The sequence below is a fragment of the uncultured Bacteroides sp. genome, assembly GCF_958445495.1.
GTDB lineage: Bacteria > Bacteroidota > Bacteroidia > Bacteroidales > Bacteroidaceae > Bacteroides.
Genome location: NZ_CAUCSQ010000022.1, coordinates 1 through 57,671, shown reverse-complemented (window position 1 = coordinate 57,671; position 57,671 = coordinate 1). Strand labels below are relative to the sequence as shown.

46 protein-coding genes (1 of these 46 running past the window's edge) are annotated in these 57,671 nt (G+C 46.3%); 24 read left to right on the top strand and 22 right to left on the bottom strand.

The features are described from left to right. From Q5076_RS09585 to Q5076_RS09575, 3 genes are all read left to right on the top strand, one after another. Positions 1 to 187, top strand: partial view of a MotA/TolQ/ExbB proton channel family protein gene (locus Q5076_RS09585; RefSeq protein WP_303012748.1) — the final stretch only. Its footprint begins 431 nt before the window's first position; 187 of the gene's 618 nt are visible here — the last part of the coding sequence; the start codon falls outside the window, past its left edge; the stop codon is at positions 185 to 187. Continuing rightward, entirely contained in the window at positions 184 to 510 is a 327-nt protein-coding gene (locus tag Q5076_RS09580; RefSeq protein ID WP_303012746.1) for a DUF2149 domain-containing protein, read from the top strand. The genes Q5076_RS09585 and Q5076_RS09580 overlap by 4 nt, the downstream gene beginning before the upstream one ends. A gap of 290 nt (positions 511 to 800) precedes the next feature. Next, complete coding sequence (locus Q5076_RS09575; protein ID WP_303012745.1) at positions 801 to 3,047, top strand: glycoside hydrolase family 3 C-terminal domain-containing protein; 2,247 nt, start codon at positions 801 to 803, stop codon at positions 3,045 to 3,047. 116 nt (positions 3,048 to 3,163) lie between these two features. Here Q5076_RS09575 and Q5076_RS09570 read toward each other — a convergent pair whose 3' ends face one another. Further along, positions 3,164 to 3,979 carry a helix-turn-helix transcriptional regulator gene (locus Q5076_RS09570; RefSeq protein ID WP_303012744.1) on the bottom strand — a complete coding sequence of 272 codons (816 nt, stop codon included), beginning with the start codon at positions 3,977 to 3,979 and terminating at the stop codon, positions 3,164 to 3,166. Between the two features lie 150 nt (positions 3,980 to 4,129). On the opposite strand from Q5076_RS09570, the gene Q5076_RS09565 reads away from it, so the two are divergent. From Q5076_RS09565 to Q5076_RS09540, 6 genes are all read left to right on the top strand, one after another. Beyond that, a complete protein-coding gene (locus Q5076_RS09565; RefSeq protein WP_303012743.1) occupies positions 4,130 to 5,335 on the top strand; it encodes a multidrug effflux MFS transporter in 1,206 nt (401 codons plus the stop codon). Continuing rightward, entirely contained in the window at positions 5,332 to 6,159 is an 828-nt protein-coding gene (locus Q5076_RS09560) for a helix-turn-helix domain-containing protein (RefSeq protein WP_303012742.1), read from the top strand. The genes Q5076_RS09565 and Q5076_RS09560 overlap by 4 nt, the downstream gene beginning before the upstream one ends. Before the next feature lie 14 nt (positions 6,160 to 6,173). Continuing rightward, positions 6,174 to 6,758 (top strand): TetR/AcrR family transcriptional regulator, encoded by a 585-nt coding sequence (locus tag Q5076_RS09555; protein WP_303012740.1) that lies wholly within the window; start codon positions 6,174 to 6,176, stop codon positions 6,756 to 6,758. A gap of 94 nt (positions 6,759 to 6,852) precedes the next feature. Further along, a complete protein-coding gene (locus Q5076_RS09550) occupies positions 6,853 to 7,971 on the top strand; it encodes an efflux RND transporter periplasmic adaptor subunit (RefSeq protein WP_303012739.1) in 1,119 nt (372 codons plus the stop codon). A gap of 12 nt (positions 7,972 to 7,983) precedes the next feature. Continuing rightward, the gene (locus tag Q5076_RS09545) at positions 7,984 to 11,118 is read left to right on the top strand and encodes an efflux RND transporter permease subunit (RefSeq protein WP_303012738.1); all 3,135 of its coding nucleotides are present in this window, start codon (positions 7,984 to 7,986) and stop codon (positions 11,116 to 11,118) included. Then, entirely contained in the window at positions 11,115 to 12,515 is a 1,401-nt protein-coding gene (locus Q5076_RS09540; protein ID WP_303012736.1) for an efflux transporter outer membrane subunit, read from the top strand. The genes Q5076_RS09545 and Q5076_RS09540 overlap by 4 nt, the downstream gene beginning before the upstream one ends. 88 nt (positions 12,516 to 12,603) lie before the next feature. Here Q5076_RS09540 and Q5076_RS09535 read toward each other — a convergent pair whose 3' ends face one another. After that, the gene (locus tag Q5076_RS09535; RefSeq protein ID WP_303012734.1) at positions 12,604 to 13,170 is read right to left on the bottom strand and encodes a sugar O-acetyltransferase; all 567 of its coding nucleotides are present in this window, start codon (positions 13,168 to 13,170) and stop codon (positions 12,604 to 12,606) included. A gap of 167 nt (positions 13,171 to 13,337) precedes the next feature. Beyond that, on the bottom strand, positions 13,338 to 14,168 hold the full coding sequence (locus Q5076_RS09530; protein ID WP_303012731.1) for a class I SAM-dependent methyltransferase: 831 nt from the start codon (positions 14,166 to 14,168) through the stop codon (positions 13,338 to 13,340). Positions 14,169 to 14,272: 104 nt separating this feature from the next. Here Q5076_RS09530 and Q5076_RS09525 point away from each other — a divergent pair, with 104 nt between their 5' ends. Beyond that, on the top strand, positions 14,273 to 15,301 hold the full coding sequence (locus Q5076_RS09525) for a helix-turn-helix transcriptional regulator (protein ID WP_303012729.1): 1,029 nt from the start codon (positions 14,273 to 14,275) through the stop codon (positions 15,299 to 15,301). Positions 15,302 to 15,452: 151 nt separating this feature from the next. Here Q5076_RS09525 and Q5076_RS09520 read toward each other — a convergent pair whose 3' ends face one another. After that, positions 15,453 to 16,121, bottom strand: coding sequence for a bifunctional 4-hydroxy-2-oxoglutarate aldolase/2-dehydro-3-deoxy-phosphogluconate aldolase (locus Q5076_RS09520; RefSeq protein WP_303012727.1), 669 nt, complete (start codon positions 16,119 to 16,121; stop codon positions 15,453 to 15,455). A 39-nt stretch (positions 16,122 to 16,160) separates the two neighbouring features. Further along, entirely contained in the window at positions 16,161 to 17,186 is a 1,026-nt protein-coding gene (locus Q5076_RS09515; RefSeq protein WP_303012726.1) for a sugar kinase, read from the bottom strand. A 253-nt stretch (positions 17,187 to 17,439) separates the two neighbouring features. Between Q5076_RS09515 and Q5076_RS09510 the strand changes: the two genes are divergently transcribed. Next, positions 17,440 to 18,504, top strand: coding sequence for a LacI family DNA-binding transcriptional regulator (locus Q5076_RS09510; RefSeq protein WP_303012725.1), 1,065 nt, complete (start codon positions 17,440 to 17,442; stop codon positions 18,502 to 18,504). A 30-nt stretch (positions 18,505 to 18,534) separates the two neighbouring features. Beyond that, on the top strand, positions 18,535 to 20,025 hold the full coding sequence (locus Q5076_RS09505; RefSeq protein ID WP_303012724.1) for a UxaA family hydrolase: 1,491 nt from the start codon (positions 18,535 to 18,537) through the stop codon (positions 20,023 to 20,025). A 292-nt stretch (positions 20,026 to 20,317) separates the two neighbouring features. Here Q5076_RS09505 and Q5076_RS09500 read toward each other — a convergent pair whose 3' ends face one another. From Q5076_RS09500 to Q5076_RS09485, 4 genes are read right to left on the bottom strand one after another with little or no spacing between them, the layout of a single operon-like run. After that, the gene (locus Q5076_RS09500; protein ID WP_303012723.1) at positions 20,318 to 21,922 is read right to left on the bottom strand and encodes an MFS transporter; all 1,605 of its coding nucleotides are present in this window, start codon (positions 21,920 to 21,922) and stop codon (positions 20,318 to 20,320) included. Further along, on the bottom strand, positions 21,919 to 22,989 hold the full coding sequence (locus Q5076_RS09495; protein WP_303012722.1) for an HlyD family secretion protein: 1,071 nt from the start codon (positions 22,987 to 22,989) through the stop codon (positions 21,919 to 21,921). Before Q5076_RS09495 ends, Q5076_RS09500 begins: the two co-directional genes overlap by 4 nt. Before the next feature lie 18 nt (positions 22,990 to 23,007). After that, a complete protein-coding gene (locus Q5076_RS09490; RefSeq protein WP_303012755.1) occupies positions 23,008 to 24,330 on the bottom strand; it encodes a TolC family protein in 1,323 nt (440 codons plus the stop codon). Continuing rightward, the gene (locus Q5076_RS09485) at positions 24,311 to 24,751 is read right to left on the bottom strand and encodes a MarR family winged helix-turn-helix transcriptional regulator (RefSeq protein WP_303012720.1); all 441 of its coding nucleotides are present in this window, start codon (positions 24,749 to 24,751) and stop codon (positions 24,311 to 24,313) included. The genes Q5076_RS09490 and Q5076_RS09485 overlap by 20 nt, the downstream gene beginning before the upstream one ends. A gap of 193 nt (positions 24,752 to 24,944) precedes the next feature. Between Q5076_RS09485 and Q5076_RS09480 the strand changes: the two genes are divergently transcribed. The 11 genes from Q5076_RS09480 (at position 24,945) to Q5076_RS09430 (ending at position 37,064) form a co-directional block, all read left to right on the top strand. Continuing rightward, on the top strand, positions 24,945 to 25,922 hold the full coding sequence (locus Q5076_RS09480; RefSeq protein WP_303012719.1) for a linear amide C-N hydrolase: 978 nt from the start codon (positions 24,945 to 24,947) through the stop codon (positions 25,920 to 25,922). Between the two features lie 289 nt (positions 25,923 to 26,211). Beyond that, positions 26,212 to 26,739: a DJ-1/PfpI family protein gene (locus Q5076_RS09475; protein WP_303012718.1), complete on the top strand. Its 528-nt coding sequence runs from the start codon at positions 26,212 to 26,214 to the stop codon at positions 26,737 to 26,739. 336 nt (positions 26,740 to 27,075) lie between these two features. Next, positions 27,076 to 28,377: a Na+/H+ antiporter NhaC family protein gene (locus tag Q5076_RS09470; RefSeq protein WP_303012717.1), complete on the top strand. Its 1,302-nt coding sequence runs from the start codon at positions 27,076 to 27,078 to the stop codon at positions 28,375 to 28,377. A gap of 108 nt (positions 28,378 to 28,485) precedes the next feature. Next, positions 28,486 to 29,040, top strand: coding sequence for a 30S ribosomal protein S16 (locus Q5076_RS09465; RefSeq protein WP_303012716.1), 555 nt, complete (start codon positions 28,486 to 28,488; stop codon positions 29,038 to 29,040). 183 nt (positions 29,041 to 29,223) lie between these two features. Beyond that, the gene (locus Q5076_RS09460; RefSeq protein ID WP_303012714.1) at positions 29,224 to 30,219 is read left to right on the top strand and encodes a GntR family transcriptional regulator; all 996 of its coding nucleotides are present in this window, start codon (positions 29,224 to 29,226) and stop codon (positions 30,217 to 30,219) included. Positions 30,220 to 30,286: 67 nt separating this feature from the next. Continuing rightward, positions 30,287 to 32,062 (top strand): L-fucose isomerase, encoded by a 1,776-nt coding sequence (fucI, locus tag Q5076_RS09455; RefSeq protein ID WP_303012712.1) that lies wholly within the window; start codon positions 30,287 to 30,289, stop codon positions 32,060 to 32,062. A gap of 45 nt (positions 32,063 to 32,107) precedes the next feature. After that, positions 32,108 to 32,746 carry a class II aldolase/adducin family protein gene (locus tag Q5076_RS09450; protein ID WP_303012711.1) on the top strand — a complete coding sequence of 213 codons (639 nt, stop codon included), beginning with the start codon at positions 32,108 to 32,110 and terminating at the stop codon, positions 32,744 to 32,746. 18 nt (positions 32,747 to 32,764) lie between these two features. Continuing rightward, positions 32,765 to 34,195 carry a rhamnulokinase family protein gene (locus tag Q5076_RS09445; RefSeq protein WP_303012709.1) on the top strand — a complete coding sequence of 477 codons (1,431 nt, stop codon included), beginning with the start codon at positions 32,765 to 32,767 and terminating at the stop codon, positions 34,193 to 34,195. Positions 34,196 to 34,202: 7 nt separating this feature from the next. Further along, positions 34,203 to 34,595, top strand: a complete 393-nt coding sequence (locus Q5076_RS09440; RefSeq protein WP_303012707.1) for an L-rhamnose mutarotase — start codon at positions 34,203 to 34,205, stop codon at positions 34,593 to 34,595. An 18-nt stretch (positions 34,596 to 34,613) separates the two neighbouring features. Then, positions 34,614 to 35,930 carry an L-fucose:H+ symporter permease gene (fucP, locus tag Q5076_RS09435; RefSeq protein ID WP_303012706.1) on the top strand — a complete coding sequence of 439 codons (1,317 nt, stop codon included), beginning with the start codon at positions 34,614 to 34,616 and terminating at the stop codon, positions 35,928 to 35,930. A gap of 441 nt (positions 35,931 to 36,371) precedes the next feature. Then, positions 36,372 to 37,064: a DNA alkylation repair protein gene (locus Q5076_RS09430; protein ID WP_303012704.1), complete on the top strand. Its 693-nt coding sequence runs from the start codon at positions 36,372 to 36,374 to the stop codon at positions 37,062 to 37,064. Positions 37,065 to 37,422: 358 nt separating this feature from the next. Here the strand turns inward: Q5076_RS09430 and Q5076_RS09425 are convergent, their stop codons facing one another. From Q5076_RS09425 to potA, 4 genes are read right to left on the bottom strand one after another with little or no spacing between them, the layout of a single operon-like run. After that, positions 37,423 to 38,745: an ABC transporter substrate-binding protein gene (locus tag Q5076_RS09425; RefSeq protein WP_303012703.1), complete on the bottom strand. Its 1,323-nt coding sequence runs from the start codon at positions 38,743 to 38,745 to the stop codon at positions 37,423 to 37,425. Positions 38,746 to 38,766: 21 nt separating this feature from the next. Beyond that, a complete protein-coding gene (locus Q5076_RS09420; RefSeq protein ID WP_303012701.1) occupies positions 38,767 to 39,564 on the bottom strand; it encodes an ABC transporter permease in 798 nt (265 codons plus the stop codon). After that, on the bottom strand, positions 39,558 to 40,358 hold the full coding sequence (locus tag Q5076_RS09415) for an ABC transporter permease (RefSeq protein ID WP_303012699.1): 801 nt from the start codon (positions 40,356 to 40,358) through the stop codon (positions 39,558 to 39,560). The genes Q5076_RS09420 and Q5076_RS09415 overlap by 7 nt, the downstream gene beginning before the upstream one ends. Positions 40,359 to 40,369: 11 nt before the next feature. Then, positions 40,370 to 41,761, bottom strand: coding sequence for a polyamine ABC transporter ATP-binding protein (gene potA, locus Q5076_RS09410; RefSeq protein ID WP_303012697.1), 1,392 nt, complete (start codon positions 41,759 to 41,761; stop codon positions 40,370 to 40,372). A gap of 138 nt (positions 41,762 to 41,899) precedes the next feature. Here potA and Q5076_RS09405 point away from each other — a divergent pair, with 138 nt between their 5' ends. Further along, a complete protein-coding gene (locus Q5076_RS09405) occupies positions 41,900 to 43,000 on the top strand; it encodes a TlpA disulfide reductase family protein (protein ID WP_303012696.1) in 1,101 nt (366 codons plus the stop codon). 1,378 nt (positions 43,001 to 44,378) lie between these two features. Here Q5076_RS09405 and Q5076_RS09400 read toward each other — a convergent pair. The 9 genes from Q5076_RS09400 to Q5076_RS09360 form a co-directional block, all read right to left on the bottom strand. Beyond that, entirely contained in the window at positions 44,379 to 46,943 is a 2,565-nt protein-coding gene (locus Q5076_RS09400) for a glycosyltransferase family 1 protein (RefSeq protein WP_303012695.1), read from the bottom strand. 33 nt (positions 46,944 to 46,976) lie between these two features. Further along, positions 46,977 to 48,638, bottom strand: a complete 1,662-nt coding sequence (locus Q5076_RS09395; RefSeq protein ID WP_303012694.1) for a glycogen/starch synthase — start codon at positions 48,636 to 48,638, stop codon at positions 46,977 to 46,979. Positions 48,639 to 48,844: 206 nt separating this feature from the next. Continuing rightward, positions 48,845 to 49,306, bottom strand: a complete 462-nt coding sequence (locus Q5076_RS09390) for a V-type ATP synthase subunit K (protein ID WP_167965939.1) — start codon at positions 49,304 to 49,306, stop codon at positions 48,845 to 48,847. A 76-nt stretch (positions 49,307 to 49,382) separates the two neighbouring features. Then, positions 49,383 to 51,203 (bottom strand): V-type ATP synthase subunit I, encoded by a 1,821-nt coding sequence (locus Q5076_RS09385; RefSeq protein WP_303012692.1) that lies wholly within the window; start codon positions 51,201 to 51,203, stop codon positions 49,383 to 49,385. After that, positions 51,200 to 51,805, bottom strand: coding sequence for a V-type ATP synthase subunit D (locus Q5076_RS09380; protein ID WP_303012690.1), 606 nt, complete (start codon positions 51,803 to 51,805; stop codon positions 51,200 to 51,202). Before Q5076_RS09380 ends, Q5076_RS09385 begins: the two co-directional genes overlap by 4 nt. A gap of 237 nt (positions 51,806 to 52,042) precedes the next feature. Continuing rightward, entirely contained in the window at positions 52,043 to 53,365 is a 1,323-nt protein-coding gene (locus Q5076_RS09375; protein WP_303012689.1) for a V-type ATP synthase subunit B, read from the bottom strand. A gap of 23 nt (positions 53,366 to 53,388) precedes the next feature. Beyond that, positions 53,389 to 55,158: a V-type ATP synthase subunit A gene (locus Q5076_RS09370; protein WP_303012688.1), complete on the bottom strand. Its 1,770-nt coding sequence runs from the start codon at positions 55,156 to 55,158 to the stop codon at positions 53,389 to 53,391. Between the two features lie 16 nt (positions 55,159 to 55,174). Beyond that, positions 55,175 to 56,017: a DUF2764 domain-containing protein gene (locus Q5076_RS09365; protein ID WP_303012687.1), complete on the bottom strand. Its 843-nt coding sequence runs from the start codon at positions 56,015 to 56,017 to the stop codon at positions 55,175 to 55,177. 11 nt (positions 56,018 to 56,028) lie between these two features. Next, entirely contained in the window at positions 56,029 to 56,619 is a 591-nt protein-coding gene (locus tag Q5076_RS09360; RefSeq protein WP_303012686.1) for a hypothetical protein, read from the bottom strand. Positions 56,620 to 57,671 lie beyond the last annotated feature (1,052 nt).

Genomic DNA, 57,671 nt, shown 5'->3' with positions numbered 1-57,671 from the left:
CGCTTCCATGGCTTACAACATGCAAATAGCTTTTGCGACCACCGTGGTCGGGCTGGTAGCGGGAGCCGTAGGTTTCCTGACACAACAGGTAAAGCAACGCTGGTACCTGCAAGATATGACTAACCTGGAATTCATTTCCGAACTTCTGAATGAAAACCGTACAACTACTAAACCGGCTGCAAAATGAAACATAACCTGTTACGAAAAGAAGAAGACGCCGACCCAATCAGCGTAGTATCCAATTTGTTCGACGTCGCAATGGTCTTTGCAGTAGCCTTAATGGTTGCTCTTGTCAGCCGGTACAATATGACGGAAGTATTCTCCCAGGAAGATTTCACCATGGTAAAAAATCCGGGTAAGGAAAACATGGAAATCATCACCAAAGAAGGAGAGAAAATCAACCGGTACACTCCCTCGGAAAACCAGGACAAGAAAGAGGGAAAACGCGGTAAAAAAGTCGGTATCGCTTATGAACTGGACAACGGGGAAATAATATACGTTCCCGAATGATACTCATATAACCTCAACACTGCACGGATAATGCCTGCACACAGGACAGCATCCGTGCAGTTCTTTTTCAAGACTCCCCTTCCGGATATCCGGAACACCGGAAAAAGAACGGGACCGGTTAAAAACCGAAGCCAAACAAACAATTCCCGCCAGGCAACACCCAAAAACACCTTTTCCGAATCTGACTTTCTCAGGCAAACAGGTTTGAACTTTCCAGACTAATCTTTTTTCCCCAATTGACGGAACTTTGCCGTGTAATTCACAATAACAATTTATTAAAAAGAATTCGTATGAAGAAAATGATTCTCATGGCTACATGTTCCTTCGGTTTAATGAAAGGTACGATGGCACAAGATTTGCCGCAATTGAGCAAGGATTCAATAGAAAAAACAGTTTCCGCAATGACATTGAGCGAGAAAATCAGCCTGTTGGTCGGTTCGGGCGATGACGACATGCCGAAAACAGCAGACAGCATACCGCCGGCAGTCATAGGCAACACGCAGAAAATAGTGCCGGGAGCGGCCGGAATAACCCATGCCGTACCACGTTTGGGAATCCCTTCGATTGTACTTGCCGACGGACCGGCAGGATTGCGAATCTCACCTTTCCGTAAAGGAACTGACAGTACGTTCTATTGTACACAATTTCCCATTGCCACTTCGCTGGCGTCCACCTGGAACACCAAACTGATAAAATCCGTCGGACGCACTATGGGAAACGAAGCCCGTGAATACGGAGTGGATATCTTGCTTACCCCTGCCACAAACATTATGAGAAACCCGCTGTGCGGCCGTAATTTCGAGTATTTTTCGGAAGACCCCGTATTATCGGGAAAATCGGCGGCAGCCATGATTACCGGTATCCAGCAAAACAAAGTAGGAACCTCCCTCAAACACTTCGCCTTGAACAATCAGGAAACCAACCGCAGGGAATATAATGCACAGGTATCCCCCGCCGCACTTCACGAACTTTACCTGAAACCATTCGAGATAGCCGTCCGCGAAGCCAAACCCTGGACAGTGATGAGCTCTTACAACAGGCTGAACGGAACATACACATCGGAAAGCCCGGCATTGCTCGATACGTTGTTACACAAGAAATGGGGATTCCGGGGAATAGTCATGTCCGACTGGTTCGGCGGGACGAATCCCGTTAAACAAATGTATGCAGGAAACGATTTGCTAATGCCCGGATTGAAAAAACAGCAATGCGGCATAAACGATGCCGTAACATCCGGCAAATTACCGGCCTCCGTTATCGATAGAAATGTAAAGCGCGTATTGAAATTGATTACTAAAACCCCGCGCTTCCAAAAACAGACTTATACCAACCGGCCGGATTTGAAAGCCCACGCCCCCGTCAGCCGTTCCGCAGCTTCGGAAGGGATGGTGCTTTTAAAGAATGAAGGCAACACACTGCCTCTGGACGTTACAAGTAGCTGTAAAGTAGCCGTCTTCGGAATTTCGTCATACGACCTTATTCCCGGAGGAAAAGGCAGCGGAGACGTGAACAGCGCCTATACCGTATCACTGGCAAAAGGCCTGGAAAACGCCGGGTTGAAGATAAACGCCGAGCTTGAAGAAATGTATAGGCAGTATATAAAGCAGGAATCAGCCAAATTGCCTGCTTATGAAATGGAAAAAACGATACCGAGAGTGAATGAAATGCAAATACATAATTCCACCATCCAACGGCTGGCGCAATCGCAAGACATAGCCATCATCACCTTAGGACGCCTTTCCGGCGAAGGAATTGACCGCGACATAAAAGATGATTTCCTGCTGACCGGCACAGAACAAGAACTGATAAACAAAGTCTGTCAGGCTTTTCATGAACAAAAGAAAAAAGTCATAGTCATACTCAACGTTTGCGGAGTCATAGAAACTGCTTCCTGGAAAGAACAGCCGGACGCCATACTCGTCTCATGGCTGGCGGGACAGGAAGGCGGCAATGCCATCTGCGATATTCTAACGGGAAAAGTCACGCCATCGGGCAAACTTCCGATGACGTGGCCGATAAAATACGAAGACGTTCCGTCCGCCTCCGGCTTCCCGGTAAAAGGAAGCGATGCCAATCAGGATACGGTCCGTTATAAAGAAGGCCTATTCGTCGGTTACCGCTACTATGACACCTACCGGAAACCGGTATCTTACCCCTTCGGCTACGGCCTGTCCTACACCACTTTCGATTATGACAATTTAACGATAAGCCAAAAAGAAGATTCCGTCCTTATTTCCTGCCGGATAACCAATACAGGCAACATGAAAGGAAAAGAAACCGTACAAGTCTACACAAGTATCCCAGGCATGAAAGACAACCGCCCGCGGAAAGAACTGAAAGGTTTTGCCAAAACACGGGAACTTCCGCCCGGACAAACGGAAAACATCACCGTCAGCATTCCCGTTTCCTATCTCGACCAATACGATGAAACTACCGGTACATGGAAATTACCTGCAAGAACATTCCGCTTTCACATAGGCGCTTCGTCAGCAGACATGCGCTTATCAAAAGAATATACGTTAAAACAAGGGGAATAACGGATTATCCTACAGAGGCCGTCTCATTCTTTTCCACTTTGAGACAACCTCTTTCTCCGATTGGAAATTCAAGGCTTCCGCCGGAACGGATTGCACGAACCGCCTGAAAAACCCGCTCAACCTTTTCTGAACTGTAAGGGTGAGACACCCGTATGCTTGCGGAAAAAACGGGCGAAAAAAGAAGAGTCCGGGAAACGGAGTTCTTCGGAAATCTCCGTAATGCTCTTATCGGTGGTCTTGAGCTGCAATTTGGCTTCGCGTATCAGGAAATCGGAAAGCCAGAAATGGAATGTGCGTCCGGTTTTCCGTTTGACAGTACGCATCAGGTGTTTGTCCGACACACAGAGCCGGCCGGCATAGAATGCCGCGCTGTGCTCCACCTTATAATATACATGCAGCAAACGGAAGAACCTGTCCGCCAATTCATCCTGGCGGGAAACTTCCACCACCGCACTCCCCTCCGCATAAAAACGGCTCACCTCCATGACAAGAGCGAAAAGCAGTCCTTTCGTGACCGCCTGGCAGTTTTCACCTTTCCGGTGACGCTTGCCGATAAAATCGAAATAATTGTCCATCAAATGGAAAGTTTCCGCATCGAGGTTCCGACAGGGCGCGTTGATTGCCCGGTCGGAGATGTCCGGTTTCAGCAGCAGGGGAAAGTCGGACAAATAATCGAAATCGAAAAATACATACCCGAACCGGAAATCTTCCGTATGCGACAGCCCATGAAGCAGCACATTGGGCAACAGGAATACGAACGAGCCTTCATGAAGCAACACGCCGTTCCCGTCTATTTCCACCCGTGCGCCCCCCTGCCGTATGAGCACGAAACAAACCCTGCCTATCCGGGTACGCCGCATATCATTCTCCGGAAACAACAAATCCATGTCATCGGTAACCGGAACGATGCCGAATTGATCCGTATAGTTCATAAACAAAATAAATTACGGAACAAATATAAGATTATTGTTTGTAAAATGCCCCGTGTTTATCACTATTTGAACAATCTTAGCTTGGATTAGGACGAAACTTATCCGACAAAAGTGGGGAACTTTGCAACGTAATCAAAAAACGAAAAAACAATGAATGTAAAAGTAAGAAACTCAAAAAATTACCTGTTGGCGGTGATTGGCGTCACCTCAGCATTCGGTCCCTTCGTCACAGACTTTTACCTGCCTGCCCTTCCGGCTCTGAACGGTTATTTTCATACGACTGCCTCCCTGGTGCAACTGAGCCTGACATTCAGTATGGTAGGATTAGCGGCAGGACAACTGATTATCGGGCCTTTGAGCGACCGGTATGGCAGGAAACCTCTATTGTTGCTCTCATTAGGCGTTTTCTGCATTTCCACATCAGGGTGTCTGTACGCACCGGATATCTATTGGTTCGTATTTTTCCGTCTGGTACAAGGATTAGCGGGTGCAGGCGGTGTAGTCATTTCCAAATCTATAGCTACAGACCTTTACGAAGGCAAAGAATTGGCCCGTTTCTTCTCCCTGCTGAGCAGCGTACAGGGAATTGCCCCCGTTTGCGCACCGGTATTGGGCGGCTTTCTGTTACAAGTAACCGACTGGAAAGGCATCTTCCGGATACTGTTGGTTATCGGAATTCTACTGATATTCATATTGCAGTTCTTTAAAGAATCACTGCCGAAAGAACAGAGGGAGACGGGCAGCGCACTCTCTGCATTCCAACACTACGTACCGGTGCTTCGCAATACCCGTTTCATGTGTTATGTACTGGTACAGGCTTTTGCGATGGGAGTAATGTTCACCTATATAGCGGCTTCTCCTTTCATATTCCAAAACCATTACGGGCTGTCGCCCGTAGCATACAGCCTTTGCTTCGGAGTGAATGCCATAGCTGTCATGCTGGGAAGCCTTGCCGTTTCGCGTTTCAGCAACGCGGCACGGGCCATGCGTACGGGAGTCATCGGTTTTGGCCTTGTCAGTTTGGCGGTAGCCGCCTTGTTTGTCACCGATGCGCCGGCCGCCATCGTAGAATGCGCGCTTTTTACCTTCCTGTTTTTCCTGGGATTGATATTACCCAGTTCCACCACGCTGGCGCTTGACATGGAACGCGGGAACTCAGGCAATGCCTCAGCCTTGTTGGGCTTCCTGATGTTCCTGTTCGGAGGAGCGCTTTCTCCGCTTACCGGCTTGGGGAATATGCTCCATACGACAAGCATCATCATCGTAGCGTGCTGCGCCGGAGCCTGGATATGTACCTGCATCGTGACATCAGGCACGTTGTCGAATGCCATAAAAGACAAGGAGGAAACAGTATGAAGCAAAAGACAGTTCCGGAATATCCGGTCATGTATAAAACATCGGTCGTTGCCGGGAAACCGGCACAATACCGGTGCAATGACTTTCTGTTTGCATATGTCTGCCTCGGAAAAGGGAATATGTTTGCAGGCGGAACATCCCATCCTCTGGAAAAAGGCTGCGGCTGGATTATATCCCGCAGAGAACCGATAACGTTCCATACAGATACGGACATGCAAATCATATGTATCCGTATCAGTGAAGAAGCGGTAACAGATTATTTACTACACAATTTCATATCCTGTTTTCCTCCTTCGGATGAAAGGCAGGACTGCATTCCCATACCGAACCACCTGCTGCTCCAGAGTCTCATATCCGGCATTACAGCCGGCATTAACAATAATTTCCGGGCAAATATTCCACTCACCTGCATCAAAATACAAGAATGCCTGAATGTATTGACTTGCATTTGCCCGGAACTCCACCGCTGGTTTTATTACAGGAACCGTTTACAAAAAACCAACTTGAAGGCTTTCATGGAAACCCACTACCGGGAAAACCTTCCTCTGGAACAACTGGCGCAAGCTGCCGGACGAAGCCTTTCCACCTTCCGGAGGGATTTCCTGCGTGAGTTCGGAATAACTCCCGGACGCTGGTTATTATCGAAGCGGCTGGAAGAAGCCTATCGGCTGATAACACAAAAACAGTTGAAACCGTCGGTATTCCTGATAGAACTCGGTTTCGAGAGCTTTTCCCATTTTTCACGCAGTTTCAAAGCACATTTCGGCATACAACCGTCCCTTCTACTGAGAGAGCGGACGGCAACCAATAAGATAACACTTTAAATATACATGATAAAATGAAAGAAGAATACATTTACGAAACAGCCGTCACCCTGTTCCGGCACCGGGGAATCAGAGCGACCCGCATGGACGACGTGGCAACATGCCTGCAAATCTCCAAGCGGACCCTTTATGAACGCTTTTCCAGCAAGGAAGATTTTCTTCTGGCCTGTATCAGATACGAGATGGATAATGAAAAAGAAGTCATCGACCGCCTGGCGTCGAAATTCACCTCCCCATTGAAACACATAATCAAACTCTATACCCATTCCATCCGCTACCTTACTTCCTTCCATCCTTGCTTTTTCAGAGATTTGAGGCAGTTTCCGGAGTGCGACCATGAGTTGGACAGATACATCGCCCTGTTACGGGTGCGTTTTAATAACCTGCTGTTGGGATGCATTTCGATGGGACTGTGTATCGAAGATTTTGACACCTTCCTGTTTTCCACCTTCCTGAGCATGCGCCTGGAAGATATAAAAAACGGGGTTGCCAATCCCAAAGAAAAGGTGAACGGCATTTCCCGGTTTGTAGTCTATTCCATGTTGATGGGATATTCCACCGAGAAAGGGAAACAAGCCTTCCGGCAATCTCATCCATGACTTCATCAGTAAACAACAATGAATTTTTAAGGCAAACGGGTCAAAAGGAAAGTCCCGACCTTTGCACTGAAACATATTAAAAGACAGTTGAACGATGAAAAGAAAAAACTCGCCATTTAGTATCAGCGCGATAACGCTGTTCAGTTTAGGACTGCTTGTCCTGAACGCATGCGGAACAGAACCGGAAGAAAAAATCTCCTCCGCCAAGTATGAGACTTTGAAAATCATGCGCACGTCCAAACGGCTCGACAGCCGTTATTCCGCCACGCTGCGCGGCAAACAAGATGTGGAAATCCGCCCGCAAATATCAGGAACCATTACAGAACTTTGCGTGGAAGAAGGGGCGACGGTACGCGAAGGGCAGCCGATATGCATCATCGACCAGGTACCTTACCAGGCAGCCCTCGAAACAGCCGAAGCCAATGTGAAAGTTGCCGAAGCCAATGTCGCTACAGCCCGTCTGGCATCGGAAAGTAAAACCAACCTGTTTCACAAGGACATCGTTTCATTTCTTGAAAAACAGACTGCCGCCAACACGCTACATAGCCATGAAGCCCAACTCGCACTTGCCGAAGCGGAATTGAAGAACGCCCGGAACGACCTGTCCTATACAGTCGTGAAAAGTCCCGTAAACGGGAAGATAGGCATGATACCTTATAAGGTAGGCGCATTGGTCAGCCCGTCTGTCGAAACTCCCATCACGTCCGTATCGGACAATTCGGAGATATACGCCTACTTCTCCATGACGGAGCGGGAGATATTGAACCTCGCCCGCCAATCCGGCTCACTGGAAAAAGCTGTCGGACAGATGCCGCAGGTAGAATTATTGTTGAGCGACGGCAGCCGATATGCCTACAAAGGCAAGATAGATGCCGTAAGCGGCATGGTAGAAGCATCGACAGGAGCGGTCAGCCTGCGCGCCACCTTTCCCAATAAAGAACATATCATTCCGAGCGGAAGCAGCGGAACGCTCCTCTTTCCTTACGAAATGCAAGACTGCATCGTCATTCCGCAAACCGCCACATACGAGGTGCAAGACAAAGTGTACGTCTATAAGGTAGTGCACGGACGGGCGACTGCCACGCTTATCAGTATCTTTCCCGTCGACGACGGACAAAATTATATCGTCAGCGAAGGACTGGAAGAGGGCGACACGATAGTTGCCGAAGGAGTAGGCACAATGAAAGAAGGAACGGAAATAACAAACGACTAAAACCCGTGAATTATGAATGTACAACGATTTATAGACCGTCCCATCCTTTCGATAGTGATTTCCACCGCTATTCTGCTGGTAGGCTTTATCGGGCTTTCTTCCTTGCCCGTCGAACAATATCCTGACATTGCCCCTCCTACCGTCATGGTATCCGCCTCTTATACGGGAGCCAGTGCGGAAACCTTACAGAAATCGGTCATAGTGCCGCTGGAAGAAAGCATAAACGGCGTAGAGAATATGACCTATATGACTTCCGAAGCGACGAATACCGGCGATGCCACCATCCTCGTTTATTTCAAACAGGGGACAGACCCCGATATGGCCGCTGTGAATGTACAGAACCGGGTGAGCAAAGCGACAGGCTTGCTGCCTGCCGAAGTCACGCAAATAGGCGTCACCACCATCAAGCGGCAAAACAGCCTGTTGAAAATCTTCGGACTTTACAGTGAAGACGATACATACGACCAGACGTTCCTCAATAACTATATGAAGATAAACATCCAACCGGCACTTCTCCGGATAGCCGGCATCAGTGAAATCGTAAACATGGGTGCGGATTATTCCATGCGCATCTGGCTCAATCCCGAAGTGATGGCGCAGTATAAGCTAGTGCCTTCGGACATCGAAGATGTGCTGAACGAACAAAATCTGGAAGCTGCTACCGGCTCGCTGGGAGAAAATTCCGGCAACGTGCACCAATACACCATGAAGTACAGAGGACGGCTGGAAAAACCGGAAGAGTTCGGCAACATCGTCATCCGTTCCCTGCCGGACGGCGAAGTGCTCCGTCTGAAAGACGTGGCGAGTATCGAACTCGGCGCACAGAACTATATCATCGACGGACAGATAGACAGTCATCCGGCCGCCACCTGTATGGTATTCCAAACTGCCGGTTCTAATGCAAACGAAGTGGTAGGGCAGATTGACGAATACCTGGAAAGTATTGAAAAAGACCTGCCCAAAGGGGTGAGGATTGCCCATCTGATGAGTACGAAAGACTTCCTCGATGCGAGTATCCATGAGATTATCAAAACGCTCGTCGAAGCGATTATCCTGGTGATACTGATTACCTACGTCTTCCTGCAAAACCTGCGTTCCACCCTTATTTCGGCAGTCGCCATCATTATTTCGCTGGTAGGGACATTCGCTTTCCTCGCCATTGCCGGATTCAGTATCAATCTGTTGACGCTGTTTGCGCTGGTATTGGCTATCGGCGTGGTGGTGGACGATGCGATTATCGTAGTCGAGGCAGTACAGGCCAAGTTCGATACCGGTTACAAATCGCCTTATCTGGCTTCGGTGGACGCCATGCGCGAGATTACGTCGGCAATCGTCACCTGTACGCTGGTATTTATGGTCGTATTCATCCCTGTCTCCTTCATGGGCGGCACAAGCGGAACATTCTACACGCAATTCGGCATCACGATGGCGATTGCCGTAGGTATCTCCGCCGTAAACGCCCTGACACTCAGCCCGGCACTGTGTTCGCTCATCATGCGTCCCGACCCGGAAAACGGGAAACAGACTTTTTCCGAACGGTTCCGCATCGCTTTCGAAGCCTCTTTCAACCGCATATCGGAAAGATACAAGAGCGGAATCATGTTTTTCGTCAAACGGCGTTGGCCGACATGGGGCGCATTCGGAGGCTGCATTCTTCTGCTTATCGCATTAATGCACTCTACAAAGACCGGGCTTGTCCCGCAGGAAGATGTCGGTACGGCTTATATTGATGTCATCACCGCTCCGGGCAACTCCATTGAAGAGACCGGCCGCATCATGGACAAAATTGAGGAACAGATAAAGGATTTGCCTCAAATAGAGCATTATTCCAAAATTACCGGTTCAGGCATGACGTCCGGCAAAGGTTCGTCATACGGCATGTTTATTATGAAACTGAAACACTGGGACGAACGACCGGGCAAGGAAAACAGCGTGGAAACCCTGACACAAACCATTTATGAACGGACAAAGGACATTAACGACGCACAGGTATTCGTCTTTACGCCTCCCATGATTCCGGGATACGGACAAAGCAGCGGTTTTGAGTGCTATATACAAGACAAACGGGGAGGCAGCCTGAACAAGCTGTACGATGTTTGCCAGGAGTTCCTTGCCGAACTCCGCAAACGTCCTGAAATAGCGGCCGCACAAACCGCTTTCAACATCAATTTTCCACAATACCTTGTGGAAGTGGATGCCGTAAAATGCAAAAAGACAGGAGTATCTCCTAACGATGTGCTTGATGCGATGGGAGGTTACTACGGAGGTTCGTATGTTTCCAACTTCAACCGTTTTACCAAACTTTACCGTGTCATGGTGCAGGCAGATCCGAAATACCGTCTGGACAAGGAATCGCTGAAAAATATCTTTGTGCGCACTGAAGACGGGGCTATGGCTCCGCTCAGCCAGTTCGTCACGCTGACTAAGGTTTACGGTGCGGAATCGGTCACCCGTTTCAACCTGTTCAGCAGCATCGCAGTCAACGGTTCGGCTGCCGAAGGATACTCTTCGGGCGATGCAATCAATGCCATCCGCGAAGTAGCTGCCGAAGTACTTCCTTCGGGATACGGGTATGACTTCGGCGGCATCACACGCGAAGAAGCCGGCACAGGAAGCAATACGGTCATCATCTTCGCCATCTGCATCATACTGATATACCTTGTGCTTTGCGGGTTGTATGAGAGCCTGTTCATCCCGTTTGCCGTTATCCTTTCCGTCCCGTTCGGCCTTGCCGGCAGTTTTATCTTCGCCAAGTTCATGGGACTGGAGAACAACATTTACCTGCAGACCGGACTCATTATGCTCATCGGGCTATTGTCCAAGACTGCAATCCTGCTTACCGAATACGCCACCGAACGCCGCCGGTCGGGATTAAGCCTTACCCGCTCGGCATTAACGGCTGCAACGGTGCGCTTGCGCCCCATCCTGATGACCGTATTTTCCATGATATTCGGCCTGCTTCCGTTGATGTTCGCCAGCGGTGTGGGCGCGAAGGGGAACAGCTCGCTGGGCAGCGGCGTGGTCGGCGGCATGATTATCGGAACATTGGCGTTGCTGTTTGCCGTACCCTGTTTCTTCATCGCGTTCCAATGGATAGATGAAAAGATTATGGGAAAAAATAAAAAAGAAATAAGAGAACAAGTATGAAAAGCAGATTGATTATCTATATCATGGCAGCTTGCTCGCTGAGCGGCTGCCACATCTACAAGGCGTATGAACGCCCGGACATCCCAGTGGACAACCTATATCGCGAACCGGACACCGGACAAGCGGATACGGCCTGTTTCGGAAACCTCTCGTGGCGTGAGGTCTTTACGGACAGCAAATTGCAACAACTGATAGAACGGGGATTGGCAAACAATACGGATTTACAGATAGCACACCTCCGCATCAAAGAAGCAGAAGCCGCGCTACTTTCATCCAGGCTTTCTTATTTGCCAGGATTAAACCTCGCCCCCCAAGGAACAGTATCCGGTTTCAACCATTCGGCAACAACCCGCACCTACCAGCTTCCCGTTACGGCAAGTTGGGAAATTGACTTGTTCGGCAGCCTGCTGAATGCCAAGCGGAAAGCCAAAACCGCATTGGAACAAAGCGAAGCTTGCCGGCAAGCCGTGCAAACCAGCCTGATAGCTTCCATTGCCAACAGTTATTATACATTGCTCATGCTTGACGAGCAGCTCAAGATAAGCGAAGTGACTGCCGGAAGCTGGCAGGAAAGCGTACGGGTTATGAGTGAGATGAAAAAGGCGGCCATGACGAATGAAGCGGCCGTATCGCAGGCGGAAGCGGGCTACCGCTCGGTAGAAGCCGGGATACTCGACTTGAAACGTCAGATACGTGAAACAGAAAATGCCTTATGCGTCATGCTGGGCACAACCCCAGGCAAGATAGAACGGAACAAGCTGGAAGACATCACCGTACCCGAACGCCTTTCATCGGGAGTTCCCTTGCAACTATTGTCCAACCGGCCGGATGTAAAGCAGGCAGAAACAGCTCTTGCAATAGCCTATTACGGCACCAATGCCGCACGTTCCGCCTTCTATCCGAAAATCACGCTCAACGGTTCTGCCGGCTGGACCAACAGCGTAGGCGAAACCATCCTGAATCCGGGAAAGTTTCTTGTATCGGCTATCGGCTCGTTAGTACAACCTTTATTTAATAAAGGAAAAAACATTGCCAACCTGAAAATAGCGAAAGCCCAACAAGAAGAAGCCTTGCTTTCTTTCAAACAAAGCCTGCTCAATGCCGGAAGTGAAGTAAGCGATGCGCTTTATCTGTTCCAGTCCGCCGGCGAAAAAGAAGAACAACGTACCATACAAGTAAAGGCATTGGAAAATTCCGTCCGTTCCACCCATGAACTGTTTCGTTTAGGCACTTCCACTTATTTAGAAGTCCTGACTGCGCAACAAGGGCTGTTTGATGCGCAAATCTCGCAAGTAGGCGACCGTTTCGAACAATTGCAAGCGGTTATCAATCTATATCATGCGCTTGGCGGAGGACGGGATGAAAAACAGCCCGCCGGACACAGATTGCAAGGATAACGGATTCGGCGGAAGGACTCTTTACCCATGCGGCGGCAAACAGCCGCCTCTTCCCATATCGGCGCTTTCTCATCCCGCCGGCACGTCTCTACGGCTCGATGTTACGGATTGGCCTGGCAGGCACGCCGCCCGCGACGGTATTTGCCGGAACATCCTTCGTCACGACAGAACCGGCGGCGATAATGGCGTTGTCACCGATAGTCACGCCTTGCAGGATGGTGGAGTTGGAACCTATCCACACCCTTTTTCCCACTATAATGGGAGCCGGAAACATCGAAGCACGGGCTTCGGGAACAATACCGTGGTTGAGCGTGGCGAATACTACGTTGTGCCCCACCAGGCAATCGTCGCCCAACGTGACGCCGCCGTGGTCCTGGAAATGGCAGCAAGCATTGATAAAGACATTCTTTCCGACGGTGATATTCTTTCCGAAATCGGTATAAAACGGCGGGAAGACACGAAAGGAACCATCTACTTCCTTACCGAAAAGCCGGGAGAGCAAAGCCCTTACCTCATCAGGAGTATGGTAGGCGGAATTCAGCTCAAAAGTGATTTTCCGCGCTTCATTGCTCATACGGTCCATAAACTCATAAATTTCGGGCGTGTCAAGCGGACGGCACGCACCGACATGTTCTAAAAATACGTCAAGTGTCATTTTCTCTTTTATTCATGTTTTCTACCGCAAAGTTCGGAAAAAGAAAAGATTCCCTTTGTAGACAAATTACAGATTGTATGACCCGGATTACTTTAATCATCATGAAATTACCCTTGCCGGCGTTTCACAGGATTTCAATACCTTGATGCAGGCGCCATATCCTTTCATCACATTTTTGTTTTATACGCGAATATGCCGAACGAACGGCGCAATACAGGAACCAGCCTCATCAGCCATCCGAGAAATCCGCCGCGTTTGCGTTCGTCATCCATAAAGTAAAAAGTATCGATGAGGCGAAGGTTGGAAGCCCAACGCTCTATCTCGTGCGGGTCGTCAATGCCCGATTTAAATTGCGCTTTGGTATATTTGACGGACGAATGCATCTGCGCCTTATTAACCATCATCGTACCTGAACGTTCCACGTACAATTCGAAATCCGGGAACCGGGCAGCCAAATTTTCCACAAACCGCTTCACCTCCTCAATAGGGAAATAGACCACCACGCCTTCACATAAAAAAATGAAAGGCCGGCCGGCATGCCGCCGGCAAAGTTCGTCCATCCATCCCGTATCAAACATAGAAGACGGAATATAAGGATTGTCCGGAGTTTCCGGAAGCAACTGCCGCCGTATATCTATAACCTCCGGCAAGTCCAGCTCATAAAAGAGAACATCCTTATGTACGGAAAGCCGTTGGAAACGTGTATCCAACCCGCAACCCAGCGAAACCACGACAGGCCGTTCCTCCCTATCTATGAATTCCTGCGTTTTACGGTCCAGATAACGTGTCCGTACGGAAACGCCCAAAAGGCTCATTTTATCCTGGCTAAATTGGGAAAAATCAAAATCCAGCCGGTCTACAATGCTGCATGCCAAACGGTCGCGGATGATGCCGTCAGGGCGTTTCGACTCCATCGCCCGCATCCATAGCGGGATGAATAAAGTTTCTGCGACTTTGTCTTGAAAGTCAATCTTGATTTTTTTTATCTCTGCATCCATAATAATACCTATATTTTGTGATTGTTTAATTGTTGCAAATGTGGTTCATTTGCAAAAGATTTTATTACCCGAAACGGAATGTTTTTTTCATCAAACGGAATTCTATGACAAATTACGGATTATCCAACCGGGACAAGGAAGCGGATATAAGCTACGATATGTCCGATGCCATCCGTTTTTCCAATTTCAAGGAAATCGAGCAGCGGGAATGGGAAATACGAAACGGGGTCTTTCACGGAACCTTTACAGAACTTCGCAACAAACATTGCAATGTGGTACACTCCCATATCTTCTGTTCTTCGGATTGTTGCCTGAGGACCAAACACGACGGCACATCCTTTTTATCTTTGGGGGTGGTGCACAAAGGATACGTGGAATTTGAACAAAACAAATGTCATTATAGCTGGCTGCAGGAAGAAACCAATATCATGATTGGGGCAAACTACCACGACGAATATAACTTTTTTAAAAAAGGAAACGACTTCGAAATGACGAATCTGGTTGTTGCCCCCTCTCTTTTTCATGATATGGCAGAACGTTGCCCCGACATTTTCGGAGAACCTTTTTCCCGGATGGAAAAAGGGGAGACTTTTTTCTTATCGCCGCAAAACATACGGTGCAGTTCCCGGATGAACAACTGCCTGAACGCAATCCCTTTAGCAAAAGAAATGGGAAACTGCTCGGAAATGTATCTAGAATCCAAAATACAAGAAGCCCTCTCCCTTTTTATCATGAACTATAGGGATGAGCTAAAAGAAAAAACGGTTTCTTTTCCGTCGGCAATAGAAAGCAAGATGCAGGATGTCCGCGCCATCCTTCAAAAGGAATACGACAAGCCGCACTCCCTGCACGAACTGGCGCAACGGGCCGGAACGAACGAATGTACGCTGAAATCCGCTTTCAGGCAGTTCTTCCATTCAACAGTGTTCGCATACCTATTCGGCATCCGCATGGAAAAAGCATCCGCCTTTTTATCAGATACGGACAAAAGCATCGCAGAAATCGCCGCATTGACAGGGTATGAACACGCAAGCCATTTTTGCACGGCTTTCAGACGTCAGCATGGAATCTCTCCTTTGGAATACAGGAGAATCAAAAGAGGCGGATTCTCAAAAAACAAGCCATCGAAATAATCACTTATTCCGATGGCCTATCCCCTTTAAACACCTTTAAACAAAATGAAAATATGCCTCATTACTAACTAAACTAACTAACCCTTCGAGGCATATTTTGAAGAGACCGGCTCACCCGGCCTTTTTTATCGCGGATAACTTTTCTTCCGTTTTATTTACGTGCCTCAGCAATGTAACCGAGAGCTTCCTTGCATTTTTCAGTGACATAAGTCCAATCTTCCGCCGCCACTTTATCTTTCGGGAACAGTTTGGAGCCCATGCCCACACAAAATACGCCCGCCTTAATCCATCCGGTCAGGTTTTCCTTAGTCGGTTCCACTCCGCCGGTCACCATCAGCTTGGACCAAGGCATCGGAGCCATCAAACCTTTCACAAAGTTGGTCCCGTAAACATCTCCCGGGAATACTTTACAAAGGTCACAACCTACCTCCTGTGCAAAACCTACTTCCGATACAGATCCGCAACCCGGAGTATAAGCAACCGAACGACGGTTACATACCTTGGCTATTTCCGGGTTGAACAACGGACCTACCACAAAGTTAGCCCCCAACTGCAAATACATGGCAGCAGTAGCGGGGTCAACGATAGAACCGATGCCAATCGCCATTTCAGGGCACTCTTTTGCAGCGTATTTCACAATTTCCGCAAACACTTCCTGCGCGAAATCACCGCGATTGGTAAATTCGAAAGCGCGGACGCCTCCGTCATAACAAGCCTTTACAACTTTTTTTGCCACTTCCACATCCTTGTGGTAGAATACAGGAACCATGCCTGTAGAGCCGATTTTATTCAATACGGCTATTTTATCGAATTTTGCCATTTTCTTTAAATCCAAATTAATCGATTAAACAATCAGGAATCAACGTTGCACACGACCGCTCGCATCGCCACCCGCCAATGCTTCAACCTCTTCCACAGAAACAAGGTTGAAATCGCCGTTGATAGTATGCTTCAAGGCAGATGCGGCAACGGCGAATTCAAGAGCCTCGCCTTGAGTGGCCTTAGTCATCAAACCGTGAATAATACCTCCGGAAAAAGAATCTCCGCCGCCTACGCGGTCGATAATGGGGTCGATATCATACCGTTTTGAAGTATAGAATTCCTTTCCGTCATAAATCATGGCTTTCCAGCCGTTATGAGTAGCGGAGAAAGATTCGCGAAGAGTAGAAATCACATATTTGAATCCGAACTCTTTCATCATCTGCTGGAAAATGCCTTTGTAACCTTCGGCATCCGTATGGCCGGCCTCAACATCCGCATCCGGTTTGAATCCCAGGCAGAGTTCCGCATCTTCCTCATTGCCGATACATACATCCACATACTTCATCAACGGCTTCATGATAGACTGCGCTTTCTCTTTCGTCCACAATTTCTTACGGAAATTCAAGTCGACGGAAACAGTCACCCCATGACGTTTTGCCGCTTCACAAGCCAGACGGGTCAACTCGGCAGCCTTGTCGGAAATGGCCGGAGTAATGCCGGACCAGTGGAACCAGTCGGCGCCTTCCATAATAGCATCAAAATCAAAGTCGGCGGCATCCGCTTCGGCAATGGCGGAATGGGCACGGTCATAAATAACCTTGCTGGGACGCATAGAAGCGCCTGTCTCAAGATAGTAGATACCTACACGGTCGCCACCACGAGCAATAAAGTCCGTTTTCACGCCATATTTACGTAATGCGTTAACGGCAGACTGTCCGATTTCGTGTTTCGGCAATTTAGTTACAAAATAGGCGTCATGGCCGTAATTGGCGCAACTTACGGCAACATTTGCCTCTCCGCCGCCATATACTACATCAAAAGAATCAGACTGGACAAAACGGGTATTACCCGGAGTTGACAACCTAAGCATGATTTCACCTAATGTAACGACTTTCTTTCCCATAATCTAATGTTTTAAATTCTAAATTATTTATATTCTGAACTTTCAAATTATCATTCTCGGTCCCTTTTCAGGCTTAACACACTGATATAATGAATATTAATCTATAATAAGGTTAACATCACCTTCCTATCGTGTGCGGGCACAAAGATACAACAATTTTCGTAATTACAAAAATTGTTATATATTTGTATCGAAAATATTAAGATTATTATTGTGTGCGAGCACAAAAAACCATATAAATCAAGGTGACCGTATGAATAAATTGCCCGAAAGAATCAGAATCAAAGATATCGCACGTTTGGCAGACGTATCGGTAGGAACGGTAGACCGCGTAATCCACGGACGGAGCGGAGTGTCGGAAGCAAGCAAGAAACGTGTGGAAGAAATCCTCAAGCAACTGGACTACCAGCCCAACATGTATGCCAGCGCCCTTGCATCCAATAAAAAATACACATTTGTCTGCCTCTTGCCGGAGCACATCGAAGGAGAATACTGGACGGCTGTCGAAAAAGGGATTCATGAGGCCATCGCCACCTATTCCGATTTCAACACTTCGGTGAAAATCAACTATTACGACCCGTACGACTACCATTCATTTACAGACGCCAGCAAGAAAATTCTGGACGAACATCCGGACGGGGTAATGATGGCCCCCACGGTTCCCCAATATACCAAAGGGTTCACTGACGGGTTGCAGGCTCTCGACATACCTTATATATATATAGACTCAAACATAAAAAACGCCCCTCCCCTCGCCTTTTTCGGGCAGAACTCACGCCAGAGCGGATACTTTGCCGCAAGAATGCTGATGTTGCTCGCCGGAGACGAGAAAGAAATCGTGATCTTCCGCAAAATACATGAAGGAATCGTGGGGTCTAACCAACAAGAGAACAGAGAAATCGGATTCAGGCAGTACATGAAAGAACATCATCCGTCTTGTACTATACTGGAGCTTGACTTGCATGCCGAACGCAACGATGAAGACAACGAAATGCTGGATGAATTTTTCCGGTCCCACCCTACAGTGAAAAACGGAATCACCTTCAACTCCAAAGTCTACATCGTCGGCGAATACCTGCAAAGCCACGGAAAGAAAGGTTTCAACCTGATAGGTTACGACCTTCTCGAACGGAACGTCGCCTGCCTGAAAGAAGGAAGCGTTTTCTTTCTCATAGCCCAGCAGCCTGAACTGCAAGGTTTCAACGGCATTAAAACCCTTTGCGATCACTTGATTTTCAAAAAAGACGTGACCTGCATCAATTATATGCCTATCGACTTGCTAACGACAGAAACAATTGATTATTACCATAGCAAATAACAACAAAAACAAATCCAACTAAAAAAGTACATGGAAACAAAGTATTTAAAAATCAATCCTGCCGACAACGTTGCCGTTGCCATTGTTAACCTGCCGGCAGGAGAACGTCTTTCCATAGACGGAAAAGAAATCACCTTAAACGAGGATATTCCCGCCGGGCACAAATTCGCATTAAAAGATTTTTCCGAAGGCGAAGACATCATCAAATACGGTTATCCTATCGGGCATTCGCTGGCGGCAAAGAAGCAAGGGGACTGGATGAACGAGACAAACATAAAGACCAATCTTGCCGGACTGCTGGAATACACTTACAATCCGGTCCAGGTATCTCTGGACATTCCCCATAAAGGACTCACGTTCAAAGGTTACCGTCGCAAAAACGGCGATGTCGGTGTAAGAAATGAACTATGGATTATCCCGACGGTAGGCTGCGTAAACGGCATCATCGGGCAATTAGCCGACGGGCTCCGCCGCGAGACCGAAGGAAAAGGAGTAGACGCCATCGTCGCTTTTCCCCATAACTACGGCTGTTCGCAACTGGGGGACGACCATGAAAATACGAAGAAAATCCTGCGTGACATGGTGCTTCACCCGAATGCCGGCGCGGTATTGGTGGTTGGCCTGGGATGTGAAAACAACCAGCCGGACGTATTCCGCGAATTTCTGGGCGATTACGACCAGGAACGCATCAAATTCCTAGTCACCCAGAAGGTCGGCGACGAATACGAGGAAGGAATGAAAATCCTGCGCGATTTATATGCCAAAGCATCGAAAGACGAACGGACGGATGTTCCCCTGTCCGAACTCCGCGTCGGTTTGAAATGCGGCGGCTCCGACGGTTTTTCCGGTATTACGGCAAATCCGTTGTTGGGCCTGTTTTCAGACTTCCTGATAGCACAAGGAGGCACAAGCGTACTGACCGAAGTCCCGGAAATGTTCGGTGCGGAAACCATTTTGATGAACCGTTGCCAAAACAGGGAATTGTTTGAACAGACTGTCCGCCTGATTAACGATTTCAAAGAATACTTCCTGTCCCACGGCGAACCGGTCGGAGAAAACCCGTCTCCGGGAAACAAAGCCGGCGGTATCTCCACACTGGAAGAAAAAGCCTTAGGATGCACACAGAAATGCGGAAAGAGCTATGTATGCGGCGTAATGCCCTACGGCGAACGTTTGCAGAAAAAAGGGCTGAACCTGCTTTCCGCTCCGGGCAATGACCTGGTAGCAGCCACTACCCTCGCCTCCTGCGGATGCCACATCATCCTCTTCACTACCGGCCGCGGAACTCCTTTCGGCACTTTCGTGCCGACCATGAAGATTTCCACTAATTCAAACCTGGCAAAAAACAAACCGGGATGGATTGACTTCAATGCCGGCGTCATTGTCGAGAACGAACCGATGGAAAAGACCTGTGAACGTTTTATCGACTATGTTATCAAAGTCGCAAGCGGCGAATTCGTGAACAACGAAAAGAAAGGTTACCGCGAAATCGCCATCTTCAAAACGGGAGTGACCTTGTAAGTATGCTCCGCTCCCGGACGAACGGGCGTACATAAGCGAGCGATACGTTGCGAAACAACGGGAGTGTGCCGAAACTAAGATGAACACCCGGAACAGTTACAGATTCTAACTGATAAACATAAGAATAGCCGTATCATTACTCAGAAATAGATGAAGTGTACCCCAAAAGTTAGACACAAAACTTTTGGGGTGCATTATGTATAGACATCACAATTTTGAAGAACGTTTACATGTAGTAAGTAGGTTTCAGATGAAAAGTTCATTTCCTCTAAAATCGAGTTTTGCTCCCATATCAAACCATATCATCGCCGGTTCTTTTAAACGTAACCCGAATTGTTTTATGAAACGGTATAAAGCGGGAAACAACGGCAACGACAAACGATATGACCAGCAAATATCCCAGAATTTCCTTCAATGCCAGCAACAGACTCTGTTGCTGCAAAGCGGTATATAAAGAATTGGTAGCCAGTTGTACGGATTCATCATACCCGTGCCCTTGCGCCAATGCGCCGTTCAAAGACCGGCTGTATCGCGACAACGCCAACGGGTCGGCGGCCGTCACGGTTTCCGACAAAGAATACATATATTTCTGTTCCAGCCGATACAGCATATTACTGTAAAAAGAGGTAGCCATGATAGGAGCCAGCACGGAACGGAAAATAATCAGGAAAAAAGCGTTTGACAACAAAAACTTCGGGTCTAAATCTTCCACAGCAAACAGGGCGAAAGCTATAATCAAGACCATCATGCCCAAGCCGCGGAAGAACACAGGCAAATACAGCATCTCATACGTGCTATCCGGGGAAATGCCAAAATACAAGCTGGCAAAGAAAACCACAAAACAGCTCATCCCTCCCGCTATCAGGAAACGGAAACGCCAGCGCTGCCAGCGAAACCACCAGAAACAGATAAAGGCGCCGACAACATACCCCGGAAGCAGATAGACATAAAGCGAATACGTATGGGTGGTATCCACCTTCAAAATAACAGTCAGATAATTCGTCAGCAGAGTAGTAGACGTACTGAAAAACATGACAAGCATCATATAAAGATAACCGACAATCGCCTTGGGCTGGAACAAAGGCGCCAAACTCACATAAGGATTTTCCGAACGGCTCTGATAGCGGATAAACAAAGCGACCAGCATAGGAGCCGCGACAATATAGGCGCATATTTTGGCGGAAGCCATCCAGTCGAACACTTTTCCGTAATTGATGACATACATCAGCATCAGCAAACCGGCGGAAATGACAAACATCTCACGAATATGCAGGTCAGCCCATGCGACCGCCTTAATGGGACGGTTATGGCGGATGCAGACGATGACAAACAGAATAGCGATTAAAATCAGTATCATCATAAAATAATACATGTACTTCCAATCGTAACGGTATGCCAGCAAGGCAGTCACCAACATTGAAGCCTGTCCTCCGCCGTAAACCAACGGATAAAAATAAGAATAGAATTCACTCCGCACATTTTTCGGGCTGAAAATCCTTTGCGCGTAACGAATGAACCATAGCATAAGAAAACCTTTCAGGAAACCGACGGCAAAACTGCAGACAATCAGGATATCGGCATTCTGCGTACGTGCGCAAATCCAACTCAAAAAGAATTGCAACACCAAATCAACCAGCAGCAAAGATTTTACAGAGAAGGCAGCCAGTACTTTCGGAATAATGGGATAAGCGACCGCCATACCTGCCGAAGCCGCATAATACCCCATCGTTATATCTTCCGAATTAGTGCCCAGCGTATTCGACACCTCCAGCATGCTGCCCGTATATGAGCCGTTGAGCATAGTGACCGGAAGAATCACGATGAAGATACTGGCAAGTCCGAGCCAATCAGGTACCCACCGGCGGACAGGCACCCCTAGTTCTTTCATGGTAATCATTTGCGCAACGCTTCCGTTTCCACCATCATGCCCGCTCTCAACTGCGCCATCTCTTCGGAAGAAATATCCTCCAGCTCAATCCGTACCGGTATCCTCTGTTGCACCTTTACAAAATTGCCGGCAGAATTGTCCGTGGGGACCAATGAGTACTTGGACCCCGTCGCTTCGGAAATTGCAGAAACTTTTCCGTGGAAAAGTTTCCCAGGCAACGCATCCACCTTAATGCGCACCTGCTGTCCGATATAGATACGGGCAATCTGCGTTTCCTTATAATTGGCCGTAATCCACTTGTCTTTGCTACGCACCAGATAGGAAATCGTCTGCCCCGCCTGTACATACTGGCCGGGCTCCAAAGTACGCCTGCCCATATAGCCATCGTACGGAGCCGTTAAAACGGTGTAGGACAAGTTCAGCTTAGCCAGGTCCAGAGCCGCTTCTTTACGCAAAACAGCCGCCTCCGCACTGGTCGTTTTCTTGCTTGTCTCCGCATATTGCGACATAGCCGCCCGCTTCTGTGCGGCCAATGCCTGGTAACGCGCCTTTGCCGCTTCATAAGCGGCCTTTGCCTGCTCGTATTGCTGTTCCGGAACCGACTCTTCTTCCAGCAAGCGTTCGAAACGATGGTAATCCTGTTCCAGTTGCCAGAGTTTCGCTTTCGCTTCGGCAATGTTGGCGTCCTGTACGGCAATATGGGTATGGGAAGTCTCAATCCCCGAATGAAGGACTTCCTGCGAACCGCGCGCGTCCAGCAACGCAGCCTCAGCCTCCTTCACCTTTATCCGGTATTCGCGATTATCAAGCACCAGCAAGGTATCTCCCCGATGCACATACTGATGTTCTCTGAAACGCACCTCTTCGGCATATCCCGAAACCCGTACATTCAGAGGAGCCACATATTGGTCTACAAAAGCGTCGTTAGTCACTTCATAATTGACGTAACGCCAGAAATAAGTGGCAGTCCACCAAAGCCCGGAACCCGCCAGGCAGATACATACCGTATTTAAAACAATATTGCGGACTCTCACTTTTTTCAGTTTATGCCGTTTTTCCTCCAAATCATTTGCCATATCTGTTTTTATAATCTATTAAAGGCGCCCACAAGCCTTCTGAAGTTGATAATAAGTATAAATCACACGGGTGCGTGCAGTCACCAACTGTAACTCTACATTCAAACGGACGGAATTCGCATCAAGCAAATCGGTCAGGATAGCCAATTGGTTTAAATAACGGTTCTGCATGATACGGTAGTTTTCCTCCGCTTGTCTCACGGACAGTTTTAAAGCCTCCACCCTTTGCAAAGCTTCCCGATGCCGCAGAAATGCGGAACGGACCTCTACGCGGATTCCCTGCATCTTTTGTTCTTCTTCATTTTTCCGCAAGGACACCATCATTTCCGTCTCTTTTATTTTACGGTTGTTCTTATAAAGCGACGATAAAGGATAGGAAACGGATACGCCTATATTCCAGTTATTGTTATACATATCCGCCAATGTGCGTGAAACCGGGCGCGCCAGCGTATTTGACGCATAAAGCGAGACGCTGGGAAGAGAAAAAGACCTGGCGGAACGAATCTCATTCCTTGCCAGCTCCGTCCGCGCGCGGAGCAGTCTCATCGTCGGCTCATTCATATATGCCTGAGCGATGTAATCGTCATAAGACTGTAAAGCGACCGACCGGTAAAGGATAGCGGTGTCCGGCTTCAACAATAATTTTTCATCCTTTCCCAACAAAATATCGAGCTGTTGCGACACCAGCGCGATACTATTTTCCGTTTCCTGTAAAGACAGGCGGTCATCAGTCAACTGCATTTCGCTCCGCAACACGTCATTGTTGGTAATCAGCCCTTCTTTCTTCATCCGCCTGATATCATGCAACCGGAGTTCCGACTCCTCGATATTCCGCGTCAGTACCTCATGTTGTTTAAAAAGGCTGAACAGATTCAGATACAGGTCCAATAACCTCATTTTGATTTCCGCCCGGTCGGTCAAGGTTTGCAATTCGGCAACCCGCTTTTCAATATCCGCCTTGCGGATAGCGCTTCGAATCCTGCCTCCCCGGTAAAGAGGCTGTTCCAGGTCAACCGCATAGTTCTGCGACCAGTCCGGCGTTTCCGGATACAGGGGTCCGGACAATCCCCGTTCCCAGACCACCGGCTGCCCGACGATGCCGCCTTTCAAGCCGACCTGCAGTTCGGGCAACCGGGCAGACCGTGCGGAACGCATCCGCTCCCGCGCCACGGATTCTTTCATCACATCCGCTTGAAGCTGCAGGCTATGCTGCACTCCCCAATCAAAAAGCTGGCCGATTGTGACAAACAAGGAATCTGTTTGCGCATTTACCGGCTGGACAAAGAAAAAGCAGAAAAACAGAACCGGCGGACACGCCACCCTATATTTTTTCAAGAACATCATACATACTGTTTAATTCGGACAACATCGTTTCAATACGTTCAACCCCCGTCATACGTTCCGCACATACATACACCTGGTCCAGAACCGGACGAATCTGTTCCTTAAACCTTTCGCCGGCAGGAGTCAGGAAGACCAGCTTGTTACGGCGGTCTTCCGGGTCTTCCTTCCGGCAAACATATCCTTTCTTTTCGAGATTATTCATCAAATTGGTAAGACAGGCCTTATCTTTCGCTATACGTTCCGCCAATACCTGCTGGCTGATACCTTGTTCGTGCCATAAACTGCTCAATACTTGAAGCATCTCAAACGTAATGCCCGCATTATTTTTCTTCAACGTCCGCTGCATGGAACGGCGAAAAGCCATACGTATCCGGACAATCTGCAACATGAGTTCTCTAAACTCCGCTCCTTCCCTCATTCTAAAAAATCATTTTTACCTTTTTCGGGGGCAAAGGTACGCATTCCCTTCGAATTAGTCAAATATTTGACTAATTTCATGCCTGCAGGAAAAACATGTATCCAATATGGAAAATGCTTCCCTCCCTGAACCTTACCGGCTTATTCTTGTTAATTCCCTAAACCTGACGGATAACAATTAAAAAATTCAAACTATGTGTACGAGAGTCGTTTATACAGGAAACAATGGCATGGTGGCAACCGGCCGCTCAATGGATTGGAAAACAGATATGCACAGCAATCTCTGGGTGTTCCCCAGGGGCATGAAACGAAATGGGGAAACCGGAGAAAACTCGTTAGAATGGACTTCCCGGTATGGCAGCGTAGTAACTTCCGCTTTTGAAATAGCCAGTACGGACGGAATGAACGAAAAAGGGCTGGTCGCCAACCTGCTCTGGCTACCCGAAACCGAATATCCGGCAAGAGATAAAAACAAGCCGGGGCTTGCCATTACGGCATGGGTGCAATATATGCTGGATAATTTCGCCACTGTGGAAGAAGCAGTCGCTTACATTGGCGAGGATACGTTCCAGGTGGTTTCGGACAGGATGCCCGACGGTTCCCGCCTGGCGACACTGCACCTGTCCGTTTCAGACGCGGCGGGCGACTGCGCCGTTTTCGAATACATCGGCGGAAAACTTACCGTATATCACAATAAAGAATATAAAGTGATGACTAACTCCCCCACCTATGACAAGCAACTGGCGCTTAGCGAATACTGGAAAGCAATAGGCGGACTGACTTTCCTGCCCGGAACCAACCGTGCAGCCGACCGGTTTGCCAGAGCTGATTTCTATATCAATGCATTACCCAAGACAGATGACGAGAGAATAGCCGTAGCCAGCGTTTTCAGCGTCGTGCGCAATGCCTCCGTCCCGTATGGAATTTCAACTCCCGAAAGCCCGGAAATCTCTACGACCCAATGGAGAACTGTTTCAGACAGCAAAAATTTAAGGTATTTCTTCGAATCAAGCCTCACAGCGAACACCTTCTGGGTAAATCTCCGGGACCTGGACTTTTCCGAAAGCGCCCCGGTACTGAAACTCTCAATCACCAACGGGGAAATGTATCATGGAAATACATCCGGAGAATTCAAGGCTGCCTCACCTTTCAAATTTCTGGGAGTAAAATGACCGGTGTTCCCGAAACATACGATACGGTCCGCATGCAAGGCGGCAAGCGCCGGCATCGGCCGTTTATCTCCCGGACGGTCAGACACATCCCTGGCGGGGCAGTTTCCCGCCGGATTAAAATTTCTCATTCTTTAACTTTTCATAGTTTGTTGAGTTCCAGCAACAGATATGTCCGTGTAACTTCTTTATTCCCAAGCGCCTTATTGCATCTTTCAACCGAAGCGGTTATCTTTGTAGGATAAAGGCAAGAAAGTACTATAACGATTGTTTCACCTAAATAATTATGATTATGGCAAAGAAAGTAGCAGTTTTAGCAGTAAATCCGGTAAACGGTTGCGGTTTGTTCCAATATCTGGAAGCATTTTTTGAGAATGGTATCCCCTATAAGGTATTTGCCGTATCGGACAGCAGAGAAATTAAAACAAATTCGGGAATCGGCGTGGTGACGGACGACGTGATTGCCAACCTGAAAGGACATGAGGATGAATTTGACGCGCTCGTTTTTGCCTGCGGCGATGCCGTGCCTGCTTTTCAACAAAATGCGGACAAGCCTTACAACACGGACTTGCTGCAGGTAATCAAAACTTTCGGGGAAAAAGGGAAATTTATGATTGGACATTGTGCAGGTGCAATGATATTTGACTTTACCGGCATAACGAAAGGGAAAAAAGTCGCTGTCCATCCATTAGCCAAACCGGCTATCCAGAACGGAACCGCTACAGATGAAAAATCCGTTACGGACGGCAATTTCTTTACCGCTCAGGATGAAAATACGATTTGGACAATGATGCCGCAAATTATCAGAGCGCTGAAATAAAACCGGACGAAAACAAGCGAAAAGTAACAAGAATCAACAAATTCACCCGGTAGGCAACCCCCTGTCTACAGAACGCATCGTTCCTTTAAAAGGAACGGTGTGTTTCTCGGTGAGCAACGGGCCGTTCCTTTTAAAGGAACGACCCGTTGGTTTTAAAGGAAAAACCGGGTTGATACCATGCTAATAATCAAGTACTTACAACAAGGAAAAATAAAGAGTGCCCATGTTTTGCCGCAATTCATAATATTTAACAAGAAGATTCTTTTTTGCCACTTCTTATGAAAAACACTACTTTTGCACCATTATTAATGAAACAAATACCCTAACCCCTGCCTTATGACTGAAGAAAATATACATAAGAACCGTACCGGCAACTGGTGGTCGTTAAGCCCCCTGTTGGTTTTCCTATGCCTTTACCTGGTAACTTCCATCCTGGTGAATGATTTTTATAAAGTGCCTATCACAGTGGCTTTTCTTGTCTCTTCCTGTTATGCCATAGCCATCACACGCGGACTGAAACTGGACCAACGGATTTATCAGTTCTCCGTAGGAGCCGCCAACAAGAATATTCTCCTGATGATTTGGATATTCATCCTTGCAGGGGCTTTCGCGCAAAGCGCCAAACAGATGGGGGCCATTGATGCGACCGTCAACCTGACTCTGCACATCCTCCCCGACAATCTGTTACTGGCCGGAATATTCATTGCCGCCTGTTTTATCTCCCTGTCCATAGGGACCAGCGTAGGAACTATCGTTGCGCTTACTCCCGTTGCAGTGGGGTTGGCGGAAAAGACGGAAATAGCCCTTCCTTTCATGGTGGCGGTCGTTGTCGGGGGTTCTTTTTTCGGAGACAACCTGTCATTCATCTCCGACACGACTATCGCTTCCACCAAAACGCAGGAATGCGTGATGCGCGACAAATTCCGGGTAAACTCCATGATAGTCGTTCCCGCAGCCATTGTGGTACTGGGCATTTATATCTTCCAGGGGTTATCCGTCACCGCGCCCGCACACGCCCAGACCATCGAATGGGTGAAGGTCATACCTTATATGATAGTATTAGGAACGGCCGTTGCCGGAATGAATGTCATGCTCGTATTAATTATAGGTATTCTGGCAAGCGGCATCGTCGGCGCCGCTACCGGAAGCCTGGGGGTATTCGACTGGTTCGGCGCCATGGGAAGCGGCATTACAGGAATGGGAGAACTGATTATCATCACTTTGCTGGCGGGAGGAATGCTGGAAACCATCCGTTACAACGGAGGCATCGACTTTATTATCCGAAAACTGACCCGCCGCATCAACGGCAAGAGAGGTGCGGAACTGAGCATCGCCGCCCTGGTGAGCATCGCCAACCTGTGCACGGCCAACAACACCATTGCCATTATCACAACAGGACCGATTGCCAAGGATATTGCCCGGAAATATCATCTCGACCGGCGGAAAACGGCCAGTATCCTCGACACGTTTTCCTGCCTGATACAAGGAATCATTCCTTACGGAGCGCAAATGCTGATTGCCGCAGGGCTGGCCGGCATTTCTCCCGTCAGCATTATCGGCAATCTCTATTATCCGTTCACGATGGGAATCTGCGCCCTGTCCGCCATTCTATTCCGTTATCCCAAACGGTATTCATAAAGAAAAAGCGGGGAAATATTTGTCAATCAAAAGAAAAGCCGTATCTTTGCGCCCGCTATTACGAGTTAGTAGCATAATTCAAATCAATCATTAAAAACAAGTATTAAAATGGCAACTAGAATCAGATTGCAAAGACACGGACGTAAAAGTTATGCGTTCTATTCAATTGTAATTGCAGACAGCAGAGCACCACGTGATGGTAAATTTATTGAGAAGATTGGTACTTACAACCCGAACACCAATCCTGCTACAGTAGATTTGAATTTCGACGCTGCATTATCATGGGTATTGAAAGGTGCACAGCCGAGTGACACTGTACGCAATATCCTTTCCCGTGAAGGGGTGTATATGAAAAAACACCTTTTGGGCGGTGTAGCGAAAGGCGCATTCGGAGAAGCGGAAGCGGAAGCTAAATTCGAAGCCTGGAAAAACGACAAACAGTCTGGCTTGGCTGCTTTGAAAGCTAAACAGGACGAAGCGAAGAAAGCCGAAGCCAAAGCGCGTCTGGAAGCAGAAAAGAAAATCAATGAAGTGAAAGCGAAAGCGCTCGCTGAAAAGAAAGCTGCCGAAGCCGCTGCAAAAGCTGCTGCCGAAGCACCTGCAGAAGAAGCTACGGAAGCCCCGGCTGAAGAGGCTCCCGCAACAGAAGCTGCTGCCGAATAAATTCCGGCAGATTCCGAACAAGAAATCTGGAAAAAGCTATAAATCCCCTCCGGTAAAAAACGGAGGGGATTTTTTATATCCTACTTATGCTGTAAAACATAGCAAATTATTTCTCCGTTTCCGAATAAAATACCTTTCTTTGCATCAGCATAGTTCAGCACAGTTATCCAAGATATAACCTATATGAAACAAACTGACAGGAAGGCAACATTCGGCCAACACTCAAGCAAGGTCACCCAACTGGCGGACACGCTCAGCCAGGCTATTTCCATGAAAGAATTTCGTGAAGGGGATTCCTTGCCTTCCATCAATCGGTTAAGCGCGCAATACGGGGTATCACGCGACACGGTTTTCAAGGCGTTTCTCGATTTGCGCGAACGGGGACTAATCGACTCCACTCCGGGAAAAGGGTATTACGTAACCAGCCAGGTAACCAATATCCTATTATTGCTCGACCAGTACACTCCTTTTAAAGAAGCGTTGTATAACAGCTTTATCAGGCGTTTGCCCATCAACTACAAAGTGGACCTGTTGTTCCACCAATACAATGAACGGCTCTTCAATACGATTATCCGCGAATCCATAGGGAAATACAAGAAATACGTAGTCATGAATTTCGATAATGAGAAATTCAGTGCGGCTCTCACTAAAATAAATCCTGCCAGGTTGTTGCTTCTCGATTTCGGCAAATTCGAGAAAGGCAAATATTTCTACATCTGCCAGGATTTTGACGGGGCTTTTTACGGAGCGTTGCTTTCACTGAAAGAAAAGATGCAAAAGTACAACCGGATGGTCTTTCTGTTTTCCAAAGGCTTGAAGCATCCGCAAAGCAGCAAGGAATATTTCACCCGTTTCTGTGAGGAACACGGTTTCTTGCATGAGATACAGGAGGACATCGACAGCCTGACAGTCTGCAAAGGAACCATATACATCGCCATCAAACAGCAAGATGTGGTAAAAGTCGTGAAACAGGGAAGGCAGGAGGGCTTGAAATGCGGAAAAGATTTCGGCCTGCTGGCATACAACGACATCCCTTCCTACGAGGTTATCGACGAAGGAATCACGTCGCTAAGCATTGACTGGGAAATGATGGGAAATGAGGCGGCGAAATTTGTCCTTGACAATACTCCGGTACAAAAGTACCTGCCTACTGAAATCAGATTTCGGAAATCCCTCTGATTTTTTTACGGAATAATCAGCATAGTTCAGCACAGATTTCAATTAACCATATAACAAAAAAGAAACCATGAAAAAGTATCCGAAAATCGGGATTCGTCCCACCATCGACGGTCGCCAGGGAGGTGTCCGTGAAAGTCTGGAAGAAAAGACTATGAATTTGGCAAAGGCAGTAGCCGAGTTAATCAGCAGTAACCTGAAAAACGGTGACGGAAGCCCGGTAGAATGCGTGATTGCCGACAGCACCATCGGCCGTGTGGCCGAAAGCGCCGCTTGCGCCGAGAAATTTGAAAGAGAAGGAGTAGGTTCTACCATTACCGTAACTTCCTGCTGGTGTTACGGTGCGGAGACGATGGACATGAACCCTTATTACCCGAAAGCTGTCTGGGGATTCAACGGGACAGAACGTCCGGGCGCGGTATATCTCGCCGCCGTACTTGCCGGGCACGCCCAAAAAGGACTTCCCGCGTTCGGTATTTACGGACGTGACGTACAAGACTTGGACGACAACACGATTCCCGAAGACGTGGCGGAAAAAATTCTCCGTTTTGCACGTGCCGCACAGGCTGTAGCTACCATGAGAGGCAAGTCTTACCTGTCATTGGGCAGCGTATCCATGGGGATTGCCGGCTCTATCGTCAATCCTGACTTTTTCCAGGAATATCTCGGAATGCGCAATGAGTCCGTGGACCTGACGGAAATCATCCGCCGTATGGAAGAGGGTATTTACGACCGCGAGGAATATGCGAAAGCAATGGCATGGACAGAGAAATACTGCAAAGTGAACGAAGGGAAAGATTTTAAAAACCGTCCTGAAAAGCGTAAGAGCCGCGAACAGAAGGATGCGGACTGGGAATTTATCGTGAAAATGACGATTATCATGCGCGACCTGATGACCGGCAATCCCAAACTGAAAGAAATGGGATTCAAGGAAGAGGCATTGGGACACAACGCTATCGCAGCCGGATTCCAAGGACAACGCCAATGGACCGACTTTTATCCCAACGGCGATTATCCGGAGGCTTTATTGAACACTTCTTTTGACTGGAACGGTATCCGGGAGGCTTTTGTGGTAGCTACTGAAAACGATGCCTGCAACGGCGTGGCGATGTTGTTCGGGCATTTGCTCACCAACCGGGCGCAAATCTTCTCCGATGTACGTACTTACTGGAGCCCGGAAGCCGTAAAACGTGTGACCGGCAAAGAGTTGAGCGGTAAGGCGTCTAACGGTATCATCCATCTTATCAATTCCGGCGCGACGACTCTGGACGGTTCGGGACAGTCGTCGGATACGGAAGGGAATCCGGTTATGAAAGAGCCGTGGAACCTGACCGATACGGATGTGGAGAACTGCCTGAAAGCGACGACCTGGTATCCGGCGGACCGCGATTACTTCCGGGGAGGAGGTTTCTCGTCCAACTTCCTGTCAAAAGGAGGAATGCCTGTCACGATGACACGTCTGAACCTTATCAAGGGATTGGGCCCTGTCCTGCAGATTGCAGAGGGATGGACAGTCGAGATTGACCCGGAAATCCATGAAAAGCTGAACATGCGCACAGACCCCACCTGGCCTACGACCTGGTTTGTTCCCCGCTTGTGCGACAAACCGGCCTTCAAGGATGTATATTCCGTAATGAACAACTGGGGAGCCAATCACGGAGCCATCAGTTACGGGCACATCGGACAGGATTTGATTACTCTTGCTTCCATGCTCCGCATCCCGGTATGCATGCATAACGTAGAAGAAGACAAGATATTCCGTCCGGCTGCATGGAACGCTTTCGGCATGGACAAAGAGGGAGCGGACTATAGGGCTTGTACGACTTACGGACCTGTTTACAAATAGTTTGCAGCTATCTTTTCATATCAATCGATAAATTAAATTTGCATAATGATAACCAACGAACATATCGAACAGTTCATCGCAGAGGCGCACCGTTACGGGAACGCCGGACTGATGCTTTGCAGCAGCGGGAACCTTTCCTGGCGAATCGGCGAGGAAGCGCTGATTTCCGGCACCGGCTCCTGGGTTCCCAACCTTGTCAGGGAAAAGGTGTCTATCTGCAATATTGCAAGCGGGATGCCCGTAAATGCTGTAAAACCTTCTATGGAAAGCACTTTCCATCTGGGTATTCTCCGCGAACGCCCGGATGTGAATGTGGTACTTCACTTCCAGTCGGAATATGCCACAGCAATTGCCTGTATGAAAAACAAACCGGCAAGTTTTAACGTAACGGCAGAAATACCCTGCCACGTAGGTTCGGAAATACCTGTCATCCCTTATTACCGCCCAGGGTCTCCGGAACTGGCAAAAGCCGTGGTGGAAGCCATGAAGGAACACAACTCGGTGTTATTGACCAACCACGGGCAGGTCGTCTGCGGGAAAGATTTCGCCCAGGTATATGAACGTGCGACCTTTTTTGAAATGGCTTGCCGCATCATTATCCAGTCCGGAGGCAACTGTTCCGTACTGACACCGGCGGAAATAGAAGACCTGGAGACTTATGTATTAGGAAAGAACAATAAATAGTATCCGGACATATATACCATGAAAGATACCATTAAAAGCACTTATTTAGCAGCAGACTTCGGAGGAGGGAGCGGCCGGCTCATAGCCGGCTCCCTTTTCCGCGGAAAGCTGGAGATGGAAGAGATTCATCGTTTCCCCAACCGCCAGGTCAGACTGGGGAATCACATTTACTGGGATTTCCCGGCTTTATTCGAAGATCTGAAAACCGGATTGAGACTGGCCGCACAAAAAGGGTATGCCGTCAAAGGAATCGGTATCGACACCTGGGGAGTGGATTTCGGGCTGATTGACAGGAACGGGAACCTGGTGGGCAACCCGGTCTGTTACCGGGACGGGAGAACGGACGGCTTGCCGCCGGAAGTTTTCCGGATTCTGGACGAGCGAAAGCATTACGAGGTTACGGGCATACAGGTGATGGCAATCAACACGCTGTTCCAACTGTACAGCATGCAGAAGAACCGGGAACCGCAATTAGAGATAGCCCGCCGACTGCTGTTCATGCCTGACCTTTTCAGTTATTTCCTGACCGGGGTAGCCAACAACGAATATTGCATCGCTTCCACTTCCGAATTATTGGACGCCAAATCACGGAACTGGTCTGAGGAGACAATCCGCGCCTTGGGATTTCCCGAACATTTGTTCGGGGAAATTATCCAACCGGGAAGTATCAGAGGGACGCTAAAGGAAGATATTGCACGGGAAACGGGACTGGGACCGGTAGATGTCATCGCTGTCGGTTCCCACGATACGGCAAGTGCCGTAGCGGCGGTTCCGGCCGCGGAAACTCCCATTGCTTTCCTGAGTTCCGGCACATGGTCATTGCTGGGGGTGGAAACGGAGGAGCCGATATTGACGGAAGAAGCGCGCCAAGCCCGGTTCACCAACGAAGGGGGTGTGGGAGGACGCATCCGCTTTTTGCAGAATATCACGGGGCTGTGGATTCTCCAACGGCTGATGGATGAATGGAAAGCGCGCGGAGAAGGGCAAAGTTACGATACGATTATCCCGCAAGCGGCGAAGGTGGGGATTGACACAATCATTCCTGTCGACGCTCCCGAATTCATGAATCCGGAAAATATGGAAAACGCTCTTATGGATTATTGCCGGAGGCATGCGCTGCATGTTCCCCAGACCAAAGCGGAAACTGTAAAATGCGTGCTCCAATCGCTGGCTTTCAAATACCGGCAGGCGGTGGAAAAGCTGAACCGCTGCCTCCCCTCCCCGATTCGCTGTCTGAACATCATCGGAGGAGGCTCGCAAAACAAATTGCTTAACCAGCTTACGGCCGATGCGCTTGACATCCCCGTTTACGCCGGCCCCGCAGAAGCTACCGCCATAGGGAATATCCTGACGCAGGCAATGGCTAAGGGAGAAATAGCGGACTTACAGGAGTTAAGAGAAATCGTCTGTAAAAGTATCACGCCAGAAATTTATTATCCTAAAAAATAAGAAGCACATGGAAACACCTCAAACCGGTTACCGGACTCAATCTTATACTGTTCCCGTCAAACGGTATTGCCAGACTCTCGACTTACGCAATTCTCCGGAGTTGATTGCCGAATATCGCAAAAGGCATGGCAAAACGGAAATATGGCCTGAAATCCTTGCCGGCATCCGGGAAGTAGGCATTCTTGAAATGGAAATTTATATTCTCGGAACCCGCCTGTTCATGATTGTCGAAACTCCTGTCGATTTCGACTGGAATGCGGCAATGGAGCGCTTGGGTACGCTTCCCCGCCAACAAGAATGGGAAGAATACATGGCTATTTTCCAACAAGCCGCTTCCGGAATGAGTTCCGCAGAAAAATGGAAACCGATGGAAAGAATGTTCCATTTATATACTACTTAAAAAATAACCTGAAAAACCATGAAACACACCAAAGAGTCTATTCTGTCCAAAGACGGCGTCAATTATCTCGTCCCTTTCATTCTTATCACTTCTTGCTTTGCCTTATGGGGATTCGCCAATGATATCACCAACCCGATGGTGAAGGCGTTTTCCAAGATTTTCCGGATGAGCGCCACCGACGGCGCACTGGTACAGGTCGCTTTCTACGGAGGGTATTTCGCAATGGCTTTTCCCGCCGCTATTTTCATCCGCCGCTATTCTTACAAGGCGGGTGTCCTGTTGGGGTTAGGCTTATATGCTTTCGGGGCATTCTTATTTTTCCCTGCTAAAATGACGGGAGAATATTACCCGTTCCTGATTGCATATTTTATTCTTACTTGCGGGCTTTCATTCCTCGAGACAAGCTGTAATCCTTATATTCTTTCTATGGGAACGGAGGAAACTGCCACAAGGCGCCTGAATCTCGCACAGTCTTTCAACCCGATGGGTTCATTGCTCGGAATGTATGTAGCGATGCAGTTTATCCAGGCAAAATTACACCCTATGGGGACCGAAGAGCGTGCCGTACTGAATGAAAGCGAATTTCAGGCTATCAAGGAAAGTGACCTCACTACTTTAATCGCTCCTTACCTCACTATCGGACTGATAATAGTAGCCATGCTGCTTTTAATACGGTTTGTGAAAATGCCGAAAAACGGAGACCAGAACCACCGGATAGATTTCTTCCCTACATTGAAACGGATTTTCACCCGGACACGTTACCGCGAAGGGGTAATCGCCCAGTTTTTCTATGTAGGCGCACAAATCATGTGTTGGACTTTCATCATCCAATACGGTACGCATCTGTTCATGTCGCCGGCATTCGGTATGGATGAGAAAAGTGCGGAGGTGCTTTCACAGCAATATAATATCATAGCGATGATTATCTTCTGTATCAGCCGCTTTATCTGTACGTTTATCCTGCGTTATCTCCATGCGGGGAAATTGTTGATGATTCTGGCTGTCTCCGGAGGTATTTTCACTTTAGGTACTATTTTCCTTGAAAATATTTACGGATTGTATTGCCTGGTGGCTGTCTCTGCCTGTATGTCTCTGATGTTCCCCACGATTTACGGTATCGCGCTGAAAGGATTGGGCGATGATGCCAAATTCGGGGCAGCCGGACTGATTATGGCTATCCTCGGCGGTTCTGTTCTTCCTCCACTACAGGCAAGCATTATCGATATGGGTACAATCGGCTGGCTACCGGCAGTCAATGTTTCATTTGTCCTGCCTTTCATCTGTTTCCTTGTCATCATCGGATACGGTTACCGTACGGTAAAAAGGAACTGGTAGAAAACCCGGCAAGAAACCGGCTTGAAAAGGTCTGCCTCCTAAAGGAAAGATGAGGCGGTCTTGCTTACGGCAAGCTGGAACTTGCTTATCCCTTCGTTTTGAACCTCCAACCCATGGCGATATGAGGTCGGAACGGAGGGATTTTTCTTTAAGAAGGTATTTCTCTTTAAGGGGTGTTTTTAGCTTGCAAGCTTTTCGGTTTCCAACCATTTGGTGACATCCGGTCCATTAAAGTGTAACCTGCCATGATACACACGCTACCCGGTACGATAAAGCGCGTAGCTTTGTAGCGAACAGTTATTTTCCTTTTCTTCCGGACCACATTCGGCAAAAATGCCTATCTTTGTTTTTCATTACAAAGACCGGCATATAATGGAAGGAGGTCATCAACTCCTTTATCGGCCACGGGCTGACAAAACAAAATCATTTTCTAAATTTACAATGACAACGACTGAAAATATCCGAAAAAAGCTGGAAGCGTCGGCAGACCTGAAATACCGGGAGTTCCACTCTTCGCTGGTTCCCGGAGCCGATAACATTCTGGGAGTACGAATCCCTCAATTACGCAAAATGGCTAAAGAAATTATAAAGAAAGAGGACTGGCGTACATTCATTGAGGCAACAGACATTATTTATTATGAGGAGGTCATGCTTCAAGGAATGGTTATCGGGCTTGCCGGAATGGAGCTTGAGGAACAGATGAAATACGTAAGCTGTTTCATTCCCCGCATCGATAACTGGGCTGTATGCGATGTTTTCTGCGGTGAGCTGAAAACTGCCGTGAAAAAGGGGAAAGATACCGTATGGCAATTTATCCGGCCCTACTTAAAATCGGAAAAGGAATTTGAAATCCGTTTCGGAATTGTGATGTTATTGCATTACATCGATGAGGAACATATCGATTCTTTATTGGAATATGCCGACTTGTTCTCTCATGAGGCGTATTACGCCCGTATGGCAATGGCATGGATGCTTTCCGTCTGCTTCGTGAAATTTCCGGAAAGGACAATGGGATATTTACAGCGGAGCAAACTGGATGACTGGACATATAACAAAGCTTTACAGAAAACAACCGAGTCTTTTCGCGTAAACGGGGATATCAAAAGTCTTCTCCGGGCAATGAAAAGACGGTAGTATCTTTTGTGCCGGAGGAGAACTCACCGGAAATAAAGAAACGGGGTGGAATATCGGGGGATGTCCGGCAAACTCTGCATTGTTGAGATTCAACGAATGGAAAGGGACATTCTGTGGGGATATTCTGTAAATGTCACTAAAAAGTAAAATAGCATATGAAGATGATAGGCCATAATCACTTTATGTGCTATTTTAATTTTTCTGTGTTTTATCGGATAAACTTAGGGACATTCAGTAAATAGTATAAAATCAGCCAACTAATTCATACTTAGGGATATTCTGTAAATGTCCCTGGAAATGTTCTGAGAATTCCACATCTCCGGGATTCGTTGAAGGGTGAGTTTTACTCTTTTCACGGTTATTTTCTCTTCCTCCTGTTCCGGCGTCTCTGTTGTTTCCGGCGATTGTAACGCTGCCATCTTTTATAAATCATCCAACCGCTCATCAACCCTACAACGACAAAAATAAGAATCGTGATGCCAACTCCCAGATTATCTCCTTTAATACGCGACCAGATATCAAGAACTTCTTTGGTCTTATCTCCAAAATCACGAATCATGGCACAACGTTCCACCACTTTGCGGTCAGGATACTGAATCTTATCGATTTGTATGCTATCGGCATCCGGTCCGAAAAAGTAACTCAAGTCCGCATAATACCCAAGTGTGGTATCCACTTTTTCTTCCAGAATCTCCGGAGTCGCGATTGAACTTACATACCCGCAGAAATCCATATTGCGTAAAGCGATATCCGGACGGCACATGAAGTTTATAAAGTAACTGGCAGCCTGCAGGTTTTTCGCATATTTAGGTATCACCCATCCGTCATACCAGATATTGCTTCCTTCTTGGGGAACTTCATAGTCAAGGTCTACTCCCACCGCACCGGCTTCTTCAATCGCCCAAATGGCATCGCCGCTCCAAGTCATATTCAACCAGGCTTTATTCTTTGTCATCATCTCTTTTCCAAAATCCGCTTCCCAACCTGCTATATTCGGTTTCAAGGCTTTCAGGTATTTTTCCGCAAGTTCCATCGCACTCGGAGAATAGTCATTCATCAGCTCTTCCACCGTGACCGTCCCTTCTTCCAGTTCCTTGGCATGGGCATAGATGACGGCGGTTCCGTAAGCATCACGGTAGCTATCTTTCATCAATATCTTGCCGGTATATTTTTTATCCCAAAGGCATTTCCAGGAGGACACGACCGAATCCGGCACGTAAGCCCGGTTATAAAGGATTCCCGCCGTTCCCCACATGTAGCACACCGCATAACGGCTGGCTTCTTCGCCCGGCTGGCTCAACTTATTTATCTGGTTGCGTATGAACGGAGATACATTGTCCATATAGTTGGGAGAATGCGCAAAGTTCGTATCAATGGGCAACAACAAATGTTTTTTCAACATGCGCTCAATGATGTATTCCGAAGGACAGACCACGTCAAAGTCTTCATGCCCTTTTTCAATCTTCGTCAGCATAATCTCATTGATGTCGAACGTCTGATATACGATACGGATATCTTCACCGGTCTGTTCTTTATAATATGCCTGAAAGTCTTCAAGTACTCCCTCGCCTATATAATCCGCCCAATTGTAGATTTTAAGAACCTGTTCACGCGGTTCACCGGAATTATAGCAACCGGTGAAGAGCCATAGAATCAGAATGGCGGGAATTATTCTTTTCATTTTATTCACGTAGTACATTGGTTATCTGTCATTTTTTTTCACTTTGCCTGCACGATAATTGATTGCTATAAGCAATGCCAGCACGACCACAAAAATGATGGCGGAAAGCGGACGAAGTTCCGGCGTCAACCCTCCTTTGCGGGCATCGGCATATATATAGGTGGAGAGTGTCTCCAGGCCTTGGTTGCCGATAGTGAACACGGTTACTGCAAAATCATCGATGGATAAAGTCAACGCGAGCATGAAACCGCTAATCATCCCCGGACGGATTTCCGGTATGATAACTTTCCATAAGGCTTGCATAGGAGTGGCTCCCAAATCAAGAGCCGCTTCGTATATATTCGGATTCATTTGTTTCAATCGGGGCAGGACGCTCAACACGACGTATGGCGTACAGAAGGTGATATGTGCCAAGACAACTGTCGCATATCCCTGGGTGACTCCTAAAGAGACAAATAGCAGGAAAAGGGAGATACCGGTTATGATGTCGCCATTCAAAATAGGTATGCTGTTCACAAAACCAATCGCTTTCCGCGAACGGGATTTCAGATTGAATATGCCGATAGCGGCTATACTGCCCAGCAATGTGGATGCTGTTGCGGCAAGCAAGGCTATTGTGACGGTATTAATCAATGCATTCATCAAAGAATGATGGGCGCCTGTAGTGAAAAGAGAGGAGTATAGCTTTGTGGAGAATCCTGTCCAATTACCCAGCACTTTCGCTTCGGTAAACGAATAGATTACAACAATCACGATAGGGGAATAAAGCAGGAGAAGCAATATCCATAAATAAGCCTGGGCGAATATTTTCTTTACCATAAGCCTCCTCCTTCATTAGAATTGTCTTTATCACCGGTACTGAAAAGCGAAGTAGCGGCTATCAATAACAACATTATCAACGAAAGCGCCGCCCCGTAATTCCACATACTGTTATTGATATTTTCCTGAATGGTCGTTCCGAAAAGCTTGATATTATTCATTGTCAGCAGTTCGGCAATGGCAAAAGTCGAAATGGTAGGCATAAATACCATCATGATACCGCTCATCACACCCGGCATGGAAAGCGGAAGGACGGCTTTCAGGAAAACTTGCAACGGATTGGCTCCCAAATCCTGGGCTGCCTCAATATAGCTGTGGTCCATCTTCTGCAGGGTGTTGTAGATAGGGTAAATCATAAAGGGAATAAAATTATACACCATACCGAATATCAGCGCGCCTTCACCCAAAGGTACGCTGAAAAAGTCGAACAGGGCAACAGTCGCCAGAGTCCGGACTAGAATATTCACCCACATAGGCAGAATAAACAGGACAACCATCGCCTTAGAACGGTTTAACTTACTGTTACTGAGTATCCACGCCGCAGGATAACCCAGCAATATACAAACAAGGGTCGTAATGATGGCAATACCTATGGAGTAGACAAAGGTATTGATTGCTTCGGGATGTTCGAAGAATTTCTGAAAATTGGCTAGTGTCAGATGACCGTTGTCGTCGGTAAACGCATACACCACAATCAAAAGCAACGGTATGACTACAAAAATCGCCGAAAAAATAATGTAAGGGAGGGTCCAACTCTTACGCGATGACCAAAAGACTAAAAACCTCTTATTCACTTCCTTTCCTGTTAATCTGTTAATTTTATTATGCGAATGGCGTCTGGAGGAATGGTAATGCCGACACGGTCTCCGTCATCCCATACATCATTCGTATCTACAAACACATTCTCGTCCCAATCGGAAAGCACGGTCAGATGATAATGGTCTCCTTTGTAAAGGATGAATTTCACCTCACCCGTCAATGTTCCGTCTTCTTCATTGTCTTGAAGAATCACTTTATCAAAATCCACTTCTACCCTGACACCGGCATCAGGCTCTATTCCTTGCACCGGAAGGCATTCGAAATGGCAACCCAGAAATTCCACATGGGAGGCATCCTGCATTTTCCCTTCAAACGTATTGCAAATACGCTCTTTCTTCATTATATGAATATCAAACGGTTTTACCAGTAACCCGACTTCAGCGCCGACCTCAAAATGATGGTAGTCCTGTACAAGGAATTCGTATCCTCCGCAAAGTACGGTCATCTCATAATGTACTCCTTTGAATATCGAGGTCTGTACCGTCCCTACCAATTGCGCCAAGTCTGAAACGGGAAAAATATAAAGGTCTTCCGGACGAATGACTACATCTACCGGAACGTTCTCACCGAAGCCTTCGTCTACACATTCGAATTCCGTACCGCAGAAACGGACCAGCTTGTCACGGACCATCGTTCCGTTCAGTATATTGCTTTCTCCGATAAAATCGGCGACAAATGAATTGATGGGTTCGTTATAAATATCAATCGGCGTACCGATTTGCTGAATTTTTCCTTCACTCATCACGACAATGGTATCGCTCAAAGTCAAAGCTTCTTCCTGATCGTGGGTCACATATACGAAGGTTATTCCCAATGATTTATGCATTTCCTTGAGCTCCATCTGCATATCTTTGCGCATCTTCAAATCGAGTGCCGCCAACGGTTCATCCAACAATAGTACTTCCGGCTCATTGACAATGGCTCTCGCGATTGCCACCCGTTGCTGCTGGCCTCCGGAAAGAGAATCCACATCACGGTATTCGTAGTCTGTCATGCCTACCATTTTCAAGGCTGCTTTCACTTTTTTCTCAATGGCTTGCTTCGGTGTCTTTTTCAATTTCAGGCCAAATGCGATATTGTCGTACACATTCAAGTGCGGGAACAGGGCATATTTCTGGAATACCGTATTCACCGGGCGCTTGTGGGGAGGGGTTTGTGTTATTTCCATCCCCGAAATTCGGATTTCACCTTCCGAAGCTGTCTGAAAACCTGCAATGAGACGCAACAATGTGGTTTTACCGCAACCGGAGGGTCCAAGTATCGTGACAAATTCCCCCTTTTTTACATTCAGAGTCACATCATCCAATGCTGTTTTTTCGCCAAAATACTTCGATACATGGCTCACCTCAATAATGGATTTATCTTCTTGCATATTCATACTAAAGTTTGGGTTGCAAAGGTACACATTTCTGCGGTTTCCACCTACGTGTTAATCTAATATAACAGAGTTTTTCAACATCAGACAGAAAAAAAATCTATCTTTGCATAAATATTTATTCACTAATTTTACAAAAGCATGAAAAAGTTAACTTATTTAGTTATTGCAACAGCAGCGTTGGGCATGGCAGCATGTACTGGCAATAAGCCCGGATACGTTGTCACAGGTACGGTAGAAGGTGCGAGCGATGGTGACACCGTTTACCTTCAGGAAGCCAATGGGAGAAATCTGATTAAACTCGATACAGCCGTTATCACCAAAGGTTCTTTCACCTTTAAAGGCGCACAAGATTCTACGGTTAACCGTTACATCACGTGTGAAGTGGACGGAGAGCCTTTAATGATTGATTTCTTTCTGGAAAACGGGAAAATCAACATCGCTCTAACCAAGGGTAACGATTCTGCTACAGGTACTGCAAATAACGATGCATACCAAGAAATCAGGACTCAAATCAATGATATCAGCCAAAAAATGAACGCCATCTATGAGGCGATGGGAGACAGCTCTTTGAGCGATGAGCAGAAAGAGGCCAAACAAAAGGAAGGAGCGCAACTGGAAGAACAGTACGATAAAGTCATCAAGGAAGGCGTACAAAAAAACATAACGAATCCGGTAGGTGTATTTTTGTTCAAACAAACTTTCTACAATAATTCCACTGCAGAAAACGAGGCTTTATTGCAACAAGTTCCGGCTAACTTCCAGAATGATGAGACAATCGTGAGAATCAAAGAACTGACCGAAAAACAGAAAAAAACGGCAGTAGGAACTAAGTTTGTCGATTTCGAAATGCAGAACCCGGAAGGAAAAACCGTTAAATTGTCCGATTACGCAGGTAAAGGCAAAGTCGTGCTGGTTGACTTCTGGGCTAGCTGGTGCGGTCCCTGTCGCCGCGAAATGCCTAACTTGGTGGAAGCTTACGCGAAATACAAAGGCGATAAGTTCGAAATCGTAGGCGTTTCTCTGGACCAGGATGGCGCAGCATGGAAAGAGGCTATCAAGAAACTGAACATGACTTGGCCGCAAATGTCCGATTTAAAATTCTGGCAAAGCGAAGGCGCACAACTTTACGCTGTCAACAGTATTCCACACACGGTATTGATTGACGGTGAAGGTACTATCATTGCACGCGGCCTTCATGGAGAAGAACTTCAAACGCAGATAGCTGAAGCCATAAAATGAGGCTATTAAATGAAGTAACGAAATAAAACAAAATAAGGAATAACTTTTTTGCTCGATTCAGATTGAAATAGCCAGTAGAGATATTTCTCATCAAGATAGATAAAAAATATCTCACTTTTCTAATCTATCCAAGAGAGAGCCAGTAAATTCCGCATTCTACAAATTCAATGAAGAGTAAGTTTACCTTTTCCACGGGAATTTACTCTTCATTTTTATTTTTCCTCCATTTTTAGGCAAGAAGATTCAGGGGATAATTTAGGATAGATATCCCAAATATCCAATAAATAAAAAAGCTATCCTAAAACAGAAAGAATAAAAATTGAACGTTGAACCTCTTATGGATTAAAACTCCAATAGTAAAAATACTCCTGTTCTTATCTTGTATTCTGATGAATAAAAGTCCCCAATAGCATTTTATATCAAAGCTTAAAATTATATGAGATTATCCTATCTTTGCCAGATAGAAAAATGGAACAGTCTCTTCTTTGTATATTTCCAAGGATATTCATAAAACAAAAAACATAGGGAGTGTTCAAAACCCATCCTTAGAGGAGATAAACTTTTAATCTGGAACTTGACACCGACAGGAAACGGGTCATCCACTCACGCTCTTCAGGAAGAAACCCGCTGTTCTTGGCATTCCGGACAGGGTCATAATAGCAATAAAAAAAAAGAGCTGCATCATTACTCAAAAATAAACCTGATGCGGTCCCTTTTAATGTTTGTATGTCACAATCTGTAATTTCCCCGTGTACTCATTTTAGTTTTGACATATCCTCTTTTGTATCTTTAAACAATTTCCTCCTTCAAATACGGTTTGACAATCCTACCGGAAGTAATTCAAAACAAAAGACACATGGTGAAGATAAAAAACGGGGATGTCAAAATTCAATTTTAGAGGAAATGAACTTTTTATCGGAAACCTGGCACTTTTCATCAGAAACTCGACACTCTCCATCGGAAACTCGACACTCTTCATCAGAAACTCGATACTCTCCATCGGAAACTTGGCATTCTTCATCGGAAATAAAAAGACCGTCTGAGTAATGATACGGCTATTTTTATATTTATCAGTTAGAATCTGTAACTGTTCCGAGTGTTCATCTTAGTTTCGACACACTCCCCTCATTTAAAGTTACATTCTATAAACCGATAAAGGAATATCATCAATGAACGTGCAGTTATTATTTCTCCCGTCAGAGAATAAGTATTATTTCACCCTCACATTTTAAGCTGTTAGTAACAGCAAAGGGCTGTCCGATTTTTGAATTGCTTCCCAAAAGTTCTATGTCTAACTTTTTGGGAAGCAGTTCATTTCCGGACAGCCCCTTTCGATATAGCAAAAGTAAGGAAGAAATACTCCCCCACCTTTAATTACTTAGACGAACCAACGCACATAACAGAAATCCTGACGATGCGGAAGTTCCGGATTTTTCGGGAACATACGGTAAGAAACCTTAAAGCTACCCGCATTCGACAAGCTATGCTTAACCTGGAACGTATATAAATCGCCTTCTCTCTTAATCACATTAAACGGTTCTACCGAATAAATATGCTGTTTACCGTCGACCGTCGTATAAGTAGTTACCAGTTCGAGTCCTACAGCGTCATTCAAACCTTTTTCATCAATTACATAAGTGATGGTATATTCTTTTCCGCTTTCGATATCACCTTTCTGCAATTCTTCAACCTTGTCGCAAGACACGATTTCAATAGAATCCCACTTGGAAACGACTTCTTCCTTCCAAGCTGCAATTTCCTTGGCTTTCGCATTATCGTTAGCCGCCAAAGCATGGAAACGTTTCGCCTGCTTGATATAGAACTTATTATAGTAGTCATCCAACTGACGCTTCATCGTATAGTGAGGAGCAATCTGGGCAATAGAATTCTTTATTACCTTAATCCATCCTTCAGAATATCCCTTCTTGTTACGGGCATAATACAACGGCAGGATTTCAGTTTCAAGGATACTATAAATAGTAGCGGCATCCAATTGGTCCTGATGTTCCTGGTTTTGGTAAGTACGTTTTTCCGTCAACGCCCAACCTGCACCTTCACGGTAACCTTCCAGCCACCATCCGTCTAACACCGAGAAGTTGACAACACCATTCATCAGTGCTTTTTCACCGGACGTACCGGAAGCTTCCAACGGACGGGTCGGAGTATTCAACCAAATATCAACGCCAGAAACCAGACGACGTGCCAACTGCATATCGTAGTTCTCAAGGAAGATAATCTTACCCAAGAATTCCGGACGGCGAGAAACTTCGATAATGCGTTTAATCAACCCCTGCCCTGCACCATCATGCGGGTGAGCCTTGCCTGTGAACAAGAACTGCACCGGATAATCCGGGTTATTGACAATCTTAGAAAGACGTTCCAAATCGGTAAACAGCAAATGGGCACGTTTGTAAGTGGCAAAACGGCGACCGAAACCTATCAACAATGCATTCGGATTAATCTTATCCATCAGCGAAACGATACGTGAAGGATCTCCCTGATTCTTCAACCAAGTATCACGGAATGACTTGCGGATATAATCGACAAGCTTGTTTTTCATCGTCATGCGAGTCTTCCAAATCTCTTCATCGGGCACATTATAGATTGCCTCCCAAATCTTGGGATTGGACTGGTCATACCAGAAATTCTCGTTGAAGTATTTAAAGTACAGTTGTTTCCATTCCGTTGCACTCCAAGTGGGGAAATGCACACCGTTAGTTACATAACCCACATGCATTTCTTCGGGGAAATAACCTTTCCAGATAGTAGAGAACATTTCCTGAGAAACTTTTCCGTGCAACCAGCTTACACCGTTTACTTCCTGTGAAGTGTTGCAAGCAAAAACAGACATACAGAAACGTTCCCCCTTATCACCCGGATTATTACGTCCGAGGTCCATCAGGTCATCCCAAGTGATACCCATCTTAGCCGGGTAACCGCCCATATATTTGCCAAACAAACCTTCGTCAAAATAGTCATGGCCGGCAGGAACCGGAGTATGAACCGTATAAAGAGAAGAGGCACGAACCAGCTCGATAGCCTGGTCGTATGTCAAACCTGTAGCTACATAATCACAGATACGCTGAACATTGATTAATGCGGCATGTCCTTCGTTGCAGTGGTAAATATCTTTCTTGATACCCAACGCTTTCAATGTCAGGATACCGCCTATGCCCAACAAAATTTCCTGCTTCAAACGGTTTTCCCAGTCACCGCCGTAAAGTTGGTGGGTAATAGGACGGTCGAATTCACTGTTCATCTCATTATCAGTATCAAGCAAATACAGGGAAACACGTCCTACGTTGACACGCCATACATTTGCATGTACATAATAATCCAGATAAGGAACATCCACTATCAATGGTTTACCGTTTGCGTCAAGCACACGGTCGAGAGGAAGCTGGCCGAAATTCTGCGCCTCGTAATTGGCAATCTGCTGGCCGTCCATAGACAATGTCTGTGTAAAATAACCGTAACGGTACAAGAAACCGACCGCGCAAAGGTCGACATTGCTATCAGAAGCCTCTTTCAAATAGTCACCGGCCAACACACCCAAACCGCCGGAATATATTTTCAGGACGCTACTCAAACCATACTCCATACTGAAATAGGCCACTGACGGACGTTTGTCGTCCGGTTTCACATCCATATAATCTCTGAATTTTGTATAAACATCATTCATTCTTCTCAGAATCACCTTGTCTTTTGCCAAAGCCTCTAACTTTTCGTAGCTCATGCGCTCCAGCAACAGTACAGGATTCTGCCCGCATTCCTTCCAGAGTTCCGGTTCCAAATCTCTAAACAGCTCTGTTGCTTCAAAGTTCCATGCCCACCAAATGTTACGTGCAATTTCAGACAACTTCTCCAACTCTACCGGTATACGTGATTTCACGTTCACCTCTTTCCAGTTGGGAGTATTCACATTACTAACTTTAATTTTCATAATGTTCTTATTTACTTATTGATGAATAAATTTTTAACTCAACTGACGTTTTCCTGCATTACGCAAAGCGATATCATAGGCTTCATAGTAATATTGTATGAAATGTTTCCATAAAGCCTGTTCCGCCACTTCGGCAGCCCGTTTGCGGATTTCTTTCACCTCCTGCTCCGTCTTATCCGCAAACAGCGTAATCGTATCTTTGATACCATCCGCCACTTCTGAATAATTATAGTCGGAACGATGTAAAACCTCCACCCCGTCATTAATGCCATGCTGGTTTTTCAGGCTGTTTACCCAAAGCCCGAATCCTGCCAAGTCGGTAGTGATTGTCGGTACGCGGAATGCCACACTCTCCAACGGAGTATATCCCCACGGTTCGTAATAAGAAGCATAGACACTCAAATCCTGCCCCAGCAATATATCATAATATTCTTTATTCATGATACCATCACGACCATCCAGATAACAAGGAACAAAAATCACCTTTACCTTATCTTCCGGACGATTGCCCATTCCCAGATATTTCAACATGTCCAACACCTGGTCATGAGTCATATTATGCAGCCAATGAGTGATAAACGGTACTTCGAGGGGAGTGTCGAACTTATCTTTGCTCTTCAAACGTGCCTGCAAATCCTCGCGAGGCTCTCCCACCCAACCGGGTACATTGATGAATGCCAACACATTCTTATGCAGTTTCTTATCCCTGTTCAAGCGGTTTAATGATTCCAAAAAAACATCAATACCTTTATTCTTAAACTCATATCGCCCACTGGTTCCGACAATTAACGTATCATCACCCAGATTTGTTCCCAATAATTTATTGGCAACACTAAGCATCAAGGTACGTGCGCGCTTACGCTTGCCGGTAAACGTGCTTCCTTTCGGCACAAAATCATCTTCAAAACCGTTCATCAAAACAACATCTGCCGGTTTATCCAGTAATTCCTTGCATTCATTATTGGTTATTTCACTCACCGTAGTAAAACAGTCTACATAATGTGCAGTCTGTTTCTCAATCGAGTGTTTCGATTGCATGTTCAGTTCCTGCGCCATCTGGTCGCCATTATAAGCAAACAGATAGTCATACAACGGCTTATTATTGCCGGCAATGGAACGACCGATAGACGTAGCATGGGTCGTAAAAATAGTAGCAACCTCCGGCACAGTTTCCTGTACATAAAGTGCTCCCATTCCAGTCATCCATTCATGTGCCTGATATACCACCTTATCCGTTTCCGTCAGATTGTAGCGATAGAAACTCTCCACCACTCTTCCTGCGGCATAGGAAAACATAGAAGCCTCGTCGTAATCGCCATAGGCGTGCAACGAATCTACTTGATAACGATTCCACATTTCTGTGTATATATCGTCTTTCTTTTCAAAAAAAGGTTGGAAATCAACAAGAATGACTATGGGTTCACCGGGGATATTCCATCGTCCCACACGGACAGAAAGTTCGTCTTTCTCAAGCGCATGCTCTTTCCAGGCAGCACATAGGTTATCCGACTCGATGAATAGAGGGTTTTCTTTTCCTTGCCATACATCAGGACCTATGAAGAAAATTCTGTCGCGGAACTTTTCCTGCAATGTATTTGCCCGTGTCGACAAGACGGTGTATATCCCTCCCACTTTATTACATACTTCCCAGCTGGACTCGAAGATATAATCGGGGGTTAATAAATCTTTTACCATATAATATATTAAAACTCTTTTTAGTATGCGAGTGCAAAAGTACACATTATTCTTTGAAAAATAATACTTTATGCGAAAAATATGAGTTAATAAGAAGAAAGAAACGTTGGACAACCGCGGAAAAAGAGCATCCCCCTATGAATGCAAAGCAGCATCCACAGGGGGATTTGACAGTTTTTTATAGAAAATTTTTCCTTCAAAAAAAATTAAGCAAGCGCACTGCCAATCAAGAAAGTGGCAGCCAATGCCACGATGGCGTAAAGTTCGGGGAATACGGCAAGAATCAGCGTATTGCTAAATACATTATGTCCCTGACCGATAGCAGCGATACCATTCGCACAAACCTGTCCCTGACGAATAGCTGAAAACAATGCGACCAATCCCAAAGCAATACCTGCACCAAGAACGGCCGATGCCTGAATAGCCGTAATTTCCGGAGTCAAAATACCGAAAATCGTCTGGAACATAAAGTAACCCGCAAAACCGTAAAGCCCTTGCGTACCGGGAAGCGCCGTCAATACCAGAAAGTTACCGAATGCACCGTCATTCTTCTTCAATGCGCCGATAGCGGCGTTACCTGCAATAGTCACTCCGTAAGCACTACCAATGCCTGACAAACCAACCATAACCGCGATGCCAATGTAGGCAATAAACAAATTCATTTCCATAATCTTATCTATTTTTTATTATTTAATTCGTAATCTTATTCACAATTCTTTTCATTGCCGGTTACCCAGCCGGCAATTACGCTTTTTTAAACGGCCTGTACTCCTTGCCCCCTCCTTCATAACCGGAATTCTTAAAGAACTCAACAAAAGTCAGACGCATAGGATGAACCATCGCCCCCAATACATTCATAAAGATATTGATAGCATGGCCGATTACAAAAATCAGCACCATCACAACAGGTCCCGCAATTACATTATCCGGGCTCATGCCTACTGCCAGACTGTTGAACACTCCCGCAAGAATCCCGCCTGAAAGGCCGAGAGCAAACAAGCGGACGTATGACAACACATCACCCAGCAAACCGGTAGCCATATTATAAGAATCCCATAACCCCAGCCCGATATTCAGGAAAACATTTTTTCCCGGACTGTTGAAAAGGAAAATCATAATGCCGGAAACAGCCAGAATTACCAGATGTACCGTCCCACCCATAGGCATCACCTCCGGCAATAAAGCCGAAACAGCCATAGAAACCAACAGGACAATCCATCCGATTGTCGCAATAGCATATTTGAAGCCGAACTGAATCGTCTGATTGACAGCCTTCAATACCATACCGAATAAAATCTGGACAGCTCCCAAAATCAATGACAGCCGGAACATGTCATTGTTATCCATCAGAACCGCATGTTTCAGGCGCTGAACGACAGGCCAATCCAAATCATAGATATTTGCACCAAAGAAAGTCCCGGTCAGCAACCCGCAGAAAAACGTCGAAGCGGCTAATACCTGTATCAAAGACAAAATCGATTTCATCGAAGCAGTCACCTTCTTTGCAATCAGACGGTAGGCCGTAGCCCCAAGAAAAAGGAATAACCCGTAGCCCGAATCTCCCAGGCAAAGCCCGAAGAAAATCATGAAGAACGGAGCAAAGAAAGGCGTCAAGTCCAACTCATTATACTTCGGAAGCATATACAACTTACAGATAGGCTCAAACCAGGCAAAGAATCCCTTGTTATTCAATTGAATAGGAACATTATCCCCCGGAACCGGGTCTGCAATCTCATAATATACATGTGAGTCATTCAGGTAAGCCTCTATCTCCAATTCACTGGAAGCAGGAGCCCATCCCTCAATCAACATCAACTTATCGCCGGCAGTATGTTCCGTGCTTAATACCACTTTCGAAAACTCAATCTTGCTTTGAAGTTCTTTCAAAGCAGCCTTCAAGGAAGGAATCTCCGTTTCAGAAAGCGACACAAGCCTCTTCTCATTTTCTTCAAGAGCCTGCTTCGCCGCATCATGCAATGTTTCAAGATGCGCCAAAGAATAAACCGGAAGTTTTGCCTGCTCCACATCCAAATCGACCTCCCGGTCCTCCTTCGTCACAGTCACAAAAAATACTTTAGAAGAAATGCGGTTCACAATCATCGCATCGTATTCCGTTTCCCATTCCTCCTTATAATTACCTTCCGAACAACTGTAAAAACCGATTATATAACCGGCATCTCTCAACTTCCGGATATCGGCAGGTTCAAAATTCCCCCATACCTGCAAAGCCTCCTTTTCCTTGGCATAGCTTTGCAACTGTTGGGACAACCTTCCATGTTCTACCTGTAAGACATCCACTTCTTCCAACACTTGCAATCCGCGTGCCGCCGTTCCTCCTTCTTTGACAATCGTCACATCCTTTTCATGTTTCTGATTCTGAAGTAATTTCAAAGTAGATGCCAAACGGGCGGAAAGCCGGATATTTTCCTGCAATTCCGTATCATCGACCGCACCCTGTTGTCTTTCCACAATGTGGACCACCCCAAGTTCACGCAGACTGTTCAGGAATCCTTCATACTCCTTATGATAAACCAGGAACGTAAGTTTCTTCATTTTCGTAATCATGCCTCTACCTCCTTCCTTTTTTCTTGATGAGACTTCATGATTTTCTGCGAAGACTTCGATAAATTCTCTTCATCCTCCATGAATCGTTTTATCTTTCGCAAAGCATCCTGATAGCCCGGTATCTGCACCTTCTCAAAAAGATTCACCTTTTGAGTGGTCTTCTTCCTCGCATGTTCCAACAAGTTCAGCTTGGCAAGCATAAATTCACGTTCAATTGCCGTATGCGCCAGCTCTTCCAACAGATGGATACCGTCAGCATACCACTTGGGAGCATTAAACATACTGTACGGACGTATCTCGAATTCTACATTCTCAAGTAACGGAACGCGCACACCTGCAATCTTTCTCACGCCAAGATGAACATCATTCACCTTTATCAATGAAGCGTCAAACTCATTCCAAAGGGCAAACATGGCTTCATAAGCTTGAATCTGCCGTTCAAGCCTATCCTCCAAATCAGCCGCTTCCGTTTTACAGCGTTTCACTTCCATGCGGAGAGCGCTTTCCTTATTCTTAATGATAGGAAGCGTACGCACCCGCACTTTCAGTTGCTTTTCGAGCTGCTGAAGAGAGGTTTTGTTATATTGAAACTTTATAGCCACGATGTTCAATTAAAATTATAAATTAAAAATCATATCTCGGTTATATCAATAAAATCAAATCCGCGCATTTTCAAATTCCATTCTTTACGATTGGCCCAAGCAACTTACCCAGAACCTTACATTCTTCACCTCTGTTTCCGACGATATCGGAAACTTTCCCAATCCGTATTCCAAACCCCACAACCCTTGTACCAACCGCATTATCTGTTCTCAAAGCGCAGCCTTTAATCTTGATTATTAATTTGCCGGCCAATATTGGTCAACAAGTTCCTTCTTGATATTCACCTCCTCCGGACGGAAATATTTACCGAACAAACCCCAGGCAACGTCCAGCATCTCAGTAGTATCAAGATTGACATCAATAGCTAACAACTGATTGGAATAATCCTTCGCAAAAGCCAACGTACGTTCGTCATAATTTGTCAGGTCAAAACCATTCTCCATCTTCGTCTTAGCGTTAGCGGCATCGGCATACAGACGTACAGCGGCATTCATCACTTGCGGATGGTCCTTACGTGTCTTCTTACCGGTTACCAGCTGTTTCAAACGAGACAATGAACGGAACGGGTCAACAATTACCTTACCGATATCACTATCACGACGCAGGAACAACTGACCTTCAGTGATGTAACCCGTATTATCAGGTACAGCATGCGTAATATCTCCACCAGACAAAGTAGTCACCGCAATAATAGTGATTGAACCACCGGAAGGGAACTGCACCGCCTTTTCGTAAATCTTTGCCAAATCCGAGTAAAGCGATCCCGGCATAGAGTCTTTCGAAGGAATCTGGTCCATACGGTTAGATACAATTGCCAACGCATCCGCATAGCTCGTCATATCCGTCAATAGCACCAGCACTTTCTCATTATTATTTACTGCAAAATACTCTGCAGCAGTCAATGCCATGTCCGGAATCAACAAACGTTCTACCGGAGGATTTTCGGTCGTATTCATGAAACTCACGATACGGTCCAGCGCACCTGCATTAGAGAACACATTCTTAAAGTACAGGTAGTCGTCATTCGTCATACCCATACCTCCGAGGATAATCTTATCCGTTTCAGCACGTAAGGCTACATTTGCCATTACCTGATTAAAAGGCTGGTCGGGGTCGGCAAAGAACGGAATCTTCTGACCCGATACCAGTGTATTGTTCAAGTCGATACCGGCAATACCCGTTGCAATCAGTTCCGACGGCTGTTTACGTCGAACCGGGTTCACAGACGGACCGCCAATTTCCACTTCCTGTCCTTCAATGTCCGGACCTCCATCAATCGGATCACCGAAAGCGTTGAAGAAACGTCCGGCCAGCTGCTCACTCACTTTCAATGTAGGCGATTTGCCGAGGAATACTACTTCGGCATTGGTCGGAATACCCTCCGTACCTTCAAATACCTGCAAAGTGACATCGTCACCGGCAATCTTAACCACCTGTGCCAGTTTACCGTCCACAGTGGCAAGCTCGTCATACCCTACTCCTGTCGCTTTCAGCGAACAAGTAGCCTTGGTAATCTGAGTAATCTTGGTATATATCTTTTGAAAAGCTTTTGTTGCCATCTATATATTTACAATTTAGCTATTTACAATTTATTATCTATAATACTTCTCTCAGCAATCAGTTCCTTCAATTGCTGCCGGAACCCTTCGTATTGTTCGGATTTGAACTTAGAGTAATTCATCTGCTTGCAGATGTTAATCATCCTCTTAAAATAATCCATAACCTCATTGAAGCTGTCAAATTCAAATTCCGTATGGCAAATATCGATTACCATGTTCAAAATAGCCTCCTGCCGTTCCATCGGAGTCACCGAATCCACCTCATCGAAAGCATCCTGCTGAAGGATAACAAAGTCTATCAGTTCCGATTTCCAGAAAATAACATGATACTCCACAGGCACACCGTCATCTCCCAGAATGTTAATCTGTTCGGCAATCTCCTTGCCACGTTGAAGACGGGTCTTCAGCTCATTCACCTTACCAATCCATTCACCGTTAATATGCTCCTTGATATACTCCTCAAATTCCGGATACTCTATATATTTAGAATAAGAGTCGATAGGATTCACGGCCGGATAACGTTTCTTATCGGCGCGGTCCTGTTCCAAAGCATAAAAGCAACGGGCCACCTTCTTTGTATTTTCCGTCACCGGCTCCTTCAGATTACCGCCGGCAGGCGATACCGTACCGATAAAAGTAATTGACCCCGTTTCACCATTATCAAGCTTTACATAACCCGCACGGCCGTAAAAGTTAGAGATAATAGCCGAAATATCCATAGGAAAAGCATCAGGTCCGGGCAATTCCTCCATACGGTTGGACATTTCACGCAATGCCTGAGCCCAACGGGAAGTCGAGTCCGCCATTAGCAAAACCTTCAATCCCATTGAACGGTAATACTCCGCCAATGTCATCGCCGTATATACGGATGCTTCACGGGCAGCCACCGGCATATTAGAAGTATTGGCAATAATAATCGTACGTTCCATCAACTTACGTCCCGTATGCGGGTCTACCAGTTCGGGAAACTCGGTAAAGATTTCCACAACCTCATTTGCACGTTCACCGCAAGCCGCAATAATAACAATATCCGCTTCCGCCTGTTTGGAAATGGCATGCTGAAGCACCGTCTTTCCCGTACCGAACGGTCCGGGAATAAAGCCCGTACCTCCTTCCACAATAGGATTCAGCGTATCAATCACACGTACACCCGTCTCCAGCAACTTGAAAGGACGCGGTTTCTCTTTATAATTTGTCATGGCGCGTTTCACCGGCCACCTCTGAATCATCGTTACCGGAATATCATTCCCTTCCTCATCCGTCAAGACAGCAATCGTATCTTCTATCTTATAATCGCCCTCCGGCATAATAAGCTTTACGGTAGCATTCCCCTGCAATGTAAACGGAGCCATCATCTTCAACGGCTGGAAATTTTCGTCCACCTGTCCCAGCCATGCAGAAGCTTTCACCTTGTCACCCACATTCACCAACGGGACAAAATGCCATACACGCTCCTTATCCAAAGGATATGTATATTGTCCTCTTTTCAGGAAAACCCCATCCATCTTATCGAGGTCATTTTGCAGACCGTCATAATTTTTCGATAACATACCCGGTCCCAATGTCACTTCAAGCATGTGTCCGGTAAATTCGGCTTCCGCTCCCACTTTCAGTCCGCGGGTACTCTCAAACACCTGAACATACACATGCGAACCTACCACCTTAATCACCTCAGCCATTAACCTGTCACCGCCGGTAGAGATATAACAAATCTCATTTTGAGCCACCGGTCCGTCAACGACGAGGGTCACCATGTTGGCAATAACGCCACTAACAGTTCCTTTTGTTGCCATATATCTTTTTTATTTATTATCTGAATTCTGCGGGAATCTGCACTTCATTCTTCAGCGAATCAATAATGCTTCGGAACAATTGATTTCCTCTTTCCTTATCCAATAAAATCCAACGTTCAATCATTTCTAACTTCAACAAGAAGGCAAAAATACGTTCAATGGTGAAATAATCGAAGAAAATAGCCTCTTCCATCCAATTCCACCGTAAAGCATCCAATTTCTTCTCACGCTCCACCAATTCCGTAATCTCATTAATCTTCACCAGCGATTCGAAGAAATCAACCTCGCCGGACAATCCAAAATCACGGGCGCCGGACGTACGTAATGCCTCACACACTTCCGTATCTCCTACAATATGAGATGCGATATCCCATTTATATTTACGAGCCGTAAATGCAACCAGGATATTATTAACGTTCAAATTGAATTCAAACCAGGAAGCAATGAACTTATTTCCACATTTCATGGCATACTCATAATATAAAGCCGCCAAATAATCCTCCTGCAATATCATACTCTCAGCCGGAGTATTCAGGTAATCGGAAATAAAAACGGATAAATAGGAAGGAAACTCCTTAGGGCTGATTTCCCCGCCCTCTTTCAAAACAGCAATGTATTCAACGAGTTCCGCAGCCGAATAATTCCCCCTTCCATCAGTTTCCGCCTCCTTATCCTTAAGGAGTCTCAACACGTTAGCATTGTCAAACTTCAGATAGAACAAATCAATCAACCTTCGGTCCGAAGCAGACAATCCGCCGTAAACCTCAGTTTTAAAATCAGCCACCGTATAGCTCAGCTTACTGTCCTCCAGGGTGAGTTCCGGTAAACCGGCTACCAAGTAATAGTATTTACTACTCATAGTCGCTTCTTTTAAAATAGCATTTCTACCAATTGAGGCCGCAAAAATGCTTTGAAATAATTCATGAATTCTTCCTCCCCGAAATTCACTTTATACGAACCGTCCGCCGGAGAAACCGTAAACAAAGTCTTGATACCGTTTACCTGTTGAATAGTCACGCCATTGTCCAATAAAGCCTTTGCATGAGCTGCAAAATATTTTTTAAGTGATTCCGCATCAGCCGTTGAAATAACGACAGGCTCGTCCACACTCCATTTCGAAGCCAAAGCAACAATAAATGCATTCAGATAATCCTTATCCTGAACAAACTCCTTCACGGAAGCGGTTACCAACTTATCAGTCATCATAGTGGCAATCTCAGACTTGAGTGCATTGACAGCCTGACCGGAAAATAATTTTAACTCTGATTTTGTATTCTCTGCCAGTTCATCAGCAGATTTACGAGAGGCCGCAATGATTGAGTCAGCTTCTTTACGGGCATCCTCAATAATTTTTTTTGCCTCCTCCTGAGCGTTTGCGATAAGTCTTTGCGCTTCTTCATTTCCTTTTTCCACGCCTTCACGATAAATCTTATCGGTTAACTCTTGAATCTTGTTTTCCATATTAACAGGAGTATTTAGTATTATTACTATTATAATGTGTATCCAAGTTGGATTTTTGCCAAATTTACAAAAATCAATTTGATAAAAAAGAGAAAGACGAAAAGAAAACGATTCCCTTCTTATAAAATCACGTTTTTATATCATTTTTATACCGGTTTTATCACAATAATACTACAAAATAACATTCTGACACTTCCCCCCACAAAAGCTACAGGCTTTTCTCCAGATAAAAAACAAAACAAACATATTGAGAAATTTCCCGGAAAAGCGCAAATAGTCATGAAAACCCAAAAACGGGACAAACTTTAAGACAGTATTCAAAAAAAGTAGCAATAAACAGAAAAGACTTTCTTGCATATCTGACTCTAAGAACCAGATTCTATTTATATATATACGCATTTATTGCATACCGTATCGCTACACATTTAGAGAGATGTTTTATTCGGAACAATACAAAAAGCAATGCATACAAAAGCAAAACACACAGAAAAACAATACGCATAAAAGTGATATACAACACAATCCGTTAAAGTACAAATATCTAACTCTGTAAAAAGTCCAACACAGACTGAATCCCAACTGGATTTCTTCGTATCCCAGCCATAGCTTTAAAAAAGGTTACATGCATATCTTATCGCATACCGTATCGCTGCACATTTAGAGGGATGTTTGAAGAACGATTGTCCGGGCTGTCAGACCTTGTTTCCGGGAGGGGAAGGGGAGGGAATGCCTAACCATACAAAAACGCCGGCCAATTCACAATGCTTCGAGCATGAATTGGCCGGCGTTTTTTTTATTATTTTCCGGTAAAAGAAAGATTCGGTTGCTTCGGTTGTAATCCCTGGAAGGGAAAAATAATAAGGATGCAAACAGAAAAGCATTTCCTGCATATCGGACCCAAAGATTCATTTCCCGGAGCCCCCATCCCGCAAACACACAAAAACAAAAACACAAATACACACAAAAAAGAAATCGAGCCCTCCGGAATCTTATCCCGCAGGGCTCGATAAACATCTGAATTTAAAAAAACGGCAGCTACCTACTCTCCCACT

Coding starts and splice junctions, on each gene's coding strand:
- Q5076_RS09580 (WP_303012746.1), top strand. CDS start 184: ATGAAACATAACCTGTTACGAAAAGAAGAAGACGCCGACCCAATCAGC.
- Q5076_RS09575 (WP_303012745.1), top strand. CDS start 801: ATGAAGAAAATGATTCTCATGGCTACATGTTCCTTCGGTTTAATGAAA.
- Q5076_RS09570 (WP_303012744.1), bottom strand. CDS start 3,979: ATGAACTATACGGATCAATTCGGCATCGTTCCGGTTACCGATGACATG.
- Q5076_RS09565 (WP_303012743.1), top strand. CDS start 4,130: ATGAATGTAAAAGTAAGAAACTCAAAAAATTACCTGTTGGCGGTGATT.
- Q5076_RS09560 (WP_303012742.1), top strand. CDS start 5,332: ATGAAGCAAAAGACAGTTCCGGAATATCCGGTCATGTATAAAACATCG.
- Q5076_RS09555 (WP_303012740.1), top strand. CDS start 6,174: ATGAAAGAAGAATACATTTACGAAACAGCCGTCACCCTGTTCCGGCAC.
- Q5076_RS09550 (WP_303012739.1), top strand. CDS start 6,853: ATGAAAAGAAAAAACTCGCCATTTAGTATCAGCGCGATAACGCTGTTC.
- Q5076_RS09545 (WP_303012738.1), top strand. CDS start 7,984: ATGAATGTACAACGATTTATAGACCGTCCCATCCTTTCGATAGTGATT.
- Q5076_RS09540 (WP_303012736.1), top strand. CDS start 11,115: ATGAAAAGCAGATTGATTATCTATATCATGGCAGCTTGCTCGCTGAGC.
- Q5076_RS09535 (WP_303012734.1), bottom strand. CDS start 13,170: ATGACACTTGACGTATTTTTAGAACATGTCGGTGCGTGCCGTCCGCTT.
- Q5076_RS09530 (WP_303012731.1), bottom strand. CDS start 14,168: ATGGATGCAGAGATAAAAAAAATCAAGATTGACTTTCAAGACAAAGTC.
- Q5076_RS09525 (WP_303012729.1), top strand. CDS start 14,273: ATGACAAATTACGGATTATCCAACCGGGACAAGGAAGCGGATATAAGC.
- Q5076_RS09520 (WP_303012727.1), bottom strand. CDS start 16,121: ATGGCAAAATTCGATAAAATAGCCGTATTGAATAAAATCGGCTCTACA.
- Q5076_RS09515 (WP_303012726.1), bottom strand. CDS start 17,186: ATGGGAAAGAAAGTCGTTACATTAGGTGAAATCATGCTTAGGTTGTCA.
- Q5076_RS09510 (WP_303012725.1), top strand. CDS start 17,440: ATGAATAAATTGCCCGAAAGAATCAGAATCAAAGATATCGCACGTTTG.
- Q5076_RS09505 (WP_303012724.1), top strand. CDS start 18,535: ATGGAAACAAAGTATTTAAAAATCAATCCTGCCGACAACGTTGCCGTT.
- Q5076_RS09500 (WP_303012723.1), bottom strand. CDS start 21,922: ATGATTACCATGAAAGAACTAGGGGTGCCTGTCCGCCGGTGGGTACCT.
- Q5076_RS09495 (WP_303012722.1), bottom strand. CDS start 22,989: ATGGCAAATGATTTGGAGGAAAAACGGCATAAACTGAAAAAAGTGAGA.
- Q5076_RS09490 (WP_303012755.1), bottom strand. CDS start 24,330: ATGTTCTTGAAAAAATATAGGGTGGCGTGTCCGCCGGTTCTGTTTTTC.
- Q5076_RS09485 (WP_303012720.1), bottom strand. CDS start 24,751: ATGAGGGAAGGAGCGGAGTTTAGAGAACTCATGTTGCAGATTGTCCGG.
- Q5076_RS09480 (WP_303012719.1), top strand. CDS start 24,945: ATGTGTACGAGAGTCGTTTATACAGGAAACAATGGCATGGTGGCAACC.
- Q5076_RS09475 (WP_303012718.1), top strand. CDS start 26,212: ATGGCAAAGAAAGTAGCAGTTTTAGCAGTAAATCCGGTAAACGGTTGC.
- Q5076_RS09470 (WP_303012717.1), top strand. CDS start 27,076: ATGACTGAAGAAAATATACATAAGAACCGTACCGGCAACTGGTGGTCG.
- Q5076_RS09465 (WP_303012716.1), top strand. CDS start 28,486: ATGGCAACTAGAATCAGATTGCAAAGACACGGACGTAAAAGTTATGCG.
- Q5076_RS09460 (WP_303012714.1), top strand. CDS start 29,224: ATGAAACAAACTGACAGGAAGGCAACATTCGGCCAACACTCAAGCAAG.
- fucI (WP_303012712.1), top strand. CDS start 30,287: ATGAAAAAGTATCCGAAAATCGGGATTCGTCCCACCATCGACGGTCGC.
- Q5076_RS09450 (WP_303012711.1), top strand. CDS start 32,108: ATGATAACCAACGAACATATCGAACAGTTCATCGCAGAGGCGCACCGT.
- Q5076_RS09445 (WP_303012709.1), top strand. CDS start 32,765: ATGAAAGATACCATTAAAAGCACTTATTTAGCAGCAGACTTCGGAGGA.
- Q5076_RS09440 (WP_303012707.1), top strand. CDS start 34,203: ATGGAAACACCTCAAACCGGTTACCGGACTCAATCTTATACTGTTCCC.
- fucP (WP_303012706.1), top strand. CDS start 34,614: ATGAAACACACCAAAGAGTCTATTCTGTCCAAAGACGGCGTCAATTAT.
- Q5076_RS09430 (WP_303012704.1), top strand. CDS start 36,372: ATGACAACGACTGAAAATATCCGAAAAAAGCTGGAAGCGTCGGCAGAC.
- Q5076_RS09425 (WP_303012703.1), bottom strand. CDS start 38,745: ATGAAAAGAATAATTCCCGCCATTCTGATTCTATGGCTCTTCACCGGT.
- Q5076_RS09420 (WP_303012701.1), bottom strand. CDS start 39,564: ATGGTAAAGAAAATATTCGCCCAGGCTTATTTATGGATATTGCTTCTC.
- potA (WP_303012697.1), bottom strand. CDS start 41,761: ATGAATATGCAAGAAGATAAATCCATTATTGAGGTGAGCCATGTATCG.
- Q5076_RS09405 (WP_303012696.1), top strand. CDS start 41,900: ATGAAAAAGTTAACTTATTTAGTTATTGCAACAGCAGCGTTGGGCATG.
- Q5076_RS09400 (WP_303012695.1), bottom strand. CDS start 46,943: ATGAAAATTAAAGTTAGTAATGTGAATACTCCCAACTGGAAAGAGGTG.
- Q5076_RS09395 (WP_303012694.1), bottom strand. CDS start 48,638: ATGGTAAAAGATTTATTAACCCCCGATTATATCTTCGAGTCCAGCTGG.
- Q5076_RS09390 (WP_167965939.1), bottom strand. CDS start 49,306: ATGGAAATGAATTTGTTTATTGCCTACATTGGCATCGCGGTTATGGTT.
- Q5076_RS09385 (WP_303012692.1), bottom strand. CDS start 51,203: ATGATTACGAAAATGAAGAAACTTACGTTCCTGGTTTATCATAAGGAG.
- Q5076_RS09375 (WP_303012689.1), bottom strand. CDS start 53,365: ATGGCAACAAAAGCTTTTCAAAAGATATATACCAAGATTACTCAGATT.
- Q5076_RS09370 (WP_303012688.1), bottom strand. CDS start 55,158: ATGGCAACAAAAGGAACTGTTAGTGGCGTTATTGCCAACATGGTGACC.
- Q5076_RS09365 (WP_303012687.1), bottom strand. CDS start 56,017: ATGAGTAGTAAATACTATTACTTGGTAGCCGGTTTACCGGAACTCACC.
- Q5076_RS09360 (WP_303012686.1), bottom strand. CDS start 56,619: ATGGAAAACAAGATTCAAGAGTTAACCGATAAGATTTATCGTGAAGGC.